We start from the raw sequence: 56,423 nt of genomic DNA on the forward strand, positions 1-56,423 counted from the left end.
GCCACGCCGGTGTGGTCGATGCTGAAGCGACCATCGTTCAGGACAACCGCGTTGTTCTGTACGTCTGGTACGACAACGAGTTCGGTTACAGCTGCCAGGTGATCCGCGTGATGGAAGACATGGCTGATGTGAATCCGCCAGCGTTCCCGCGCTAAGCGATAGCTGCACATGAAAACGCCCCGACTTTGGTCGGGGCGTTTTTGTTTGGGGGAAGATCAATAGATCGCATTGATTCTGTAGGAGCTGCCGAAGGCTGCGATCTTTGCTTTATGCCCTCATCGCTGGCAAGCCAGCTCCCACAGGTTTCTTGGTGAATTGCACAATTGCGTTAACACCCGAAACCCTGTGGGAGCTGGCTTGCCAGCGATAGCGTCCTATCGGGCGCCGCCAGGGATGGCTGCTTGCGCCGTGCGCAGTTCATGCTTGTTGCCACGAAACAGCACCAACGTTGCAATCAACCCCAGTACCGCCGCGCCACTGAGCCAGATCCCCGGCGCAGCCTTGTTATCCAGCACATGAATCAGGTACGTACACGCCGCCGGGGTAAACCCACCAAACGTCGCCGTCGCCAGGCTATAGGCCAGCGAAAACCCCGTTGTGCGCACTTCCACCGGCATGATCTCGGTCAGCGCCACCACCATCGCGCCGTTGTACGAGCCGTACAGGAACGACAGCCACAACTCGACGATCAGCAAATGGCTGAAGCTCGGATTCGCCACCAGCCACGACAGGGCAGGGTAAGCGGTAAGAATCGCCAGAATCGTCGCCGCCAGCAGTAGGGGTTTGCGCCCGATCTTGTCAGACACCGAGCCCATCACCGGCAACCAGAAAAAGTTCGACAGGCCGATACACACCGTCACCAGCAACGCATCGAAATCCGACAAGTGCAGCTCGGCCTTGCCGAAGGTCGGGGTGTACGCGGTGATCAGATAGAAGGAAACCGTAGTCATCACCACCAGCGCCATGCCAGCGATGACGATGCCAAAGTTCTGACCGATAGAGCGGACAATTTCCCGCAAGGTAGGGCGATGTTTCCGCGCCTGGAATTCCGGGGTTTCTTCAAGCGAACGACGAATGACGAAAATCACCGGCACAATCATGCAGCCGATCAGGAATGGCACGCGCCAGCCCCAGTCACCCATTTGCTCGGGGCTCAGCCAGTGGTTGAGGCCGACACCGAGCAAACCGGCGAATACCACCGCCGCTTGCTGGCTGGCGGACTGCCAACTGACGAAAAAGCCCTTGCGGCCCGGCGTGGCGATTTCTGCCAGATACACCGACACGCCGCCCAGTTCCACGCCGGCTGAAAAGCCTTGCAGCAAGCGACCGAACAGCACGATCAGTGGCGCAGCGACGCCGAGGGTGGCATAGCCCGGCACGCAGGCAATCAGTACCGTGCCAGCAGCCATCAACGCCAGCGTGATGATCAGACCCTGGCGACGACCGTGACGGTCGATGTAGGCGCCGAGGAAGATCGCCCCCAGCGGTCGCATCAGGAAACCGGCACCAAAGGTCGCCAGCGAAAGCATCAGTGAAGCGAATGCGCTGTCAGTCGGGAAGAAGGTTTTGGCGATGGCCGTGGCGTAGAAGCCGTAGACCATGAAGTCGAACATTTCGAGGAAGTTGCCGCTGACAACGCGGAAGATCGCTTTGCCTTTGCCCGTGGTGGTGGACATGTTCAGGTACTCACTATTGGATTTTGTATAAAGATGTTGCAGATCCGTTGATTCATAATGGCCGCCGTGGTTTTACGGAGAGATGAATAATTGTTCACTGGACGGTTGCTTGGGCTTGTGATTCTGGCTGGCATATTGGCTGGCTGCGGCAATGGCGATTCCATGGAAAGCTTTGGCGGGCCAACCATGGGCAGCACGTATTCGATCAAGTACGTGCGCCACGCTGGCATGCCTGAATCAACGCAGGTTCGCAGTGAAGTGGAGGGCATCCTCGGCGAAGTCGATCGGCAGCTGTCCACCTACCGCAACGATTCGGACATCGAACGCTTCAACGCTTTGCCCGCCAATAGCTGTCAGAAGATGCCCGCATCGGTACTCGAATTGATCCGCGTCGGCGAACAACTGTCAGTGCAAAGCGAAGGTTCCTACGACCTCACCGTCGAACCGCTGATGAATCTCTGGGGGTTCGGCCCGCAAGGTCGCGAAGAAAAAGTCCCTGATGCCGCCGCATTGGCCGAGCTGATGCAGCGGGTCGGCCATCAGCATCTACGCATCAAGGGCGATCAGCTGTGTAAAGACGCCGCCGTCGAAGTCGACTTCAACAGCATCGCCGCCGGTTATGCCGTCGACACTATTGCGGCACGGCTCGATGCCATGGGCATCCACGATTACCTCGCTGAAGCTACGGGGGAGCTCAAGGCCAAGGGCCGCAAGCTTGACGGCTCAGCTTGGCGCATTGCCTTGGAAGAACCCCGCGACGATCAACAAATCGCCGAGCGCATCATCAATGTCGATGGCTATGGCGTCTCGACCTCCGGCGACTACCGCAACTATTTCCTGCAGGACGGTCGGCGCTATTCCCACACCTTTGATGCCCGCACCGGTGCCCCCGTCCTACACGACCTGGCGTCAGTCACGGTGATTCATCCTTCAGCGTTGATGGCTGATGGACTATCGACGCTGTTGCTTATTCTCGGCCCCGAAAGGGCGTGGGACTATGCCGAAAAACATGACATTGGTGCATTCTTTGTGATTCGTGCCGATACAGGTTTTATCGTCCGCACCAACAAGGCTTTCGAGCGCCTCAGTGGCGAAAAAACTGACTGAGAACAATACGAAAGCTGGCGTTGTAGTGCAGGCAAAAGTAGCCTACGACGCGACCAAGGGTTAATGTGCGCGGCGTTGACGCTTCTATAGACTGTGTCCGGGTTCTTGATTGACCCCCAATTGTTCCTTCGCGCCGCCGTTCGGCGTGATTTAGCCGCCGGTGCTGCTGGCACCGCGGCCTGTTCTGAGGAGTACGCATGGCTGTCTACAACTACGACGTGGTGGTGCTGGGTTCCGGCCCGGCGGGAGAAGGCGCGGCAATGAACGCCGCCAAAGCAGGGCGCAAGGTCGCGATGGTCGACAGCCGTCGCCAGGTCGGCGGCAACTGCACCCACCTCGGTACCATCCCGTCCAAGGCACTGCGTCACTCGGTGCGGCAGATCATGCAGTTCAACACCAATCCTATGTTCCGGGCGATCGGCGAGCCACGCTGGTTCTCCTTCCCGGACGTGTTGAAAAGCGCCGAGAAAGTCATTTCCAAACAAGTCGCTTCGCGTACCGGCTACTACGCCCGTAACCGCGTCGACGTGTTCTTCGGTACCGGCAGCTTCGCCGACGAGCAAACCATCGAAGTGGTCTGCGCCAACGGCGTGGTCGAAAAACTGGTGGCCAAGCACATCATCATCGCCACCGGCTCGCGTCCTTATCGCCCGGCGGACATCGATTTCCACCACCCGCGTATCTACGATAGCGACACCATCCTCAGCCTCGGCCACACCCCGCGCAAACTGATCGTTTACGGCGCCGGCGTGATCGGTTGCGAATACGCGTCGATTTTCAGCGGTCTGGGTGTACTGGTTGAGCTGGTCGACAACCGTGGTCAGTTGCTGAGCTTCCTCGATTCGGAAATCTCCCAGGCGTTGAGCTACCACTTCAGCAACAACAACATCACCGTGCGCCACAACGAAGATTACGATCGCGTTGAAGGCGTCGACAACGGCGTGATCCTGCACCTGAAGTCCGGCAAGAAGATCAAGGCCGACGCCTTGCTCTGGTGCAACGGCCGTACCGGTAACACCGACCAGTTGGGCCTGGAAAACATCGGCGTCAAGGTCAACAGCCGTGGCCAGATCGAAGTCGACGAGGCTTACCGCACCTGCGTACCGAACATCTACGGTGCCGGTGACGTGATCGGCTGGCCGAGCCTGGCCAGTGCCGCCCATGACCAGGGCCGTTCGGCCGCTGGCAGCATCGTTGATAACGGTAGCTGGCGCTTTGTGAATGACGTGCCGACCGGCATCTACACCATTCCGGAGATCAGCTCGATCGGCAAGAACGAGCAGGAACTGACTCAGGCCAAAGTGCCGTACGAAGTCGGCAAGGCGTTCTTCAAGAGCATGGCGCGTGCACAGATCGCCGGCGAGCCGCAAGGCATGCTGAAGATCCTGTTCCACCGTGAAACCCTGGAAGTGCTGGGCGTTCACTGCTTCGGTTATCAGGCGTCGGAGATCGTCCACATCGGTCAGGCGATCATGAGTCAGCCGGGCGAACTGAACACCCTGAAGTACTTCGTCAACACGACGTTCAACTACCCGACCATGGCCGAAGCCTATCGGGTAGCGGCGTACGACGGCCTCAATCGGCTTTTTTGACGGGCTCCGGCCGGTGGCCTGAGCCGGCTGGGGAGACCGATTTCAGCAATTCTCGAGCGTGGCAGTGGCCAAACCGGGAAAGTCTGTAATCAGGCTGTCAACGCCGAAGTCGGCGAGTCTGCGCATCAGCGCAGGCTCGTTGACGGTCCATACCGACACATGCAGCCCCTGACGCTGCGCCTTCTGCAGGCGTTCCGGCGTACACAGCGTCCAGTTCAACGCAAGAAACTCACAGCCATAACTGGCCGCGACCTTTAACGGGTCCAGCCAGGCGTATTCGGCGACCAGTCCACGCGACACATCCGGCACCAGATCCAGCGCTGCTTTCAAAACTTCCCGCGAACTCGAGGTGATTGTCACCTTGTCGAGCAGGCCATGGCGTTGGGCCATTTCACGAATCGCCAGCACTGTGGTTGCGGCGCGGGTGCGTGAAGCGCTTTTGACTTCCAATTGCCAGTGCTCGAAATCGCATTTTTCGAACAGCTCTTCCAGCGTCGGAATCGGGCACGGCTTGATCCAGCCCGGGCCACCCTTGCGCGCATCGTAGGTCACCAGCTCGGCGGCGGTGTGTTCGACGACTTTGCCGCGCCGATCCGTGGTGCGCTTGAGGGTCGGGTCGTGGATGACCATCAACTCGCCGTCCTTGGACAGGTGCAGATCGAGTTCGCAACGGCGCACGCCGTGCTTGAGACATTCCTGAAAGCTGCTCAGGGTGTTTTCCGGTGCTTCGCCCTTGGCGCCGCGGTGGCCGTAGATGAGGGTCACGGTTCTTCCTTAAATTAAATGCCTGATTCGTTCTGTTCGCGGGCCAGTCGTCGTTCCTGGGCCTGCTTCTGCAAGATATAGCGGGCGAGCAACTGGCGCTGGGCATCGGTCAAGTGTTCGAACTCGGTGCCGATGTCATAACCGTCGCCCTTGCGGTCGCAATGGGTGACGCGGGCGCGCAGCAACAGGCCGAGCGCTTGCGGCATCAGCACCAGTTTCACCGACAGGTGGGCGCCAGCGGCAATCGGCGTCGGGTGCTGGAAGTCGATCCCGCCTTCGGAAATGATCACGGGTTGCGGCTCGCCAATGTGGCCGAGCACGGTCAGGGCGACCACCTGGCTGAGCAGGTCGATGCGTTTGTTCTGTGATTTCAGGAACGCGGCAATAGCCCGGTCGCGCTCGCTGATCTGGCGCAACAGGTGCTGCGACTCGAATTCGCTCAGGTGCAGTTCGCTGAGCAGGTTGAACAGTGGGGAAGCATCCTGCAACACTTCCTGGCCTGCGGCTTCGGGAGCGGACAGGGGCCGAATTTCCAGTGCGATCGTGTCCTCGATACGATAGTATTCGCGGCGATCTTCTTCATCTAATGTCGACATGGCGAACCCATGGTAGCGGCGGTGGTCTGAGTGTAAAGCTGGTTATCGACCCCCGCCACAAGGACGTTCCTTTTCCCTCCGAACAAGCCCCGACATGTTCAGACCTCTCTTCGTATTTATCGGCACGCGTTATACCCGTGCAAAGCGTCGCAATCATTTTGTGTCATTCATTTCCCTGACTTCGATGATCGGGCTCGCCCTTGGCGTGGTCGTGATGATCGTCGTGCTGTCGGTGATGAATGGCTTCGATCATGAGATGCGCACCCGCGTGCTGGGCATGGTGCCCCACGCGACCATTGAATCCACCGAGCCGATCAACGATTGGCAAAGCCTGGCGACCAAGGTCAAGCAGAACCCGCAGGTGACGGCCGTTGCGCCGTTCACCCAGATGCAGGGTCTGCTGACCAATAACGGCCAAGTCTCCAAGGTGTTGCTCAATGCCATCGACCCTGCGCTCGAGCGCAACGTGTCGATCATCGACAACTTCATGAAGCAGGGCAAACTCGACGATTTGACGCCGGGCAGCTTCGGCATCGTCATTGGCGACAAGGCCGCGACCAAGCTGGGCGTGGGCATCGGTGACAAGATCACCTTCGTCGCGCCGGAGGTCAGCGTGACCCCGGCCGGGATGTTCCCGCGCATGAAACGCTTTACCGTGGTCGGCATTTTCCATGTCGGCGCCGGTGAGCTGGACGGCTATCTGGGCGTCACTAACCTGCAGGATCTGGCGAAGATGCACCGCTGGAAACCGGATCAGGTGCAGGGCATCCGCCTGAAGTTCGACGACCTGTTCCAGGCGCCGCGTGTGGCATGGAACATCGCCCAGCAGCTTGGCGAAGACCATTATTACGCCCGCGACTGGACACGTACCCACGGCAATCTGTATCAGGCGATCCGCATGGAAAAAGCCATGATCGGCCTGTTGTTGCTGCTGATCGTCGCCGTTGCCGCGTTCAACATTATTTCCACTTTGGTGATGGTGGTGAACGACAAGAAGGGCGACATCGCCATTCTGCGCACGTTGGGCGCGACGCCGGGCACGATCATGCGCACGTTCATGGTGCAAGGCACGGTGATCGGTGTGGTCGGCACGGCGATTGGCGCGGTGGTCGGTATTTTCGCTGCGCTTAACGTCAGCGCCGCGATCTCGGCACTGGAAGGCCTGATCGGCCACAAATTCCTTAATGCTGACGTGTATTTCATTGATTATCTTCCGTCGCAGGTGCAGAGCCAGGATGTCGTCATGGTCTGCGCCGCGGCGTTGGTTCTGAGTTTTCTCGCCACCCTGTATCCCGCCTGGCGTGCCGCGCGCACCCAGCCGGCGGAGGCGCTACGTTATGAGTGAGTCGGGCATGAGTGAACAAGCAATCTTGAGCTGCCGCAACCTGGGCAAATCCTACGAGGAAGGCCCGGAGTCGGTCGAAGTGCTGGCCGGCCTGCAACTGGAGTTGCACCCGGGCGAGCGTGTGGCGATTGTCGGCACCTCGGGTTCGGGCAAAAGTACTTTGCTCAACCTGCTCGGTGGCCTGGATACGCCGACCAAGGGCAGCGTGTGGCTCGACGGTGAAGAACTGTCGGCGCTGAGCGAGAAGAAGCGCGGCCTGCTGCGCAACCGTGCACTCGGTTTCGTTTACCAGTTCCACCACTTGCTGCCGGAATTCACCGCGCTGGAAAACGTCTGCATGCCGCTGCTGATCGGCAAGACGCCGATCCCGGAAGCCCGTCAGCGCGCGACCGCTTTGCTGGAACGCGTCGGCCTTGGCCATCGTCTGGAGCACAAACCGTCCGAATTGTCCGGTGGTGAGCGTCAGCGTGTCGCCATCGCTCGCGCTCTGGTGAATAAGCCAGGCCTGGTGATGCTCGACGAGCCGACCGGCAACCTCGACTCCCACACCGCCCAGGGCATTCAGGATTTGATGCTGGAACTCAGCACCTCAATGCGCACCGCGTTTCTGGTGGTGACTCACGACATGAACCTGGCCCGCCAGATGGATCGCGTACTGCACCTGCAAGAAGGTCGCCTCACGCCTATCTGATTGGCTGAAACCCGACGCCGGAAACGGCGTCGGGTCTTTTATTTTTATACGGTGCCCCAGCGAATGTTCAGACCGTTATCGATCTTTATCGGCACGCGCTATACCCGCGCCAAGCGCCGCAATCGCTTTGTTTCGTTCATTTCGATGACCTCGATGATCGGCCTCGCCCTCGGCGTGCTGGCAATGATCGTGGTGTTGTCGGTGATGAACGGCTTCCAGCGCGAAATGAGCTCGCGCATCCTCGGCATGGTGCCGCACGCGACCATCGTTGGCGTCAAGCCGATCGATGACTGGCAGCCCGTCGCCGCCGCTGCAATGAAAAACCCTGAAGTGACTGCCGCTGTGCCATTCACCGAAATGGAAGGCATGCTTTCCTACAAGGGTTTGATGCAGCCGATTCAGATCAGCGGTGTCGATCCGGCCCAGGAAGGCAAGGTCTCGATTGTTGCCCAGCACATCGTGCAGGGCCGTCTTGATGCCTTGAAACCGGGTGAGTTCGGTGTGGTGATCGGTGAAATCACTGCACGACGTTTCCGTCTGAATGTCGGCGACAAGATCACCCTGATCGTCCCGGAAGTCAGCACTGCACCGGGTGGCATCACCCCGCGCATGCAACGACTGAACGTGGTGGGCGTGTTCAAGGTTGGCGCTGAACTGGACGGCTCGATGGGCCTGATCCATGTCTCCGATGCCGCGACCATGCAGCACTGGGAACCGAATCAGGTGCAGAGCGTGCGTCTGGCGGTCAAGGACCTGTACGCCGCGCCGAAAGTCTCCGCGGACATCGCCGCCAGTCTGGGCGCCGAGTTCAAGGCTGACGACTGGACGCACACCCAGGGCAGCCTGTTCAGCGCGATGAAAATGGAAAAAACCATGATCGGCCTGCTGTTGCTGATGATCGTCGCGGTGGCGGCGTTCAACATCATCGCGACGTTGATCATGGTGGTGAATGACAAGGGCGCGGACATCGCGATCCTGCGTACCATCGGCGCCACGCCACGGCAGATCATGGCGATCTTCATGGTGCAGGGCACGGTCATCGGCATTGTCGGCACCATTATTGGCGGCGTGTTGGGTGTGATTGCCGCGCTGAATGTCAGTCAGATCGTCGGCTGGATCGAGCGAGTCAGCGGCCAGCACATTTTCAGTTCCGACGTCTATTTCGTCAGCAATCTGCCGTCGGAATTGCAGGCGGGGGATGTGCTGTTGATCTGCTCGGCGGGTTTCATTCTGAGCTTTCTGGCGACGGTGTATCCGGCGTGGCGAGCGGCGAAGATCGAACCGGCTCACGCCCTGAGATATTCGTAAGCCACACCATGCTCGTTCCCACGCTCTGCGTGGGAATGCCTCAACGGACGCTCCGCGTTCGGCTTTGGAGGGGACGCGGAGCGTCCCGGGCTGCATTCCCACGCAGAGCGTGGGAATGATCAGGTTCGAGGCAACTCAATCACAAACCGCGTCCAACCCGCCTCGGATTCGCAATGAATCTGCCCCCCATGCGCGCGGACGATCGACTGCGTAATCGCCAGCCCCAACCCCGCATGCTCACTGCTGCCTTCCTGCCGCGCCGGATCGGCTCGATAAAACCGGTCAAACAGCCTTGGCAACAACTCAGCTGAAATCCCCTCGCCACTGTTCTCGACTGAAACCCGCACAGCGCTCGGTTGATCAACGATCCGCACATTCACTCCGCCGTCAGCCGGGGTAAACCGCAACGCGTTATCCAGTAAGTTCGATAAGGCTCGCCGTAACATACTGCGGTCACCGTCGATCCGCGCATGACCTTCGCGCGCCAGACTGACCCCGGCGTCCTCCGCCAGCGGTGCGAAAAACTCCAGCAACACATCCGCCTCATCCGCCAGTTCCAGCGCTTCACGTTTGGGCATCAGCAAACCGTGGTCAGCCTTGGCCAGGTACAACATGTCGTTGACCAGTTGCGCCATCCATTGCAGCTCTTCGAGGTTGCTGTGCAGCGCTTCGCGGTAATCCTCGATCGGCCGTGGGCGGGTGAGGGTGACTTGCGTGTGGGTCAGCAGGTTCGACAGCGGTGTGCGCAGTTCATGGGCGATGTCGGCCGAGAACGCCGAGAGCCGCTGAAACGAGTCGTCGAGGCGGGCGAGCATGGCGTTGAAGCTGTGGGCCATTTCCGCAAGCTCGGGAGGAATTTGCGCTTCTGGCAGTCGGGCGTTGAGCGAGTGTGCGGAAATCCCGCGAGCCACCGCGCTCATGCGCCGTAACGGGCGCAAGCCACTGCGTGCGGCCCAGGCACCGAGTAATGCGGTGGCCAGCGCCGAAAGGCCGACGGTCAGCCATATCAGATGCTGCATGCGCTGCAGAAAGTGCTGGTGATGGGTGATGTCGAGCAACAGGGTCAGTTGCGGCGAATCAGTTTTGTCCGGGTAGAGCGGGGCGTTGAGCACCCGATAATCGGTGCCGGCGCTGCTGATCGTCGATAGACCGGGTGGTGGCGGTAAATCCTTGGGGATCAGCGTCGAGCTGTCATACCAGGGTTGGCCGTCACCGCCGGTGATCCTCAGCGACAAGTCGGCCTGACGGCTGAGCTCATCGGCCAGCCGTGCGGCACTTTCCGCGGGCTGCACATTTTGCAGGGCGCGGCGCAGGCCGATCAGTTTGGCATCCAGTTGTTGCTGGTCGAGCTCGATGAAGTGCGCCTCGCTGGCGCGGTTGAACAACACCCCGGCGAACAGCGATACCACGGCGGTGCAAGCGGCAAACAATAGCGCCAGACGTGAACTCAGGGACAAGCGGCGCATCAGGCACAACGCTCTTCAAGCACGTAACCCATGCCGCGCACGGTGTGGATCAGTTTGTTGGGGAATTCGTCGTCGATCTTCAGACGCAAGCGGCGAATCGCCACTTCGATGACATTGGTGTCGCTGTCGAAATTCATGTCCCAGACCTGCGAGGCGATCAGCGATTTCGGCAGGACTTCACCTTGGCGACGCAAGAGCATCTCCAGCAGCGCGAATTCCTTGGCGGTCAGGTCGATGCGCTGGCCACTGCGTTCGACCCGACGGCGGATCAGGTCCAGGCGCAGATCCGCCAGTTGCAGACTGGTTTCCTGCGGTGTGGCGCTGCCGCGACGCAACAGGCTGCGCACTCGCGCCAGCAGTTCAGAGAAGGCGAAAGGTTTCACCAGATAATCGTCGGCACCCAGCTCAAGGCCATGAACCCTGTCTTCCACGGCGTCTTTGGCCGTCAGAAAAAGTACCGGCGTATCCAGCCCGGCACTGCGCACTGTTTGCAGAATCTGCCAACCGTTACGCCCGGGCAGCATCACGTCGAGGATCAGCAGCGCATAATCACCGCTCAATGCCAGTTGTTGACCGCTGTTGCCGTCGGCCACCCATTCGGTGTTGAACCCGGCCTCGGTCAGACCCTGGTGCAAGTATTGGCCGGTTTTCGCTTGGTCTTCGACGATCAGCAGTTTCATGGGCGACTCAGTGGATTCGGGGTGCAGAAATGAAAGCGTTATACCTTGCGGGCCCGCGACAAACGCCAACCTGACAAAGTTGTAATCTGCCGGTCAGGTAGATGCCAGCTCAGGCCCGCTAGAGTTTCCCACAGGCTGAACCTTATCTTGTTGGAGAACGACCATGTTTTTACGCCAATCCCTGGCCTTGTGTTTGTTGGCGCTGAGTTCGCCAGTGTGGGCCGCGCCAGCCCATACCTATGATTTCGGCCAGCCGGCGCCCGCAGCCCAAGCCACGCGCAGTGTTGAAGTGGTGCTGAATGACATGTCTTTCGATCCCAAGGCAATTGAGGTCAAGGCCGGTGAGACCGTTCGCTTTGTGCTGGTGAATAAAGGCCAGTTACTGCATGAATTCAACCTCGGTGACGCGGCGATGCATGCCAAACATCAGCAGGAAATGTTGCAGATGCAGCAAAGCGGCATGCTCACGCCTACCGGCATGAAAGAAATGTCCCACGACATGGCCGGTATGGATCACGCAGCGATGGGCCAGGGCATGAAGCATGACGATCCGAACAGCGTGCTGGTCGAGCCGGGCAAGACTGCCGAACTGACCTGGACCTTCAGCAAGGCGACGAGCCTGGAATTCGCCTGCAATATTCCCGGCCATTACCAGGCGGGCATGGTCGGCAAATTGACTGTCAGTCAGTAAGCACTCAAAGGCACGCGCAAAGGCTGGTAGAATCCGCTGATTCTTCAGTCAGGTTTCCGCCATGCATCCCGCAGCCGAACACTCGCCGCTGGGCAAATCCAGCGAATACATTGCCACGTACACGCCGTCCCTGCTGTTTCCGATTCCGCGCGCCGCGAAATGGGCCGAGCTGGGCCTGACCGCCGAGACCCTGCCGTATAAAGGTGTGGATTTCTGGAACTGCTTTGAGTTGTCGTGGCTGCTGCCATCCGGCAAGCCGGTGGTGGCGATCGCTGAATTCAGCATCCCGGCGGATTCGCCGAACATCATCGAATCGAAGTCGTTCAAGCTGTATCTGAACTCGTTGAACCAGACGCCGTTTGCCGACGTTGCGACGCTGGAAGCGACGCTGGTCAAGGACCTGTCAGCCGCTGCCGGCAAACCGGTTGGCGTGCGCGTGCGTAGCCTGAAGGATGTTGAGGCGGAAGGCGTTGTGGCTTTGCCGGGCGTGTGCATCGATGATCTGGATATCAGCGTCAGCAACTATGAGCATCCGCGCCCGGAACTGCTGCGTTGCGATGACTCGCGGATTGTCGAAGAGACGGTACACAGCCATCTGCTCAAATCCAACTGCCCGGTGACCAGTCAGCCGGACTGGGGCACGGTGGTGGTGGAGTATCGTGGTTCAGCGCTGGATCATGCGAGCTTGCTGGAGTACATCGTCAGCTTCCGCCAGCATTCGGACTTCCATGAGCAGTGTGTGGAGCGGATTTTCCTTGATCTGCAGCGGCTGCTGAAACCTGAGAAGCTCACGGTGTTTGCACGCTACGTGCGTCGCGGTGGTCTGGACATCAACCCGTATCGCAGCACCGAAAACGTGCAGCTGCCGAACCATCGGTTGGTGCGTCAGTAAGATCAAAAGATCGCAGCCTGCGGCAGCTCCTACATTGAACATCTGTAGGAGCTGCCGCAGGCTGCGATCTTTTGATTTTGGTACTCAGATCCCCATGCTGCCCAGCGCGTTGACGATATTGCGCAGGGTGCCGGCAATGGCCGGGTGTTCGAGTTCAAAGCGATCAACCGCCAGGTTCACGCCGTCGGCGATGCTCGCATCTTGCGTGGCGGTTTCCAGTTTTATTTCCGATTCAATCTGCGCCATCAGCGCATGCAGGTCTTCGCGTTCAGCTTCCGACAGCGGTGGATTCTGCTCCAGCTGCTCGCGCAGGGTATCGAGCTGTTTCTGCAGTTCTTGGGCGGGCATGGTGTTTTCCTTTTATCGAGAGGCACTGGCATTGACCGCAGCCGCGCGCCAAAGGTCTATGGCTGACCTTTAGATTAATCCACTCGCGTCAAACCTGCATGATCCCGATCAGGGCTTTTCGCCTTTGAACCGGCGCAGGCTGATGTCTGCCAGGCAGGTGTCGAGCTCGCCAAGATGATCGATCACCGAGTGCACGCCGAGCCCGAACAGTTGCACGGTGGCTTTGCCGCGCAATTGCTCGCGTTGTTTTTGCGCCAGGGCGTGCCATTCACTCGGCGCCAGGCCGCACAGCGAACCGCAAGACGCCAGGCCGATGGTCCACAGCCCGGCATTCAGGCCGGCCTGGAGCAATCGCGGCTCGCCGCTGACCAGTACGCAGCCGTCCAGATGATCGACGTTCAACCCCATCAATGCTTGCCAGCAAGCGTTGGGAGCAGGCCATGGATTGTTTGTTGCGGAATGTTGCGATGGCTTCACCCACGTCGGCAAGGCAGCCGACAGCGGCAGGGCGAGGGCCGAAGGCAATTCATCCATCCACGCACACGGAATTCGCTGGCGTTGCAGGCTGTGCAGACTCTCCAGTGCGCCGGGAGTGGCTTCGGCGTGTTCAGGCAAGACGCTGGAGAGCTGTCGTGTACGGGCGCCGAAATCCACCAGGCAACCGCTGAGTCCGAACAACACGGCAGTCAGGCTGGGCACGGCGAGGGGCAAGGTTTCGGCCTGTGACATGGAAACGTCCCTGAAATAGCGTCAAGGCTAGGGGCGGTCAGTGACAGTTGGATGACAGGCCTGCGGGAAACGTCCTACAGACGAAATTCAGGTGGACTGCCCAAAACGCCGTTTGCGCTTATACTGTCGCCCTTGAACCGTGGGCCCCGTCGCCTGCGACAGTACAAATCCAAGGAGTTTTTCTATGCGCTGGAGCAATCCGCTCGCTCAGCTAAGTGTATGTGCCGGCTTGTTGCTGGCTCCGTTCGCCACTCAGGCCGCAACGGAAGAAGACCCTTGGGAAAGCGTCAACCGTCCGATCTTCCAGTTCAACGACTTCGTCGACACCTACGCCCTGAAACCGCTGGCGCAGGGTTATGAGTTCGTGACGCCGCAGTTCCTCGAAGACGGCATCCACAACATGTTTCGCAACGTCGGTGATGTCACCAACCTGGCCAACAACATCCTGCAGGCCAAACCGGCTGCGGCCGGCGTCGACACTGCACGCCTGATCTTCAACACCACGTTCGGCCTGCTCGGCTTCTTCGACGTCGGCACCCAAATGGGCCTGAACCGCAGCGACGAAGACTTTGGCCAGACCCTCGGCTACTGGGGCGTCGGCAGCGGTCCATACGTGATGCTGCCACTGATGGGACCAAGCACCCTGCGTGACGCGCCTTCCAAGTATGTCGACAGCTACACCGGTATGTACCGCTACATCAACGATGTGCCGGTGCGTAACTCGATCTTCGGCCTGAACATCGTCGACACCCGCGCCAGCCTGCTGTCGAGCGAGAAGCTGATCAGCGGCGACAAATACACCTTCATCCGCAACGCTTACTTGCAGAACCGCGAGTTCAAAGTGAAGGATGGCCAGGTCGAAGACGATTTTTAATCTCGACCGGTAAAAGGAAGGCGACCTCAGGGTCGCCTTTTTTGTGTGCAGCTATTTCATCTCCAGGATGGTCAGGCCGAGCTTCTGGCCGCCGCCATCCTGTGACCGGACCCAGACCACTTCGGTCTCGGCTTCAAGCCCGCTGAGCGCCGCATGATCGGAGTCGATCCGCACACTCAAGCGATCACCGACCGCGAACTGGCGTGGCGCTTCGACCTGCATGCCGCTGCTGGAGAGATCGATGCACACCGCTGAAACCTCATCCCCTTGATGAATCAACACGACATCGGCATCGACCCGCATGCGGATGAAATCGCGCTTTTCGCTGTAGTCCCGACCGGTTTGACTCATGGCGTCGTCCTTCCATTGGGTTACGGTTTGAGCTGTTCTTATAACTCTCGGTGATTTGACAAGTAAAGTCGTCAAGCGACCATCGGCGCAAGCTTGAAACACCCCGCGGATGGGAGTACCGTCTGCGCCTTAGAAGGGCACCTCTGGTGCAACCGCGTTCACGGCCAATGCTCGAAAGCGGTGCAGCAGAGAGGCTAGAAAGCGAATCCAGTAGTCTGCGCAGGGCCAAATGCCCCGCCAACTACGCCAACCTAATTCTGGCGCCGTTTGCCCACATGCCAAAAACCAGTGCCACGCTGCTGATAATCGATGATGACGAAGTAGTGCGCGCGAGCCTCGCGGCCTATTTGGAAGACAGTGGTTTCAGCGTCCTGCAGGCCAGCAACGGCCAACAGGGTCTTCAGGTATTCGAGCAAGAACAGCCCGACTTGGTCATCTGCGATCTGCGCATGCCGCAGATGGGCGGTCTCGAACTCATCCGTCAGGTCACCGAGCTGTCACCGCAAACGCCGGTGATCGTGGTTTCGGGTGCCGGCGTGATGAACGACGCGGTCGAGGCCCTGCGCCTCGGCGCGGCGGATTACCTGATCAAGCCTCTCGAAGATCTGGCCGTGCTCGAGCACTCCGTGCGCCGGGCCCTGGATCGTGCGCGCCTGCTGCTGGAAAACCAGCGCTACCGCGAGAAGCTGGAAAAGGCCAATCGCGAGCTTGAGGCCAGCCTGAACCTGCTCCAGGAAGACCAGAACGCCGGTCGCCAGGTGCAGATGAACATGCTGCCGGAAAGCCCGTGGAGCATCGACGAGTTCAAGTTTGCCCACCAGATCATCCCGTCGTTGTACCTGTCGGGTGATTTTGTCGACTATTTCCGGGTCGACGAGCGCCGGGTTGCGTTCTACCTGGCAGATGTATCCGGTCATGGCGCCTCCTCAGCCTTCGTCACGGTGCTGTTGAAGTTCATGACCACGCGCTTGCTGTTCGAATCCAAGCGCAACGGCACCTTGCCGGAATTCAAGCCTTCGGAAGTCCTTGGTCATATCAACCGGGGGCTGATCAGTTGTAAGCTGGGTAAACACGTCACAATGGTCGGTGGAGTCATCGACGAGGAGACCGGTTTGTTGACCTATAGCATCGGCGGCCATCTGCCGTTGCCTGTGTTGTACACGCCTGACAGTGTTCGTTATCTGGAAGGACGCGGTCTGCCGGTGGGCCTCTTCAATGAAGCCACCTACGAAGACCACGTGCTTGAGCTGCCGCCGACGTTCAGCCTGACGCTGATGTCTGATGGCATTCTGGATCTTTTGCCAGAACCTACGCTCAAAGAAAAAGAAGCCGCTTTGCCTCAACGGGTGAAGTCGGCGGGCGGCAGCCTGGATGGTCTGCGGCAAGTGTTCGGATTGGCCACGCTAGGGGAGATGCCGGATGATATCGCCCTGTTGGTGTTGAGCAGGAATCTTTAATGAGTACCGGTAGAATCCAGTTCGCCGAGCAGGACGGCACCTTCGTCCTGAAGTTCGTCGGTGAAGTTCGCCTGACCCTGTGTTCGGCGTTGGATGCGACTATTGAGAAAATCTTCACCGCGCTGAATTTCAACGCGATCGTGATCGATTTGACCGAAACCCGCAGCATCGACAGCACGACGTTGGGCCTGTTGGCCAAGCTGTCGATCCTGTCGCGGCAGAAGGTCGGCCTGCTGCCGACTGTCGTCACCACCCACGAAGACATCACCCGTCTGTTGCAATCGATGGGTTTCGAGCAGGTGTTCAACATCGTCAACCACCCGGTGCCGTGCCCGGAGTGCCTGGACGACCTGCCGGATCAGGACCAGTCGGAAGAAGTGGTGCGGATCAAGGTGCTTGAAGCGCACAAGATCCTCATGGGCCTGAACGACTCCAATCGTGAAGCGTTCCATGACCTGGTCAATGCCCTCGAAAGACACTGATCTCATGAGGTGTTGTCCCGGCCGGCCTCATCGCGGGCAAGCCCGCTCCCACAATGATCGCGTGAAATTTGAAACTCAGGTTCTCCACATACTCTGTGGGAGCGGGCTTGCCCGCGATAGCGTCGAGTCGGTCGATACATTTATCAGTGCAGGCAAAATGAAAAAGGGCGAACCTGTGCGGGTTCGCCCTTTTTGCATTTCAATAACTCAAATCACAGCTTGGCCTGCAACAGCGCCTCAAGCTTCTCCTGGTCGCGAGCAAACTGACGAATGCCCTCGGCCAGTTTCTCGGTGGCCATCGCGTCTTCGTTGGACAACCAGCGGAATTGCGCTTCATTGAGGCTCTGACGGGCTTCACCGGCGTGACCTGGGGCCAGTTTGCGCTCCAGTTTGCCGGTGTCCGCTGCCAACTTGTCGATCAGGTCCGGGCTGATGGTCAGGCGGTCGCAGCCGGCCAGTTGCTCGATCTGGTTGAGGTTACGGAAGCTCGCGCCCATGACCACGGTCTTGTAGTCATTGGCCTTGTAGTAGTTGTAGATGCGTGTCACCGACTGTACGCCCGGATCATCGGCGCCGGTGTAGTCGTTGCCGTTGGCCTTTTTGTACCAGTCGTAGATGCGGCCCACGAACGGCGAAATCAGGAATACACCGGCGTCGGCGCAGGCAGCGGCCTGGGCGAAGGAGAACAGCAGGGTCAGGTTGGTCTGGATGCCTTCCTTCTCCAGCACTTCGGCGGCGCGGATGCCTTCCCAGGTCGAGGCGATCTTGATCAGTACGCGGTCGCGGCCAATGCCGGCCTTGTCGTACAGCTCGATCAGGCGATGCGCGCGTTTGAGCACGGCATCTTTATCAAACGACAGGCGCGCATCCACTTCGGTGGAGATGCGGCCCGGGATCACCTTGAGGATTTCCTGGCCGACGGCGACGCCAAAACGGTCGCTGGCCAGGCCGACATCGCCCTTGCAGTCGCTGACGCAGGCATTCAGCAGCTCGGCGTACGCCGGAATGGCCGCCGCCTTGAGCAGCAGGGAAGGGTTGGTGGTGGCGTCGACCGGCTTGACCCGGGCGATCGCTTCGAAGTCGCCAGTATCGGCAACAACGGTGGTGAACTGTTTGAGTTGTTCCAGCTTGGAAGTCATGGGCGTGCTCTGTCCTATGGGTCTGATGACATTACCCGAGCGCTGACAGCCACTCAAGGGTACATATGTGTATCGATGGCCCCTGTGGCAACAACCTGAGGACGATTGTTTGAAAGGTGGGGCGCGCTATCGATGAATACAATGCCAAAACAGCCAACAGGTTCAAAGCAACCGACCTGTGAACAGGTCGGTTGCACGGGCCTACTCGGCCTTCAACAAGGCTTCGATCGACATTCGCGCCGGTTTCGGCTGACCGTCCGAGGTCAGCAAGCCAAAGTTTTTCTCTCGCTCGTTACTGCCGGAGTCGCTGTTCTTCCATTCATAGATGGAGGTCAGCGGGATCTTGAGTTTTTTAACGTCGCCGATGAACGCGTTGATCTTGCTCGCCTGTCCTTCGGCACCGCCGTTGGAAGGTAGCGCCGAGATCCCCCATTCACTGATCACGCCCGGTAAATGAAAGTTTTGCTGGATAAACGCCTGCGCGTTGCTGATCTGCGTGGCGGTCATGCCGTAGGGATGATAGGACACGGCGCTCAGGCATTTCGGGTATTCACTGACGATGCGGTTTAGCGCCACGGTTGAGGCCGAGCCTGCGGTCGGGGGCCGGGCGAAACCGTAACCGACCACCGGTGTTGCTGGCGGTTTGCCTTGCAACGACTTGCACACGGCGCTCATGAACGGCACGAAGGTCGTGTCGAAATTTCGTGTCGGCCAGTAGGTCTCAAGATCCGGTTCGTTCCACAGTTCAATCGCCACCAATTGCGAACCGTAGGAGGTTTCCAGTCCTGTTACGGCTTTGGCAAATGCCTCGCCAGCGCCCGCCAACTCAGCGGTGTTGTCCGGTGAGGCCGTCAACGGCTTGATCGCGCGCACGGTCAACAGCACCGGCAGACCGGCCGATCCAGCCGCCGCAAACGCATCACTGACCTGTTTCTGATAAGCCTTGGCCGTCAGGCTGTCGCTCCACACGCCGAAGCGTACAAAACCAAAACCTGCCGATTTGATTTGCGCGGCGTCGGCGGCAGAGAAGTTTTGAATCTTCACCTGAACGCCGATGTTCTTGGCCGGAAGGTTGGGAAACGTTTCGCTCGCATGAACCTGAGTGGTAGCGCCCGCGATCATCAGCGCCAGCGCGCCGATTTTTTTGAGATGTTTGATTTTCATGTCTGCTCTCCCGAAGAGAAGTGACAACTACGAAGAATGATCTCGTTGCTCAATTTTCGAGTGAGGTGATGGCACTTAGTGCACGAATGTTATTTTTTGTCGGAAAACAAAGATCTGAAAATCACAGTTATTTTTAGTCCGCTAATTGTGGTTGGGGCGCTTTTAAACGCTGTGGTACTTAATGCTCCAGTACTAACAGGGCGAATCTATTTCTGAGTGCAGGAAGATCTTGAGGGTTCATTCAAATGCCCTCGGGATGTTGGCCGTTTGACATTACACAGGAAAGTAAAACCTTGTTCAGAAAGATCCTCGTTGTTTGCGTGGGCAATATTTGCCGAAGTCCTACGGCCGAACTGTTGCTGCGCAACGCGCTGGGCTCCTCGGCGATCACGGTGGCCTCCGCAGGCCTTGCTGCACGCGTGGGTGAGGGCGTCGAGCCTTCGGCCCGGCAGGTGCTCGAAGACCATGGGCACTGTGCCGAAGCCTTCAAGGCACGGCAACTGACATCGGACATCGTCAATGACTCAGACCTGATTCTGGTCATGGAAAAACAGCATGTAAATCAAGTACTGAAGATTGCCTCTCATGCGCGAGGCAAAGTGTTTCTGCTCGGCAAGTGGCAGAGCGAGCGCGAAATACAAGACCCGTATCGTCAAGGCAAGGCCGCTTTTATTCATGCTCATGCATTGATTGAAGATGCTGTTAGTTCATGGGCGCAGCGCCTCGGGCATTGATCAATATTCTTCAGAACAGTGAATGGTAAGAACAGACTTATGCAGTTACCGTCAGTAATCGGCACCCGCGACAATGATCAAGACAGTATTGATCTGCTCGGCATCTTCGGCAGCCTGATTGACCAGAAGTGGTTGATCGGTGCCCTGACCGGCGCCTTCATGGTCACCGGCGTGGCCTATGCGGTTTTGGCAACGCCGGTGTATCTGGCAAACGCGCTGGTGCAGGTGGAGCCGAAAAAGAACGACATGCTCGGTTTCTCCGACCTCAACAGCATGCTCGGCGGGCAGTCGCCGTCGGTGACCGAAATCGGCATCATCAAGTCCCGCGCCGTCATCGGTAAAACCGTCGACGACCTGCGCCTGGACATCGACGTTACACCCAACACCTTCCCGGTCATCGGTGGCTTTCTCGCCCGGCGTTATCGCGGTGAAACCGACACCAGCGTCGCCGCGCCGCGTTTCGGCCTGAGCAGCTATGCCTGGGGCGGTGAGCGTCTGGAGTTCGCCCGGCTCAATCTGCCCAAAGAACTGCTCGGCAAGAAACTCACCTTGGTCGCTGGCGAGCAACACCGCTTTCAGTTGTTCGATGACAACGACAATTTGCTGGCCGACGGCGTCGCCGGTGAAGCGTTCGCGCAGGACGGCGTAGAAGGGCAAATCAGCCAGTTGTTGGCCAACCCCGGCACGCGTTTCGAAGTGGTGCGCAACCCACGGATCGTGACCATTCAGGGCTATCAGGACGCGCTGGATATTTCCGAGCAGGGCAAGGAATCGGGGATTATCAAGCTGGCGCTCGCCAGCAGCGACGCCGCAGAAGCGGTGAAGATTCTCAACAAGATCGCGTCACTGTACGTCGATCAGAACGTGCGCCGCACTTCGGCCGAAGCCGCGCAGAGCCTGGCCTTTCTGCAAAGCCAGTTGCCGCAGGTCAAGCGTGATCTGGCCAAGGCCAGCGACGCGCTCAATGCTTACCAGACCCACGGCAAGACCGTGAACATCTCGCTGGAAACGCAATCGGTGCTCGGTCAGTCGGTGGCGCTGGAAACGCGGATCTCCGAGCTGAAAATGCAGCAGGCGGAGATGGATCGCAAGTTCACCAAACAGCACCCGGCCTATCGTGCATTGATGAGCCAACTCGGTGAACTGGTGCAGCAGCAGAAGTCGCTCGAAGGCAAGGTCGGTGACTTACCAGCCACGCAGCAAGAGTTGCTTAACCTGACCCGCGATGTCGAAGTCGCTTCGCAGATCTACACGCAACTGCTGAACAAATCCCAGGAGCTGGACATCATCCGCGCCGGTGCGGTCGGCAACGTGCGCCTGATCGACACCGCGGACGTCGACCTGACCAGCCCGGTCAAACCAAAAAAAGCCCTGATCGTGCTGATCGCGACATTCTTCGGTGCCTTTGTCGGCGTGGCCCTGGTGCTGCTGCGCAAATCCCTGAGCCGAGGCCTGGAAGGCCCGGAAGCCATCGAGCAACTCGGTTTGCCGGTCTACGCGTCGATTCCTTACAGCGCGTTGCAGCAGGAAGAGGACAACAAAAAGGGGCGTGCCCGCGACGGCGTGGATAAGCCGGCTTACCTGCTGGCGCTGCGCAACCCGACCGATCTGTCGATCGAATCGATCCGCAGCCTGCGCACCTGCCTGCATTTCGCCGGGCTCGATTCGACCAACAACCGCATCATGATTTCCGGGCCGAGCCCGCAGGTCGGCAAGACTTTTGTTTCGTCCAACCTCGCGGCGGTCATGGCGCTGAGCGGCCAGCGCGTGGTGCTGATCGACGCCGACATGCGTAAAGGGCATCTGCACAAAACCCTCAACACGGCGATCACCAACGGTTTGTCCGACCTGCTGGTCAAGCGCTGCAGCATCGACCAGGCGATCAACAAAGTCGAAGTCGACAACCTGCACTTCATCAGTCGCGGGCAGGTGCCGCCCAATCCTTCCGAGCTGTTGATGCACGCCAACTTCCGCGACTTGCTCGCCGAGCTGAGCGAACGCTACGACCTGGTGATCATCGATACGCCGCCGCTGCTGGCGGTGACCGACGCAGCGATTGTCGGCCGTGAAGCGGGCATCAGCTTGATCGTCACGCGCTTCGGGGTGAACCCGGCCAAGGAGATCGAACTGACCATCCGCCGCTTCGCGCAGAACGGCATCGAGTTGAAAGGCGCGGTATTCAATGGCGTCGAGAAGCGTGCCGCGAGCTACTACGGCAACGGTGGCTACGGCTACAGCTACGAATACGCGTCCGACAAATCCTGACTGTCAGCGACTGTTTTTTCCTGTTTGAAGTGGGTGATTTGTGAAAAAAATACTGCACGTGGCAGAGACGATCAAAGGTGGCGTCGCGACCGTGATCCGCACGATCTCGGATTCCCCCGAGGGCGATGCGGCGAACTACGAGCTGGTGTATCTGGTGCCGGAGGATCAGGCAAAAGAACTGCACGGCATTCAAGCGCAGCAGATCCGCACGTTTCCGCGCACCGGGCGCAATGTGTCGTCGTTGCTGCGTTTCGCTTGTCGTCTGGGGCAAGTGCTGTTCAAGGAAAAACCCGATGTGGTGCATTTGCACAGCACCTTTTCCGGGGTGATCGGCCGTTGCGTGTGTGTGCTGCTGCGACCGTGGCGCAAGCCGAAAATTGTCTACTGTCCGCACGCGTTTTCGTTCCTGATGGAAAGCTCGCCGATCAAGCAGAAAGTCTATGCGTGGATCGAGCGAGTGCTGCAGAAAGTCACCGACGTGATCATTTGCGTCAGCCAGTACGAACTCGACAAAGCCGCGCGGTTTGGCATCGAGCGCAAACGGATGAAGCTGATCTACAACGGCATTCATCACAAGGATGACGCGCCGAAAGCCGCGAGCCCCGAGCCGATTCATCTGTTGTTCGTCGGTCGTCTCGACTACCAGAAAGGCTTCGACGTGTTGCTCAAGGCCTTCGCCAAGGTGCAGCGCAATGATCTGAAACTGACGGTGGTCGGCAGCGCGGTCAACGAGGATTCGGTCGAGTGCCCGCCGATGGATTCGGTCGAATACCTGCCGTGGGTCACGCCGAGCGAAGTGCAGGCGCTGTACCAGAAAGCCGATGCGCTGATCGTCCCGAGTCGCTGGGAAGGGTTTGCCATGGTGCCGCTGGAAGGCATGGCCATGGGGCTACCGGTGATCGCCAGCAATTGCACCTCGCTGCCGGAACTGGTCACACACGGTGTGTCTGGCTACGTGTTTCCGTCCGGTGATCACCAGGCGCTGGCCGATGTGCTGGCGCAAATCCAGAAGCCGCGGTTGCTCGACCTCGGTAGCGAAGGGCGCAGCATCGTCCGCGAGCGCTTCAGCGCCGCGTTGATGATCCGCCAGACCTATGACGTGTATTGCGCTCCCACTTATTAAGTAGAACTCAGCTTATGAACGTAACGATTTTGCATGGCTACAGTGCGTCCAACTCCGGTGACGGCTTGCTCGTCGATCTGGCCATTGCCTTGGTGCAGCGCAACTTTGGTGACGACACCGCGATCAGCGTGGTCGCCTCCGATCCGGATTCTTTCAGCTACTTGCCGCACCCGCGTTTCGACGCGCCGGTCATGGCGGCCAAGGGTTTGGGCCGGGTCAAGCAGGCAGTGTTTCTTAACCAGTCCTATGCCGGGCTGGCGGATCTGTTGAAGAAAACTGACCTGATTGTTGGCGTCGGTGGCGGCTACATGCGTTCGAAAAGCGCTTTCGAGCACATCAAACTGAAGCTCGGCCACGCCAAGCAACTGGAAACCGCGATCCTCAGCAAGGTGCCGTCGGTATACCTGCCGCAAAGCATCGGGCCATTCCACGGCGAGAGCAGCAAAATCGTCGAGCATTACGCCAGCGCCGACGCGGTGTTTGTGCGCGACAACCGTTCCTCGGCGATCTTCGACGCTTATGAAAATGTCTACCGTGCGCCGGACCTGGCCGTGCAGTCGCTGGCGAGCAAAATCCTTCAGCAGCCTAAGTTCACCCGTTGCGCCGCGTCGCCGGCCACTGTCTGTGTGGTGTTGCGCAAGCCACCGGAGTGGAGCAAAGACAAGAAAGTCGCCTACGTCGCCAACCTGAAGCTGCTGCTGCAGCGCCTGAAGGAAAAAAGCCAAGTAGTGTGCGCCGTGCAAAGCGCAGTGCGTGGCAACGATGACGGCGCGTTCTATCGCGAACTGGGCATTACCGAAGACTTGCTGTCGTTGAAAGCCACGATCGCCAAGTATCAACCGGACCTGGTGATTTCCGTGCGCTTGCACGGCGCCATCGAATCGTTGCTGTCCGGCGTGCCCGCTTACCACATCAGCTACGAGCGCAAAGGCTTTGGCGCCTATCAGGACATGGGCGTCGAGGACTGGGTGATCAATGGCGGCGACATCGATGTCGACACCATCATCAATACGGTTTACGCGCCGAATGCGCTGTCGAATTTCGGTAAGCGCCTGACCGATACCTGCCGCGAGATCGAGGCGAAAACCGTGGCCATGGACGACATCATCAAAGGTATCGTTCGATGATATTCAGGCTGTTGCTTCGCGGCGGAGCATTAGGCGCGAAGTTTTTGCTGGTGTTGGCGATCACCCGCTATCTGGGCTACGACGCCCTGGGTTTTTACGGCGTGGTGATGGCGGCTTCGTTCATTGCCTCAAAGTTCTACAGCGTGGGCTTCAGCTCTGAAATCAATCGGCTGATCAGTGTCGGCGGCAGTTCGCGAAAGGTTGTCGATAAGGTGCTGCTGTTGTACTTGTCCGTGGGGCTGGCGTTGTCGCTGGTGACGGTGTTGATCTACTCGCTGTTCCAACAGGTCGAGGCAACAGCGGCGGTGGTGCTTTGCGTGACGCTGGTATTGCTCACCGAACACCTGTCGTTCGAAATCAATTCGTTTGTGTTTTCGGCACAGAAAGCTACAGCCGGCGCCGTGTTGTTTTTCATCAAGACCGGTCTCTGGGCGCTGTTGGCCGTGGGCGGCATGATGCTCGGCTGGATTTCCGGTGTGGCCAGCGTGCTTTGGCTCTGGGTGATTGCCAATGTGCTGGTGATCTTCGCCGGTTACCTGATTGTGGTGAGGGTGCATAAGGGGCGGACGACGGGCACACTGGCCGCCGGCACGGTGTGGAAGGCCGGTTTGCCGTTTTATCTCGGCACCGGGCTGATCGCGCTGAGTCAATATGCCGAACGGTTTCTGATCATCGACCTGGAACCCTACGCCAGCCTTGGTAAATACGTCTACGCATGGTCGGCGGCCAATACCTTGCAAGCGTTGTCGTACGCGGTAGTAGCCGTTGTCGGCATCCCGGTGCTGGCCAAGCGTTTCCAGGCGGATCAACAGTCATTCACGGTCAAGCAGTTGTTCGTCAACAAGTGGGTCATGCGCTCGCTGGTGGTGTCGGCAGCCGTGGCAGTGGCGATCTATCTGTTCTTCAACGTGGCGCTCGATTACGTCGCCACCAGTGTGCCGCGCCCGGACAATGCGATCCTTGGCGTGCTGATCCTTTCCTTTGCTCTGCGGGCGATCGGCGACATCGTCTGGGGCGGCCTGATTGCCTCGAAAAACAGCCGGGTTTCGCTCGCCAGTGCGGCGATCTGTCTGTTGGTGTCGGTGCCGGTCAGCTATGTGTTGATCAAGCACTATTCGATCTACGGCGCGGCGTGGGGCAACGTCTTCGCGATCGTTGTGCAGCTCAGTGTGATTGCTTTGTTGACCCGTGTGACGACAGCGAAAAAGGCTGCGTTGTCATGGGCCTGAAATTGCCGCGCATCGAGTTTCGCGGCAAGAAACTCGACTCTTCGCTGTCGTTCCTGATCCTCTTCACCGGGCTGTTTCTGTCGGTGGCCATGCCGCTGTTGATCCCCCGCGATCCAGGCCCGGATGCGATGACGTTGTGGTCGTCCTACGCGCGGGCCGACAACTGCAATTTCTGGAACCCGTTCTCGCCGGATCGCTCGTCCTACGAGTGTTCGGCGTTCCTGCTGCGGCCCACCGGGATCAATCTGACCAATGCCTGGGCTTACGGCATGTTCTGCAATTTTTTCCTCACGGCGATTCCAGTGGTGGTGTTCCGGCGCATGCCGCTGGCGATCTTCGGCACGCTGTGTCTGTGGGGCATTGTTCGTTCGTTCTTTCTTGAGAACCTGACCAAGGAAATCATCGTGTCGGTCGCCGTACTGAGCATTTTGCTCAGTTCGTTGACGCGCAAATATCGCGGCGGGTTTTTCTTATCGGCAGTGATCTACGGCGTGCTGATCCGGCCGTACTGGATTCTGTTTTCGCTGTCATGGGTGGGCGTCTGCGTGATGAAGAAGTACGTCTCGCGCACGACCTTCTTCCTCATGCTGTTCCTGTTCTATCTGGCGGTGGCCACGGCGATCCAGCTAGCGCTGGGCTTCCCGGTGTCGTCGATTCGCGCCAGTAACAACGAACTGCGCACGGCGGGCGAGGAGGGCTCGAAATCGTTGATCGTGTCGTGGCTCAGCGGCAGCGACTTCGTCTCGCAGGCGCTGGATTCGATGATCATTTTCTTCCGGCTGTCGTTCCCGGTGGAACTGATTCTGTTGTCCGGCCCGGGCCAGGTGATCTTCGTGTCGTTGATGATCATGACCGCGCTGCTGCTGTTCAAGGTCATTACCTCGACCGATTACAAAGGCGCGCCGATCCAGACCAAACCCAAGGAACTGATCGCGATCCCGATGGCGTTTCTGCTGGTGCAGGGTTTGTTCGAACCGGACTTCGGCTCTTTCGCCCGGCACTTTTCGATGGTGGTGCCGGTGTTGTTCGTCGGCCTCGGTTTGATGCTGCGGGCGAACAAACCGGTGCAGGTTGAATCAAGAATTCTGAATTGAGGCAGGTGCTTTATGTCGAGCAAGAAAAAGTCCCTGGAGATCGAAACCCTGCGCGGCCTGGCGTGCCTGCTGCTGGTGCTCTATCACGTCATCGGGCCGTTGGGCGGCGGGTTGAAGATCGACATCGGTTCGCCGTTCCGGGTGATTGCCGATTCGATGGTGTACGTGCGCATGCCGCTGTTCACCTTTATTTCCGGGTACATCTATTCGATCTACAAAATTCGCGGCAATGACTTTTCCGCATTCTTCAGCGGCAAGGTACGACGCTTGATCGTGCCGCTGTTTTGCGTCGGTGTGCCGTTTTCGGTGCTGCAGGCGGTGGGGCCGGGGGTCAACAAGGACGTCGGCGTGATCGACGCGTTGTTATCGTTCTGGGTGCCGATCAACCACTTCTGGTTCCTCCAGGCGGTGTTCATCATTTTCATGTTCGTCGGGCTGCTGGAGTGGCGCGGGATGCTGCGTTCGGCGACGCGCTTGTATGGCTTGTTCGCGTTTGCGGCGCTGTTGTTTCTGCTGCCGCCGTTCAAGTTCGATGCGTTCGGGATCAATGGCGCGATTTACCTGCTGCCGTTTTTTGTCGCGGGAATGATTGGCCAGGAAAACGTCGACCGGTTGAAGCAGACGTTCAAGGTGATCGGGCCGTTGGTGTTTGTGCTGATCTCGTTGACGTTGCTGTACGTGGCGGCGATTGATCGTGAATTGATTGTTGATCGTCGTAGTCTGATCGGGCTGACCGTGGGCTGTGTGTCGTGCATCGCGTTGCTGTCGAGTGATATGCGCTCGAAGGCGCTGACCTGGCTGGGCGGGTATTCCTATGCGATTTTCCTGTTCCACGTGCTGTTCGCGGCGACGTCGCGCTTTGTGCTGGGACGTTTGGGGGTGAAGGATGAGAGCCTGCTGGTGTTGGGCGGGTTGAGCTTCGGGTTGCTGGGGCCGGTGGTGTTGTCGATGATTTTCAGCCGGTTCAATTTCACCTCGGTGCTGTTCCTTGGCGAACGCGCGGCGAAGAAGAAACCGGTGGTGCCTGTCGTCCCGGTGGTGCAGACCCAATCATCTCTGTAGTCAAACAATCCCTGTGGGAGCTGGCTTGCCAGCGATGGCGTTTTGTCAGGCAATGCATCTGTGTCTGACCGGACCCCATCGCTGGCAAGCCAGCTCCCACAGGTTTATCAGGTGTGAATGAATTTAGCGGATGACCACAATCCCTGTGGGAGCGAGCCTGCTCGCGAAGTGGCCCTACGGGCTGAAGGAGATTTTGCATGTTGGCAGTGGATGACGCGCAACCCGTTGCAGCGTCGGTGGTTGAGGTGGGCGATGCGCGTGAGCGTTTTGCGCAGTGGCGTGAAGGCAAGGCGGGTAAGGTGTTGTCGGTCTCGGTGATTGGCGACAGCTACAGCGCCGGGCAGGATTTCTACTTGAACAAACTGGTGCAGCGCGTGGCGGGGGAGGTCGGTTTTGCCGGGCCCGGTTATGTCGGGTTCAATCACGGCGCAGCGCTGGGCGGTACGCATTTCAAATACACCCGCAGCAGTGAGAAGTATTTTGCCGGTGGCTGGAAAGTTTCCGACCTTGGGCAGGCGAGCCCGGACAGTCGCACGGTGACAGGCCGTCCCGGCGCTTGGTTGCGGGTGGATGCCAGTCCTTCACCGCGCATCGATACAGCGGTTACCCAGGCGAAATTGCTTTACCTGGGTAATGGCGAACCCAGCGAAATCCGCTATCGCTGGTCACCCGCACAAGACTGGCAGCCCCTTAAAATTGAAGGTTCAGGCGTTCAGGAGGTAGCGCTCACGGGGCTCTCCGCTGCGAAAGACTGGTCGTTCAAACTGGAAGTGGTGAAGGGCGCGCCCACGTTGTTCGGCCTATGGATGAGCAACGATCAGAACGGTGTACGCGTGTCGAAACTGGCGGCATCCGGCGCGGCATCGGCGGACTTCTATCACCAGGATCCGCAGTGGCAGACTCAGTGGAAAGCCGCCGTGTCGAAGATCCCCGCCGATGTGTACCTGATCATGCTCGGTGGCAACGATCAGGGTTTCGGCGTGAAACCTGCGCAGTACTTGCAGAATGTTCAGGGGTTGGTGGGCATGCTGCGCGAGATTCAACCGCAGGCGAGCATCAACCTGATCATGCGTCAGGACACCACGCGCTCCAGCGCTTACCCGATGTCGGCGTATGCGCAGGTGCTGGCGCCTTGGGCGCGTGAGCAGCGTCTGGGGTACACCAATCTGCAATGCGCCTTCGGTCCCGATGTGAAGCGGTATGCCGCTGCAATGATCGGCCCGGACAAGATTCATCCCGTGCCGGCCACGGGCGGCAAGGTGATTGCCGATTACTTCTACGCCTGGATCACCGGCACCCACATACGCTGCAATAACTAGCCCCTGTAGCAGCTGCCGAAGGCTGCGATCTTTTGATCCTGTCTTTTAAAAACAAGATCAAAAGATCGCAGCCTTCGGCAGCTCCTACAGGGGACAGTTCAGGCGTCGGTGAACGTGTCGATCTGATCGAGCAGTTCCGTGAGCTTCTGCGGCATCAAGCGCGTATCGCAACGGGTTTCCACGTTGATGATGATCGCCGGGTCGTTGCAGCAAATCCGCACGCGAAAGCGCCAGTCGCCGAAGATCACTTTCAGCCCATCGCCGTCATCGATTTCCAGGGCTTGCTCTGCGTAAATTGCCTTCAAATGCGCGAGCAGGGGGTAGGGGTCGCGCATCGGCCGGCGGATATCTCCCGATGCGGGAAACACACCGATGCGCTCCACCAGCAAAATCGTGCCCAACCAGGATTCGTTGGCGCTGGGCAACGGCTGGTGGCGCGACAACCAACTGATCACCCCGAGGTTGCCCACCTCGCGTTCAATCTCTACGGAATGTTGTGCAATGTTCATGGTGGCCTCGTGGAGTAAGGAGCGGAGCCGTCTCAGCGGCCCTTGAGATAGACGTTTTCGTAGCAGAAGTTGGTCGCCTGCAAGTAACCCTCGGCGTCTCCGCAATCGAAGCGCATGCCTTTGAACTTGTAAGCCAGCACGCAACCGTTCTGCGCCTGTTTCATCAGCGCGTCGGTGATCTGGATTTCGCCGCCCTTGCCCGGTTGGGTGTCGGCGATCAGGTCGAAAATGTCCGGCGTGAGGATGTAGCGACCGATGATCGCCAGGTTCGATGGCGCATCTTGTGGGGCCGGTTTTTCCACCATGTTGTTGACCCGGTAGATGCCGTCGGAGATCAGCTCGCCAGCGATGACGCCGTACTTGTGAGTCTGGTCGGCCGGGACTTCCTGGATGGCGACGATCGAGCAGCGGAATTTCTTGTACAGCTGGATCATCTGCGTCAGGACGCCGTCACCTTCCAGGTTCAGGCACAGGTCATCGGCCAGCACCACAGCAAACGGCTCATCGCCGATCAACGGGCGGCCGCTGAGAATCGCGTGGCCCAAGCCCTTCATTTCCACCTGGCGGGTGTAGGAGAAGGTGCAGGTGTCGATCAGCTCGCGGGTGCCGGCGAGGAATTTCTCTTTCTCGGTGCCACGGATCTGGTGTTCGAGTTCGTAGCTGATGTCGAAATGGTCTTCCAGCGCGCGCTTGCCGCGGCCAGTGACGATGGCCATGTGTTGCAGGCCGGCGTCCCGCGCTTCTTCTACGGCGTATTCGATCAACGGCTTGTTGACGATCGGCAACATTTCTTTCGGCATGGCTTTGGTCGCCGGCAAGAAACGCGTGCCATAGCCGGCAGCGGGGAACAAACATTTACGAATCATAAAAGTATCCTGGACAGTCATGGAACACAGGCAACGAATGCGCGCACTCATTAAGTGCGTGCAAGTTTCAATGGGTATTGAGCGACTGCTTTAATACCTGACTCAGGTTGTTAATGGCAATAAATAGCGGTGGTTAAACCTGACAATGTTATGAGATGTCGGCAAGTGCGTTATTAGTTATTTTTAGTCGGTATCTGTTGATAGTGATGAATGCACTAGCGGTGCTAATAAGTAGCGGCGAATACAGTGTGACTTGCAAAAATATTTTTCGCCAGTCATTGAACTGAATTTGTTTTCTGTTGTTGTCGCCTTGTTTGTGTGGAGTGCAACACACCTTCAGCAATTGAGGCTTGACACGCTATTTGTCACTCATCCAAAGACGGACCTCGCCATGAAGATTCTGGTAACGGGTGGCGCCGGCTATATCGGCTCGCACACCACACTTGCACTGCTTGAAGCAGGTTATGAAGTTGTCGTACTGGATAATCTTTGCAACAGCAGCGAAGCGGCATTGCATGCCGTTGAAACCATCTGCGGCAAGAGTGCCTGGATGATCCGCGGCGACGTCTGCGACCGGGCACTGCTCGACCGGATTTTCCGCGAGCACAGCATCGAGGCGGTGCTGCATTTTGCCGGCCTGAAGGCGGTGGGCGAGAGCGTGCGCAAGCCGCTTGAGTACTACGAGACCAACGTCAGCGGCAGCATCACGCTGTGCCAGGCGATGGCGGCGGCGGGGGTGTTTCGCCTGGTATTCAGTTCATCGGCCACCGTCTATGGCGAGCCTGAGCAAATGCCGATCCGCGAGGATTTCCCCACGGGTACGCCGACCAATCCTTACGGCCAGTCCAAGCTGATTGTAGAAAACGTCTTGCGCGATCTGAGTCAGGCCGAGCCGCGCTGGAGCATCGCCTTGTTGCGTTACTTCAACCCGATCGGCGCCCACGACAGCGGCCACATGGGCGAAGACCCCAACGGTATCCCCAACAATCTGGTGCCTTACATCAGCCAGGTGGCCGTGGGCAGCCTGCAAGAGCTGTCGATCTTCGGCAACGATTACCCCACGGTCGATGGCACCGGTGTGCGCGATTACATCCACGTCGTCGATCTGGCGGACGGCCATTTGAAGGCCTTGCAGTCGATCGCCGGGCGCACCGGCATTCACACCTGGAACCTCGGTACCGGCGATGGCTACAGCGTGTTGCAAGTGCTGCACGCCTTCGAGCAGGCGTGTGGCCAACCGGTGCCGTATCGCATGATGCCGCGCCGCTCCGGTGATATCGCCGAGAGCTGGGCCGATGCCTCCAAGGCTGCCAAAGAGCTGGGCTGGAAGGCCACGCGCAGTTTGCAGGATATGGTCACCGACACCTGGCGCTGGCAATCCAGCCATCCCAATGGTTACTTGCGATGATGGCCATTTAGTCCAATGTTATTTTCAGTCAGGTTGTTAGATAACGTCGGGAAATTACACTGGCAATGCCTTTTGCAAGTCCGTAGATATAAACCTGCCGTTCGACTTTTATCAGTTGGGTAAGACTGTGAAAGAACAACGGATCATGTTCGCGCTTTTTGCGGACTTGAACGCTACCACCGCTAACACAGATCGGTTTTTTAACAGATCGAATGTTAGAAAGGAGTTGTTATGAAAAAAGTGATGGCAGTTGCCCTGTTGACGATGTTGAGCAACTGGGCTGCCGCCGCTGAAGCACCGCTTACTGCGGTGACCAATGTAGGTGGCAATGTGGCGGCTTCTCAAGCGCCGGCAGCCAGTACTGCAATGGTCGCCAGTGCAGTCGCGGCGTCTAACAGCGGTGGCAGTGCCAACGGCGGTACCACCGGTACAACGGGTACCACCGGTACAACCGGCACGCATAACTAACAGGAAGTTCTGTTAGTGCAGTACAGGGTCGCCCGACGCAAGTCGGGTGACTTTGTTTTTGGATTCGCCCTTGAATAGCGTAGTGCCATTATGACTCGTAGTGTTTATCTTTTAATGTTGGCAAGTCTCGCTTTGCAAGGTTGCATGTTTTCCCCCGGTCAATACCTCAGCACCGGCAGCATCACGCGCCAGGGCGCCAGTGAAAGCAGCCGGGTCGAACTGATCCCGATCACCCCCAAGCTGATCGCCATGAACCGCGCCACACAAAAGCGTGAGTCGTTGCCGGCGGAGCTGTTGGTGACACCTGCCGAGTACCGCATCGGCAACAACGATGTCCTGTACATCACGGTGTGGGATCACCCCGAGCTGACCGCGCCATCGGGCGCGCAACAACAGATCGACGCCAACGGCCGACTGGTGCGCTCCGATGGCACGCTGTACTACCCGTTCATCAAGGAAGTCCAGGCCGCCGGCCGGACGATCCAGCAACTGCGTTCGGACATCGAACAGCGACTGTCGGCGTTCATCGCCGAGCCACAAGTGGACGTCGCCGTGTTGCGTTTCGCCAGCCAGAAAGTGGTGGTCACCGGCGCCGTGGCCAAGGCCGGCCCGCAAGCGATTTCCACCAACCCGCTGAGCGTGGTCGAAGCGCTTGGTTCGGCCGGTATCGATACCAACAACGCCGATTTGTCCGGGCTGTTGCTGACGCGCAACGGGCGCACTTATCCGCTGAATCTTGATTCGCTCAATCAACAGGATTCCGAGTTGCAGGGCGTCTACCTCAAGGGTGGCGACCAACTCTATCTGCCGTACAACGACAACAAGCGCATCTACGTGATGGGCGAGGTCAACCAGCCGCGCGCGCTGAGCTTCAAGACCGCGACCATGAACCTCACCGATGTCCTCGGTTCGGTCGGTGGCTTGAGCCAGACCACCTCCAACGGCAACGCGGTGTACGTCATTCGTGGCGTGGAAAACCTTGATGTCGAGCCGGCCAAGATTTATCAGCTGGAAGCCGAATCGCCGACCGCCATGGCGCTGGCCTCGCACTTTGAAGTCCGCCCGCAGGACGTGGTGTATGTCGGGCCTGCCAACGTGACTCGCTGGAACCGCCTGATCAGTCAATTGGTGCCGTCGGCATCGATTGTCGGCACGGGTGCTTCCGCTGCGAAGAACTGGAGCGAATACAGTAACAACAGCAAATAAGGTCGCCGACTTTGAACATTCTGAAAGTTGGCCTGTGCCTGATGGCGGCCTCGTTGCTGTGTGGTTGCAACCCGTTGATGAGCGCGTCCTTGAACAACCTCAAGGCCGCAGTCGTCGGCCCGGATGAAGTGGACGTAAGTGCAGCCGAAGTGGCCGGGGTCAACTATCCGCAACTGAAACTGACCACGCCGTCCGGCTCCGGGGTGCTGGCGCTGGTGCGTGAACGCGAAGACCTGCAGTTCTGGGTCGCGTCCGGCAAACAAGTGCTGTTGCTGCGCAATGGTCTGGCTGTACGCAGTATCGGCCTGGGCCTGGAGGGCGATCTCGACGGCACGCGCCTGGCCGATGACTCGCCGTTCAAACAGGGTCTGCAGCACGTCGCGGACGGCTTCACCACGCGACGCTGGATCGACCTCTACAAGGGCCAGGAAGTCGGGGTGATCGTCAACAGCCGCTTCTCTCGCCGCTCGGAACAGACCCTGCAGATTCTCGACAAGGAATACACCGTGCTGCGTGTCGATGAGCAGATTGACGCCCCGGCCATTGGCCTGAGCGCGACCAATCGTTACTGGGTCGACCCGCGTGACGGTTTCATTTTGCAGAGCGAGCAGCAGCTGACCTCGCAGTTGCGCGTCAAGGTTGTGCAACTGACCCCAGATCGCAGGCACCTGCCGTGATGCGCCTGAAAATGATATCGGCGGGCCTGATGCTGTTCGCGAGTGCCAGCCAGGCGGCCGTCACCGTGTCGGGCGATGTCGCCAATCCCGGGCCGGTCACCTTGCCACCCGGCGGGCGCTTGCTTGATGTGATCAGTGAAGCGGTACCAAATGCCGAAGGTTACTGGCTGGCGGGCGCTCTGTTGCGCCAGTCGCTGATCGAGGAGCAGACGCGGCTCAAGGTTGGCGTGCTGTTTGATCTCGACGTGTTGCAGCGCATGGCGATGCTGTTCGACCGGCCGAGTCGTGCGGCGTTGGCGCAGCGTCTTGCCGCAGAAGTGCGGCAGATGCCGGTCACCGGACGGCAGGTTGCCGACCTTGATCCGGTGGCGCTGGAAGTGGGTTTCGCGCGCAACATTCGTCTCGACGATGGCGACCGCCTGATCTACCCGACGCGGGTTGATGAGGTGCAAGTCCTCGGTGCCGTCGCCGAGCCGTGCCACTTGCCGTATCAGCCGTTACAGGAGGCCCGCGACTATCTGCAGGGCTGTTCGATCCTGAGCGATGCCGAGGCCGATTACCTGTGGCTGATCCAGCCCAACGGCGCCTCGCAGCGTGTCGGCATTGCCCACTGGAATCGCGAGAGCGGACACTTTCCCGTGGCCGGCAGCAAGATTCTGGTGCCGGTGAAAAATGATGATCTTGATCCGCCTCTACCTGAACTGAATCAGCAGTTGGCCGAATTTATTGCCACGCAGCTGGCCGAGGTGGTTCGTTGAAGTTACGTTTTGCAGCTGTGTTGTTATTGCCTTGTGGACTGGTTCACGCCGAACCGCGTATTACCCAGAATGACTTCGGTGGCACCGGGCTGTTGCAGACGCCGACGGCGCGCATGGCCCCGGCCGGCGAGTTGAGTGTCAATGCCAACCGCACCGAACCGTACAGTCGCTACAGCGTGTCGTTGCAGCCGCTGGACTGGCTCGAAGGCTCGTTTCGCTACACCGCGATCACCAACCGGCCTTACGGCTCGGAGGCCCTGAGCGGTAGTCAAAGCTATAAGGATAAGGCGGTCGACGTCAAAGTCCGGCTGTGGCAGGAAAGCCACTGGCTGCCCGACGTGGCGCTGGGCTTCCGAGATATCGGTGGTACCGGTTTGTTCTCCAGTGAGTTTTTCGTCGCCAACAAGCGCTACGACAATCTCGACTTCAGTGCCGGGATTGCCTGGGGTTATCTGGGTAATCGCGGCGACATCGACAACCCGTTGGGCTATGTCAGTGATCGCTTCGATACCCGGCCCGCGCTCGAAGGCACCGGTGACGTCAACTCGGGTTCGTACTTTCGTGGCCGGCCTTCGTTCTTCGGCGGCGTGAGTTACCAGACGCCGTGGGATCGCCTCAGCCTGAAACTCGAATACGAAGGCAACGATTACAAGCACGAGCCCAAGGACAACATCATCAAGCAGGACTCGCCGATCAACCTCGGTGCGGTGTTCAAAGTGGCGGATTCGGTCGACGTCAGCGCTGCGTGGGAGCGCGGAAATACGGCGATGTTCGGCATCACCTTCCACACCAATTTCGCCACCCGCAAGGCCCCGGCCAAGACCTACGACCCGACACCCGAGCCGCTGCCGGCGAAGATGCCGACCACCTCGATGGCGCAGGTCGATTGGGCCAACGTGTCGCAGCGCTTGCAGCAGAATGCCGGCTACAAAGTCGAGCGCATTACCCAGCGTGATTCCGAACTGATCGTCTATGGCGAACAGCAGCGTTACTTCCATTCGCCCAAGGCGGTCGGGCGTGCGAGCCGGATTCTCGACAACAGTGTCAGCGATGACATCGACTGGTTCACTGTGGTCAACAAGCGCTACGACTTGCCTCTGGAAGAAACCAGCGTGTCGCGCCAGACCTTCCGTGAAGTGATCAATAACGAGGAGCCGTTGCAGTCGCTGCACCGCACCACCGAGATCAACCCGGCGATGCCGCACAACGAGAGAACCCTCTACACCGAAGCGCCGCAGCATTTCAGTTATGGCGTGGGGCTGGGCTTCAAGCAGAACGTTGGCGGCCCGGATGGTTTGCTCTATCAGTTCACTGCCGATGCCGATGCCGAGTACCGTTTCAATCGCAACACTTGGTGGAACGGTCTGCTCAGTGCCAACCTGGTGAACAACTTCGACAAATTCAGCTACGACGCGCCGAGCGGTTTGCCGCGTGTGCGCACGGATTTGCGTCAGTACCTGACCACGTCCAATACGACCATGCCGCTGTTCCAGGTCAGCCACGCCGAGCAGTTGGATAAAGACCTGTATGGCATGGTGTACGGCGGTTATCTGGAGTCGATGTTTGCCGGTGTGGGCGGGGAGGTGTTGTTCCGTCCGACCGGTGAACGCTGGTCGGTGGGCGCGGACATCAACTGGGTGCGTCAGCGTGATTTCGATCAAGGGTTTGCGCTGCGCGATTACTCGGTGGTGACTGGGCATATCACCGGGTATACGGACCTGCCGTTCGACACATTGGCGGCTGTCAGCGTGGGCCGGTATCTGGCCGGGGATTGGGGCGGCACGCTGGATATCTCGCGAGAGTTTTTCAACGGCGTGCGCTTTGGCGCGTGGGCAACGATCACTACGGCGAGCAGTGCCGAGTATGGCGAGGGTAGTTTCGACAAGGGCCTCTATCTGTCGATTCCGTTCGACGAAATGATGAGCATGTCGACCATGCGCCGCGCCAACCTGGTCTGGGCACCGCTGACCCGTGACGGCGGCGCCCGACTCAGCCGCAGCTTCCAGCTGCACTCGATGACCGACAGCCGCGAAGGGGACATGTTCTACCGTAATTTCGACAAGATCACCGAGTAACCACCATCACCCAAACCTGTAGGAGCAAAGCCTGCTCGCGATGGCGTCCGAGCAGTCGACATCCCTGTTGCCTGACCCACCGCCATCGCGAGCAGGCTCACTCCTGCAGTAGTTACGCGGCGAAGCCAGAATCCATGCCTCGCCCAAATCCCTGTGGGAGCTGGCTTGCCAGCGATGAGGCCGGCACATCCAACATCAATGTCGCCTGACCCACCGCCATCGCTGGCGAGCCATCTCTCACATTGGCTATTTGTCACGCCACAAATCCCGAACCCACCCCAAATCCCCTGTAGAAGTGAGCCTGCTCGCGATAGCGTCCGAGCAGTCGACATCCCTTTTGCCTAACCCACCGCCATCGCGAGCAGGCTCACTCCTACAGTAGTTACGCGGTGAAGCCAGAATCCATGCCTCGCCCAAATCCCTGTGGGAGCTGGCTTGCCAGCGATGAGGCCGGCACATCCAGCATCAATGTCGCCTGACCCGCCGCCATCGCGAGCAGACTCACTCCCACATTGGCTATTTGTCACACCACAAATCCCGAACCAACCCCAAATCCCCTGTAGGAGTGAGCCTGCTCGCAATGGCGTCCGTCCAGTCGACATCCCTGTTGCCTGACCCACCGCCATCGCGAGCAGGCTCACTCCTACAGTAGTTATGCGGAGGAACCAAAATCCACACCACGCCCAAATCCCTGTGGGAGCTGGCTTGCCAGCGATGAGGCCGGCACATCCAACATCAATGTCGCCTGACCCACCGCCATCGCTGGCAAGCCAGCTCCCACATTGGCTATTTGTCACGCCACAAATCCCGAACCCACCCCAAATCCCCTGTAGGAGTGAGCCTGCTCGCGATAGCGTCCGAGCAGTCGACATCCCTTTTGCCTGATCCACCGCCATCGCGAGCAGGCTCACTCCTACAGTAGTTATGCGGTGAAGCCAGAATCCATGCCACGCCCAAATCCCTGTGGGAGCTGGCTTGCCAGCGATGAGGCCAGCACATCCAACATCAATGTCGCCTGACCCACCGCCATCGCTGGCGAGCCAGCTCCCACCGGTTTGTGCGTCGAGCCCAAATCCCAGGCACAAAAAAGGGGACTTTCGTCCCCATGCGGTGTGCAGCGTTGAACCTTAGTAAATGTCCTTCGACAACAACGTAAACGGCGTCTTCACCAGGATCTTCAGATCCAGCCACAACGACCAGCTGTTGATGTACTGCAGGTCAATCTCCACTCGCTTTTGCATCTTGTCGATCGTGTCGGTTTCACCGCGGCAACCGCTGATCTGCGCCAGGCCAGTGATCCCCGGTTTAATCCGGTGACGCGCCATGTAGGCAAGGATTTTCCCCGAGTAGAAATGGTTGTGCGCGACCGCGTGCGGACGTGGCCCCACGAGGGCCATGTGCCCTTGCAGCACGTTGAACAGTTGCGGCAATTCGTCCAGCGACGTGCGGCGAATGAAGCGTCCAACGGCAGTAATGCGCGAGTCGTTGCGGCTCGCCTGCTTCACATCGCGGTCGTCGTGCATGCTCATCGAGCGGAATTTCCAGACCTTGATCACCTTGCCGTTCCAGCCATGGCGATCCTGCTTGAACAGCACCGGGCCCGGCGAATTGAGTTTCACCGCCAGAGCGATGATCAACAGGATCGGGCTCAACGCGATGATTGCCAGCAAGGCTACGGTTTTCTCCACCAGGCTTTTGCTCAAGGCCGCCGTCGGGCGACTGGTCAGCGGGCTCTCGTTCAAGTAGATCGCCGGCAGGCCGTCCACGACTTTCACCGAGTGATTGAGCAGCGTCAAACTGTTCAGGTCAGGCACCCAGACCACATCGACATTGGCACCCAGCAAATCGACGTACATCGCTTCGATCTTCGCTGCCTCACACAGCGGCAGAGTGATATACAAACGGCGGATGTCATGGGCCTCGATCAGTTCCAGCAACTGTTCCTGAGCACCAATAACACGCGGTGCATCGGCGTCCAGCGAAGACACATCGCCATTGCTGACCAAACCGACCAGTGGCAGATTCTCCAGTTGACTGAGCTTCTTCGCCAAGCCCAGCGCCAGCTCGCCTGTCCCGACAATCAGGGTCTTGTGCTCACTTTTACGCGAACGCTGATAGAACTTCGAAAACGCATGCAGCGGCGCATACAGCAGCGCCTGACCAAGGAAGCCGTACACCGCCCAGCTGAGAATCACCTGCCGCGAAAACAGCTCATCGGCCTGGCAGACAAACGCAATGCACGCCAGCGCCGCCATGGTCATCGACCAACCCATGAACAGCCGACCGAGACCGGTCAGATAGTTATCGCGTTTGCGGTAAACACCGCTAAACGTATAAGCCGGCACCGAGGCCAATACTGCCAGTGTTGCGCACATACGGTAGTAGAACGCGACGGTCCCGGTGTGCTGTTCCGCGAGGATGAACAGCAGCGTTACAACAAAGCCTTGTGCCAGCGCCCATTGGCCCCAAAAGGTCAGTCCCTTGAGGCCCGTGCTTCGATTGATACTAAGAGAAAGTTCCATACGATATCCCCAAAAGACGTCCATTCAGGTTTCAACAGTTGAAAGCCGAGTTGTCAGGCAGACGGATTGTTTTTGTTGTTGTAAGTGTCCGGAGGTAACAACATCGAGAGGTCGAACTGTCGTCAGTCAATAGACTAAGTTATTGCCTGAAATGGTGTCTGACGAGTTCTAACAAGATGGCACAATGCCAACTTTCTAATAATTAAATAGAACAGTGTTAGAAAAGGTCGTAGAGCAGGGGGTGAATAAATGATGTTGATTTTGTTACTGTTGAAAGGGTCGAGGCAGGGAGTTTGAATCTGATCAGGGAGGGTGTAACCAAACAGAGTGCTCTTGTTGTTTTTGTAATCGCACTTTTTCTGTTTGTGGTGTTCGCAGGTATCGACCGTGGTTACGCAACGATTTCCTGGATCAGGCAATAACCGCGATTGCGCACGGCACGAAACAGCCGCTCACCATTACTGGCGCTCTTGAATTTGTCCTGCAGGCGACTCAAGCACATTTCCAGGCCGCGATATTGTTCCGGCTCTCGACCGATGCTCAGGATCAGTTCATCGCGGCTGACAACCCGCTCTTCATGATTGAGCATTTTCCTGACCAATGCTGTTTCCAGGCCGGTAAGACTGATCTCGACGTCGTCTTTAACCAATGCGCCTTGAACATTGTCGAGGTGCCACGTCTCGCTGCAAGGCATATCACCTTCAACAACCGGTGGCCTGTTGCTGCTATCGCTGGCACTGACCGGAATGCTCTGGAAAGGGTTGGCTGATTGTGCGGCCAGCCATTCGGATTCAAGCGTGGCCAATATTCGCTGAGTATCATGTTCGATACTGCGCGCGACGTTCTTTCGACTGACGCTTGGATAGGTGAACTCCATCACCATTGGCGCCGAAGAGGGCGAAGCAACGCCTTCAACAAACATCTGCGCCTGGGACGTGCCAAACGAATTGAAACGCTCACTGGACAAGATGCTCTCCAGTTCGCGTTGAGAAGTTGTACTGTGAGTCACGACGACAAAATATTTTCTGGGGAGGGTTGTACTAGTTTCCATGTCTCTCTCCTTAACTGCGTACCAAAATTGGCTAAAAGGTAAATCGGCAGGCGAGCAATGACTTCCTTGGAAGTAATCGACAGGCAGGGTCTGGGCCCGAAAATGGCCCTCGATAAGTTCCACTCGATCTGCTGCTATGTTGTTAAGTTTATTGTTATGGTGTCGCGCTCATTCAATCGCTTTTTTATAGACAGGCTTGAAGTACAACGAGAGCTATATGGTTGCATCAGACGATCCTTCGTTCGTATGCAAAAGGGTGGCTGCCCTTGAGTCAGGCAGTCGATATCAGACCCCGCAGCAGGCGATAGCCATAGCCGCGAATGCTCTGAATCGCGTTTGTACCATACATGTCCTTGATTTTTCCACGCAAGCGGCTGATCGATTTCTCCAGCGCGCGAGGGTCGTAGAAATGGGTGTTGAGGCCCATGATGCCAGCGATTTCATCATGGCTCAGAATGTGATTACGGGTCTGCGCAAACGCTTCCAGGATCTTCATCTCGGCAAACGAGATGTCGAGTTTCTGGCCGTTGTCCATCAAACAGATGCGTGTCGGGTCGAGCGTGAGATTGATCTCGCGCTGCCATTCTTCACTGCTGAAGAATTCGGCCAGCAAGTCAGCGCCATCATCGGAAAGGGTATTGAGCTTGATACAAACATCCGCGCCGGCCAGATAGTATTTGATCTTGTTGACGGCGCCGCGACCGGTGATGACCGCGCAAATGATCGGTTTCAAATTATCGGCTCGCAGGTTTTCCACCAACGCGAGGTTTTCCTCAAGAGCCTGCGGGCTATCGATGACGAGGAAGATGGCACGGTATGAACTGCAATATTCATTTTGCTGATATGAACTAAGGTAGTCGTTGACCTCTAGTGGCATATCGGTGCGCACATGCTGGGCTACCAGCGCTCTAAAATGTTCAGCCACGCCACGGGTGCGACCCAGAGTGAGAACTCCGGGTTCGGCATTTGTGGGGCGCGGGCTTCTAGGCGCTAAGTTCCCTGAGAGCATCATGCATTGACTCGAATTAGTGCTGACATCGGGATGTTAAAGCACCGGTTCTCATCTGTGACTGACAATTGGTAACATTTACGCGGATTTTAGACGTGTCTCCCGAGTTTTCTAACAATAAATAAGCTTTTCAAGCTTTTAGTTGATTTTCTCGGGGTGGTGAACTAGTGCTTAGATGGTGGCGTTATGCAATGGTGCCACTATTTTGAGTCTATTGCGATGGCTTTGTTTATGTCCTTTTGCCATTGTATGGCCATCTCGGAATAATGTGATATTGATCACACTTTGTCGGCGGGGCAAGTTTTTTTCTATCTGAAGCCTAAATATTTTCCGTTTAGTTCGTCGGCCGACGATTACTAACATGGCTTGAGTGTGGCAATTCATAAGAACTATTCTTCAAGATCAAAAGATCGCAGCCTGCGGCAGCTCCTACATTTGCAATACGTTCCCCTGTAGGAGCTGCCGAAGGCTGCGATCTTTTGATCTCCAACTAAACCAATTGTGTAACTTCAGATACTCAACCCCTGAGTGTTATTAGCCGGTCGCTCACCCAGAGCGCTCTGACGGAGGATTAATGGATTTCTGGACCCTTTTCCAGGTGTTGATATTAGGCGCAGTAGAAGGCCTGACCGAGTTCTTGCCGATCTCCAGTACTGGCCACCAGATCATCGTCGCCGACTTGCTCGAATTCGGCGGCGAACGCGCCATGGCGTTCAACATCATTATCCAACTGGGTGCCATTCTTGCCGTCGTCTGGGAGTTCCGCCCGAAGATCATCAACATCGTCAAAGGCCTGCCCACCGAGCGCAATGCGCAGCGCTTCACCCTCAACTTGCTGATCGCCTTTCTGCCCGCCGTGGTCTTGGGCGTGTTGTTCGCGGACACCATCCACGAATACCTGTTTAACCCGATCACCGTCGCCGTGGCCTTGGTGGTTGGCGGCATCATCATGCTGTGGGCCGAACAGCGCAATCATGTGATCAGCGTCGATCACGTCGACGACATGCGCTGGTCTGACGCGCTGAAAATCGGTTTCGTACAATGCCTGGCGATGATTCCTGGCACCTCGCGCTCCGGTTCGACCATCATCGGCGGCTTGCTCTTCGGTCTGTCACGCAAGGCCGCCACCGAGTTCTCGTTCTTTCTCGCCATGCCAACGATGGTCGGCGCCGCCGTCTACTCCGGCTATAAATACCGCGACCTGTTCCAGCCCAACGACCTGCCAGTCTTCGCCCTCGGCTTCGTCACCGCGTTCATCTTCGCGATGATTGCCGTGCGCGGTTTGCTCAAGTTTATTGCCAACCACAGCTACGCCGCGTTCGCCTGGTATCGGATCGCGTTTGGTTTGTTGATTCTGGCAACGTGGGTGTTTGGTTGGGTCAACTGGACCGCAGCAGCGGCCGCCTGATCACTGAGCGCTGATCAACGCCGCAACGGCGAGATCGTTTAACGCCGAATCCGGCGACTCCTGGCGATAGCGCTGCAAGGCCGACGTGAAATACGCGGCCTGCAGCATGCCGTCGCTGGCCAGATAAAGCCGCGCGTCCTCCTGCTCTTCAGCGGAGTAAACACGTTTAAAGCTTTCCGTGGTGTTATTGGTCGCCGAGAAGGGTGTCAGTAACAGCACCATGATCGACAGCCCGGAAAACTGCGTCACCTCCCATGGCGTCTCGGTGCGGCCCATACAAAAGCCATCGCAGTGCGCATAAGCATTGGAGGTAACACTAAACAAAGCGAGAAAGGTGTAACGCTTGAAACCGGAAAAGTTAAACGCGGGCATACCCAAAAGACATCCTGTCTGCAAAACAAAACTGCGGGCAACGCTCATGCGTCACCCGCACACTCAAAACTTCAATCAACGACCTTCAAGCAACTCAGCCGCCTGATCCAGCAACGCCAGCGGATCCTTGGCCTTGTGGATATCCACCGATAACAATTGACGGAATTTTCGCGCCCCCGGGAACCCCGTGCCCAGGCCCAGCACATGCCGCGTGATGTGATGCATCGCCCCACCGGCCAGCAAATGCTCGGCTATATAAGGACGCAACTGCGCCAGCGCCTCAGCCCGACTGATCACCGGCGCCGAACTGCCGAACAACTGCTGATCCACCTCCGCCAGCACATACGGATTGTGATAAGCCTCACGCCCCAACATCACCCCGTCGAAAGTCTGCAAGTGCTCATGGCAAGCCTCCATCGTCTTGATCCCGCCATTCAGCACAATCTCCAACGCCGGAAAATCCACCTTCAGCTGCGCCGCCACGTCATAGCGCAACGGCGGAATGTCCCGATTCTCCTTCGGCGACAACCCCTCCAGAATCGCAATCCGCGCATGCACGGTGAAACTGGTGCACCCGGCATCGCGGACTGTGCCGACGAAATCACACAGCTCCGCGTAACTGTCCCGACCGTTGATGCCGATGCGATGCTTTACCGTGACAGGAATCGACACCGCGTCGCGCATTGCCTTTACACAATCCGCCACGAGTTGTGGGTGACCCATGAGGCAGGCGCCGATCATGTTGTTCTGCACACGATCGCTTGGGCAGCCCACGTTGAGGTTTACCTCGTCGTAACCGTGCTCCTGGGCCATGCGGGCGCAGGCGGCCAGATCCAACGGAACGCTACCGCCGAGCTGCAACGCGAGAGGGTGCTCGGCTTCGTTGTGACGGAGGAAGCGTTCGTGATCGCCGTTTAGGAGCGCACCGGTGGTGACCATTTCGGTGTAGAGCAGAGCGTTCTTCGACAGGAGGCGTAGGAAGAAACGGCAATGGCGGTCAGTCCAATCCATCATTGGGGCTACACTAAATTTACGATTCATAAAGCCTTGTATTTAAAGGTCTCCAGCATATTTTAGTGCTATCCTGCGTGTACATTTCAGGGCCAAAATGACGGTTTTGGTACACCTGGGGTACACGCCGTGTGCAAAAAGGTATGCATCGGGGTACGGGTTAATGAACATTGAGTGAACACAAGTATGGCTTCGATACACCAGCTCCCCAGTGGCAAATGGCGCGCCCTCATTCGGAAAAAGGGCATCACCCCGATCAGCGCAACGTTCGTGACCGAAAAGCTTGCGAAGACATTCGCGAAGGAGAAGGAGCGTCAGCTTGAAGAGATCAAGGCTACAGGCAGGACGGCGGCCCCCAAGGGTTCAACTGTCGCTCATTATATCGATGACTACCTCGATTACATACAGCGTGGGCGAACCCTTCAGCGGAGCGCGCTGTTTATCTACAAGGCGTTGAAGAAAAGATTTGGCAAAATCGGCATCGAACGGCTTTCGAAGAGCCACCTGGATTCGTTCATCAATGATCGGAAAAAGGAGGGCGTACAGGGCCAGACTATCGCCGGTGATCTCTCCCTGCTGTCATCTGTCCTTCGCTATTGCTATGACAGTAAGCACCTAGATGTAGATCCCGACCTTGCAGACAAAGCTCGGAAAAGCCTCAAGACCAATCACAAAATGAGGATCAAAAGCCGAGAGGTTGAATGCTTGCCGACTCAGTCAGAAGTTGACGCCATTATTGCGGCCTACGCCAACAAAAAGCGCCAAAAGATCGACATGCCCAAGGTCATCAAATTCGGACTTTACACCTCCATGCGACAGTCGGAAATCTGTGGGATCAGAATTGAAGATTTAGACAGGGAAAATAAAACTGTCATCATTCGTGACCGTAAGCATCCGAGTGACAAAGAGGGTAACGATGAGACAGTTGCATTGCTTCCATCTGCCTGGCAGATAGTCGAAACGGTCATTGGGAGTCGCCAGTCAGGCTGCATTTTTCCCTACAATCCCAAGTCTGTGTCCACCGCGTTCACTCGTGCAAGGGCAGTTGCGGGAGTAACACGTCCGGTTCGATTCCACGACCTAAGGCATAAAGCAATTACCGACTTCTTTGGCCTTGGCCTTAACGTACCCCAGGTCGCTTCAATGAGTGGCCATCGCGACTGGCAAACACTGAAGCGCTATACACACGTCAAAGCGACTGATGTTCATGCAGCTTACAATGCTCTAAATCTCAAACAGGGAGATTTGAAAAATGTCGACAGCCAGCTCGCTCTGATCTTGCAGAAGCTCGGTGATATGAATGGCGCCCCGGCATAAAAAACAAGGGGGCCATCTGGCCCCCTTTTTTTTAAATGCAGCGCCTGATAAAGTCGTCAGAATCTGTTTCCATCAAACTACCAATGAACTCCATCACAGCGTTTTTTGGATATAAGTAAGCAGAGCCGAAGCGTATAGGTTTCGGGCCTTTGCCGTGTTTTCTCCAGTAAGCAAGGGTCTCAAGAGTTACCTTGGCAAGCTCGCTGATGTCCTCGGCGGTGTAGCAGTTGATCTCGTCTGCCATTTTGCTTCTCAAGTTGCTGGCGTCAATCATTAGATGCAGGCTTTTTCTGAGTGCTGCCGAAATCATTAACCCTAGTAATCAGGACAGTTCTTTTTCTCTCATTAGCACTGCAGAGGTGATTTTTGTCATCAGTATGTGCTTGCTCAATAAAGTTCCTGCACAAGTCTTCCAGGCGTAGTTTTGAACAAATTAAGATTTGCGCGGTTTCTTTTTCAACGACATGGCCTGTGCCCTGAGCGATTTTTTTTTGCATATCAACATCTCGGAAGTGCTCGCCATCATGACCGTCAGCACCCCCATTTTTTCTGAAGCCCGGTGTCGTACCTGCGGCCTGTCAATACATGAGAAATGTTTTTTGTCTGGGCGTCAAGGAGCACTCCGTATTATTTAAACGGTATGCCTAGGGCATACTCTTAACTATGAGGATGTTGAAATCTATACTGAGATAATAGAGATCTAGTCGTTGATGGTAAAGTTGTCATCGGCAAAGTTTTTTTGGGTTGGGCGGCATGTCCGTAGTAACTGCGCGTAGGGGCGCAGTCTTAGAATGTAAGTTGCAAAGTAAAAAATGAGCATTGCCACTATAAAACAAAGTTTGCAGCTTACGGCTAATCACTTTGCTACCTTGGGTTAATTATATAACCAAGAGTCAATTTTATGTGGCTTAGTGGTGGCTAGGTGAGGTTTTACATATGTAACGTGTTCGCAAATATAGGTTGATTCGGGAATTCTATCTAACCATCCATCCGGCGTTGCTGAGAGAAACCTCGAGCCACTGAGGCGGTGTTTATTTATCAACGGCGACTCAGCGGTGTGCTGTATATCGCAGAGAAAATTTCTAGTCCTTGATGCTGGGGATAGTTACGAAGGCTCGGGGCGAAATTATGCCTCTTGCTGATTCGCTGGATTTTTCGATTTTCGATCACGCAGAGCCTCGGATTTACCAAAAAAAGTAAGTGAAAAGCTTAGCTTTGGATGCCAAAAAGGAGCCGGGGCCTTCGGCCCCAAATGGGCGAGTAGTTATGAGGGGGCGGAGGCGCAACCCTAAACGATGTCATTTTGTTGAAAATGAGCTCAAGAATCCTATAGATCGAAGGATCAGATTTGAAAAGCAACCAGCAAACACGACAGTTTTTAGAACATGAAACTGGGGAGGCCCAGGCAATGCTGCTTTTCTTTTGAGTTCAAAATATAGATCTCCGGTTTTGAAAAACGAATTCAAGGGCAGAGATCTCATGATGTCGAAAAAAAGACATTAATGTCGCATTTATGTAAATATTGAATCAAGATCTGGCACCATCGCTTATGAGGTTCGCGTGCGCAGGGGGGCTGTGGATTAGGCCGGAAATAAGGTTATCCAGTGATCGAAGCCATTTGGCTGCAAACCGATCTTTCCGCTTGGCCTCGAGTTGTCGTGTAGGCCAAGCTCAATCTCAACGCACCGCCCCCTTTGAGAGCACCTGCGTCAATCCAGCATTGTCCTCTAACAATCAGCTCTAGATTCGGTAGCGTTAATCCTCTTCCAATATCGATGCACAGTCGATAAAGCTAGCCCCGTCTCCCGCGCAATTTGCGATTGATTCATTCCAGCAGTCTTAAGCTCGCGAACGACGCTTTCGCTTCCCTTGTTCTGAGGCTTTCCAGGCTTACGGGGGGCAACCGCTCCATCAGTGAGCTGTTCAGCGAGAATTCCAAGACCTCCTTCTTTCTCAAACGCTTGCAGCTGCTTTAAAGCAGCATCAATGAGGACAGGGTAGGGGGTGTCCTGCTGTTGGGACATACAAAGAGCTAGGAGGGCCAGAGGGTTTATTCGAAGGCCCTCAGCAAGGCTCTCGAACTTCTCAAGAGTAATACTTGTTTCGCCTCGCTCGAGGGCGCTGAGTTTGGATTTCGCGGAGGCGTCAGAAAGGTCTTCGTGCCGAAGTTGACGCTGCTTACGCAGTGCTCGGATGGCGCCCGCGAGTGCGATTCTAAGCTGCATGGCTCACTCAAAAGTCAGGATATAGCCACACAGGAGGGTTTCCGTTAAATACCAGAATGAGGTAGTATTGCGCATACTGCGGTCAGGACGGCCCATTGCGAAGCTTCCGTAAGCTCGTTTTGGCAATTTATGGGAATTAGATGAGAGCGTTTCGCTGGGCATGAAGACCGGCGCGCGGACTTTCCAGCAAGCCTCTGCTGAGCAGGCGTATTACTCGTAAAATATTTCGGAGGCTGTACATGGTTGGAGTGATCGATACAGGGCTTTTCGGAGACCCTGGAGCCTCTTTAGCTGGCTCAGAAGTTAGCCTCCAAGACGCGATGTCTGCAGCCAGAAAGCGCTACAAGTGGATGCCCCTGTGCGCCGTAGAAGAATGGACAATCCTAGACGCCATCGTCACCGACGACGAGCGAGCCAAAGTTGCCGCCGCAGGCTGCCAACCAATCTTCATGTTTGCCCACAAAGTTGTGGACGACGAGCAGAGGCGTTTCGAGCCAGGCCACTGGGTGCGCTCAAGCATGGGCACCGCTTTCAAGGAAGGCTACCTATTCGAAACACGCAACACGGTCTACGTCTTGCTCGGCCCAGGCCATCGTAAGTCTGCTTCTATCGAAGCGATATTTTCCCTTTTCTGATTACCACCGGTTCTGCTGGGCAACTGACGTGCTCCAGCAGTTTGAGGCGACACATGTTCAGAACCTTAGACAACGACCTGATAGGCGTCCCAGGAATGTTCGGGGAGGGGGTGTCCCAATGGCGTGGAGTCTCAAGGCTGCTCCGAACGCCTTGGTATCACTTAACCCTTAGCGTCGAAAACGAGGGTCGTTTCAGCGAGTGCGCGATGATGATTGACGACACCCACCAGCTTCAAAAAATGTTGGTAAGCCAGGGGGCGGATTTAGCTATTACCGAGATTATGGCTGTGACGCCATCTTGGATGAATAAGTCCGGGGGCTGGCAGATGGAGCGGTTAACCAAAGTATCCGTTGGTGAGGACAGGTCTGGTTCTGAGGTTTGCTTGCTGGAAGTGGCTAAGGGGGCGGTGTATCACACCTCACACAAGCGAGACTTCAAGATTGAAGCGCTAGCCAATCTGAGGCCCGTCTTTCTCTCAAGCATGATTCGATCTGCCTGAAATTTACCAGTAATCCCTCACGGTACCAGCGCGCCTGGTTGCGTGTGCAATTCTTGATAACTCCATACAGACCGCAACCGGAGCCCAAAAATGCTGGACACCCTAGATGTGAACTTTCACGGCAAACGACATACAGATTTTGATCTGAAGCGAATTATAAGGGCTCAAGAGCAAGGCTTCGACATACCGGTCACTGCGTATCTTTGCGGAGTATCTATCAGGGCGCGCGCAGGCATCGGTTTGGTGTTTGGCCACAAGCGCAAAGATCAGTATGGGCGGTATGGAGATGGTCACCTGATCCGTACTTCTGACGTGTTGAAAGTCGAGCGCGAAGGGCGATTTTGGGTGATGACGACTGTGAATTCGCGGTACGTGCTCGCGACGTTTCAACGCGTCAATGGACGTGCGAGCCTTCGTCAGTTTCTGCAGTTATCTAGGAGGCAGCACCATCTATCCCCGCAGGTACTGCAGTAGGTGTGTGGCGTTACCCTGGACGATACACGTCCTGATCAACCTTGGTGGAGAGGTGCGAATGCGGGCGCTATGGGTGACCGAATTCGCCATCGACTCCCCTTTGTATAAAGGTTTAACGTTTTGAAGCCACAGCCTCGTCACGCCTTCTTTCTATTTCCTGTTCCCACTCCCATTCCCAGCGGAGTTGCTCATCTCGATCACTAGAATAATCTGGCGCAATGTCACCAAATTTAACTACGTCCATTTCACCCTCCACTTCAATCTCATTCGGGATAAGAGCATTGCCTAGCTCTTTCCAATCACCCTTGAAGTGGATGAGCACTTCTGTCTCGTAGCTTTCGTTTCTTTCTTCAACGGCGCCACCTAATGGTACATAATCTTTATCAATTGAGTCGTACTGCGAAAACGAAAAAGTGGTCATTACTTTTGTGTTGACTAGCGCTGTAAGACTGAGCACCACAAGATCGTCCTCAATCAAGACGATTCGGATCTTAGGTTTGTTATCTTCTCCTTGGGCGAATTTATGACCAAGGTATTCGATCTGAACGTCGTCGCTCTCGAAGTAGAATAGAGAGTTCGCTTCGATATCGGGTGTTTGTTCACTAACTTGCTCCGATATTGCATTTTTTATGCCTTGGAATAGTTTGCTGTCTCTGTCGAGTAGCCCATCCGCTTGGAGCATTTCTATGAGGCTCTTTACCTTCGTATGAGGTTGGAATAACGCCAGCGCATCCGGGAGGTCTTCAACAACGTGTAGGTATGAAGAACTGTTCGCAAACGCATGCCAACCTTTATCCTTGCTGACTAATACAGTTCTTCTGTCATTCCCTACTGCCCACGATTCGAGAGTAAGCAAGGCGATGGCATCCGGAAACTCGTGCTTTTTTTCATTTGAGGTTTCAAAGGGAGCTTCAGTAGAGAAATACATGCGCATCAAGTCGCTTATGTTTACGCAAGAACTAGCAATGACATGGCCATTAATTCGTTTGTAGAACGTTTTGAGCTTTTCTTCTGCCATCAGGATTGGGTTTATATCGCAGAGATGAGAAGCGCCAAATTCTGATGTCTTGATGTCTTCGCTATATTTGGAAAGCGTTCTGAGATTGCCTTTGGCCGCTCTCAGCGCCTCAGCGATCTCTGCAGAAAGATGTTGCACACCTTCGGAATGTATAACGTCTGGTTGAACTATCTGGACGGGGCTGCCTTGGAATTGTTCAAGCTGCTTCAGAATACCTCCGTCGAAGTTATAACGCTGGCCGCGAAGTATATTGCTATCGATGGATAATGCAGCGAAATCTAAATAGGGCTCTGCCGGTGGCATGTGCATCTCCTTCGCTTCGGTGCGTTCGTGAATTACTTCTGTTGGAAGTAGAGTAGCTCATATTTCGCGATTGGCTTGAGGTTACGTGGGTCGCAATCCGATACGTTTTTCCACCGAGCGCGATGGCCAAAAAGCAGATTCGAATGGTGGATTATCTAGTTTCCAAAATCCGCCGAAGACTCATTTGGCATGGTAATTAGGGGCAGCTTGGCGAGGTAGTGATGAGCGGTAGGTCAAGGCAAAATGAGACTGTCCATCCGGCGTAGGACTTTCCCTTTGACGACGGCATTGATGTGCAAGCGTCCTAAATGCTTATCAGCGCGACTCTATCCTGCGATACTGTTAAGATGCTATTTTAAACTATTTGCAATCTTTTATAAGTCGATTACCACGCATAAGTAGAGGCTATAGTGGATTCCAGAATTATAGATATTATTGAATGGAACAGTGGTTGGAGAACAACCGGTACAAATATTGAGGAGTTTTTTGCTCGTGCAGCTCTTAGCGAAAGTGCAGATAAGCCTGGGCTTATTACTCTTATTAAAAATGACCCTTCTCTAGCAGTTATTCTTTCAGGATGGCAGGTGATCGGTCTGTCTCGACATAGGGTGACACCTGAACTGTTTGCGTCATGGATTTACAAAAAAGGTATCGATAGATGTGACTTCGAGCGAGAGCTGATGGAGTACATCGAAAATGATAAGTTTTCAGCCTATGGGGTGGTACTTCTAGCGGGTTTGGAAGTGGACGAACCTATCGAGCTTGGGAAATTCGGTAGGCTTACGAATATCTATCAGCTTCCTAATAAAAAACTTCAGTTGGCACTGACTGACTCAACGGATGAGCATGCTTTATTTCCACAGTATTCGGCGGCATTAGTTATACCCATGTCTCATCCGACTTTGATTGGGCAGCCTTCTCACGGCGGATTGCCCACAGCTGTTTCTGATATCATGAAAGACCTTGATGATGTCATTAATTGTCTCATGTTGTGCAGTGAGAACTCCTTGGCTGTGCAGAAAGTAGCGTCATCGATAATTCCAGCCGACGATGTCCCGGCTTTTGGGCCAGCCGAATGGATACATCATTCCTTCCATGTTCGAAACGCGCCAATACAGCTGGCTACTTGCGCGATAGTAGTATTACTTGAGCAGTTGGAAAATCTCTGTCGGCTGAGTGATAAACACCGTGAACACGTCCGGTTGCCAATAAAAAAATTGAATGAATATTATAGCTGTAGCGACCTTTCAGATTCCGCTGTTTATCTACGTACTTCCTTAGAAAGTTTGTTTTTAGATAACGATAGTGGAGAGTTGTCGCACCGGCTTTCAATCCGCGCAGCTATTACCATGGGAGGCTCGGTTCCTCAACGGTTGGAAACATACAGAATGATTAAAAAGGCTTATGAGTATGGGTCGAAGGCAGTACATAGAGGACGATTAGTAGAGAAGCGTAACGAGGAGGTGAGGCGAACTTTAGACTATGGAGCATCTGTTGCTAAGCGAGCTATAAGAAAGTTTCTTGCCAACCCCATTGATGATTGGATTACCGTCGAGCTAGGCGGAGATTTTCCCTCAATTGTATAGAGTGCGGATGAATGTGATGGATGCGTCGTTGTAAGATATGACGCTTACGTACTCTTTTGACGTAGGTTTCCATCGCTGCCGGATGTAATGTGAGCCATCGCGCTCACTCGACCTTTTGTTCCTGCTATCTTGCTTTGACCGTCCATAGCTCAGCTACCTTGGTCGTATAGCTCTGGCTCATCAACTCGCGGCGCATCGCCCAACTAGGTGCGACAGGCACACTAGCCACCCTGAGAACCCCTTTTCCCCAGCGGCCATTAATCTCATCCAGAACGCTCATGACCTTGTCCGCCATCACAGGCTGGGAATGCGCGAACAGATCATCGGTGAACTCGCCAGGTTGGCGGAGATCCATCAGCAGAACCTCCGCTTTGCTGTATTTGAAGTCTGGTCGGAATAGACGATTGACGGCTTCGGTTGCAGCCTTTGTCATGAGTCGCACGTCGTTTGTTGGATACGGGAGTTCGACCAGTGCGCCGCTCGCGTACTTCGCTTCTTGGGGATTGAACATGCCTGTCCTGATACTCACGCGGATCTTCTTGCACAGCGAGTTTTGCGCTCTGAGCTTTTCCGCCGCACGCTGGGTGTAGGTCGCGACGGCTTCTTTGATCGGCTCGATTTGCGTGAGTCGCGTACCGAACATCCTGCTACAGCAAATCTCTTGCTTGGGTGGGTCAGCCTCACCTAATTGGAGACATGGTGTGCCGGCCAGCTCGCGAGCCGTCTTTTCGATGACTACGCTGAATTTCTGGCGAAGCATCCACGGATCCGCCTTCGCTAAATCCATCGCAGTCTTGATTCCCATTGATTCGAAATGTGCCCTCATCCGCTTGCCGACGCCCCATACCTCTCCGACATCGGTATTGCGTAGCGTCCAGTCGCGCTTGAACGGATCGCAGAGATTCACGACACCGCCCGTTGCATCCAACAGCCGCTTCGCGGTGTGATTCGCAAGCTTGGCCAGAGTCTTGGTATGGGCAATGCCTACACCAACCGGAATTCCTGTGCGTTTGAAAAGCGTCGAGCGGATGTGTCTGCCGAACGCTGACAAGTCGCCAGGGACACCGGTCAAATCGGCAAATGCTTCGTCAATGCTGTAAACCTCTAAAGCCGGCACCATTGATTCGATGATCGTCATGACGCGTTCGCTCATGTCGCCGTACAGAGCGTAATTACTGCTGAAAGCCACGATTCCATGCCGGCGAAGGTGATCTTTGATTTGAAAGTACGGCTGGCCCATTTTCACGAAAGGCTTGGCGTCGTAGCTTCGCGCAATCACACAACCGTCGTTGTTGGACAGCACCACGATAGGTGTCTTTGCCAGGTCGGGTCTGAACACTCGCTCGCAGCTCGCATAGAAGCTGTTGCAGTCAATTAGGGCGAAAACGGGCTCAGGTGTTGTCATGATCGCGCACGCTGTATTTCACCACACCCCAGATCACCAGCTCATCGCCCTCCATGACATGCCTTGCCGGATATTTTGGGTTCTCGGATAAAAGCATCACGGCGTTCTCTCGCAGAAGCAGGCGCTTGCAGAATGGCTCCGAGTTCAGCGCGGCGATGACGATATCGCCACTGACCGCATCGATGCTTCGATCAACAACCACCAGATCCCCTGAAAAGATTCCGGCGCCCTGCATGCTATCTCCGTCAATCCTCACCAAGTACACGTGCGGCGCGCGGATATCGAATAGCTCATCGAGGGAAATGTGTTTTTCGATGTGATCAGCCGCAGGGGAGGGGAAGCCCGCCGGCACCCTGGATGAATATAAGGGCAGCCTCCTGCCGCCAGACGCGAGAGGGCCGAGGATGGTGATGCTCATGATGCAAGCCTTTTTGAGATTAACTGTACATGCATACAGTTAACGATTTGGTTCGCTTGCGGTCAATCTCATAGGTACGACAATTCGACGGGTGACACCATGTGCGGACGCTACTCGATCTACGAATCGATGGATCACTACCTCAAGGAGCTTGCGCCAAAGCAGCTGGTGATCAATGGCTATGACCTTTGGCCCGTCGACCGGTACAACGTTGCGCCGTCGACGCGAGTGGAAATCTTCCGGCCAGTGGGAGAGGGCTTGAGTGTCGATAAGGTTAAATGGGGATGGGCGCCGTTCTGGGCGAAGGGAAAGCGGCCTGACCCAATAAACGCTAGGGTCGAGACCGTCATGACCGGGAAGTTTTTCAATCAGCTCTGGCCAAATGGACGCGTACTCGCGCCGGCGAACGGTTGGTTTGAATGGGTTAAAGACCCCGATGATGCAAAGAAAAAGCAGCCCTATTTCATTACGTTGAAAGAGCAGATTCCGATGCTCTTCGCCGGCTTGGCTGAAGTACACGAAGGCCTGGAACCGGATGATAGAGACGGCTTCGTCATCATCACCGCCGCGAGCGATGAGGGTATGGTCGATATCCATGACCGCAAGCCCTTGGTCTTGGCACCTGAGCACGCCCGCGAATGGATAGATCCCGACACCTCATCGGAACGAGCGCGGGAACTGGCAATGGAGCACTGCAGGCCTGCTACGGATTTTCATTGGTACAAGGTTGGCAAGGATGTAGGCAACGTTCGAAACGAAGGCCCGCATTTGATTCAGCCCCTCTCACTGGTCGAAGACGTGGATGACTGATTTCAGCCGCAGTCTAAGAGCCGGCGTATCGGCAGCTGCACGCCAGTGAACTGAAGTATTGGCATGAGGAGGGAATAAGGTTTTTCCATGCGCGGCCATCTGAATGTAAAGCAGCCGGATTATTCATGGAATTCCCGTCGTCCATTCGTACTTGCCGGCTCCAACCGTTGATTGTCCTACCTCAATCCGGGACGTATTTCACCACCATCTAGCCGTGTGACCTGCCGACATTTGGAACGACCTCCTGTGCCCGTAAGTCTACCTGTATCTGCTTATTGGTAAGGTACACAGCAATGGATAAGACAATCACAGTCGATCAACTGGCTACCACCGACCTAAGATCAATCAACGAGATATGGCTCGGCGAGACTCATACCCAGCTGTGCCTATGGCGTGGCGAACAGGTCTTCACCCACGAGATGATGAGTGAGGGCACCCACGATCAGAACGTCCGACGCCTTTGCTTGCAGTTGGTCAACCCTGACGATCAAGCCGCAGTTGCCAGCGTTGAGTTGATCGTGCGCGAACAGCTAAAAAAGATGGGGAAGAAGGGCGAGTTTTATCCCGCTGAAGAGGCGGACACTCATCAATAAAAAGGGAGTATCGGCCATTCATGGGGAATCAGTCCAAAGCCTGTTGTCGCCTGGAACGCGGTTGCTGTCACGTTATGTTCGGCTCACGACGGTGGTGCTACTGAGCCGGGTCGCCAGATCTGATTGACTTACCTCGTTGGCGAGCCGCTGTGCGCGGGCAGGCTGTCGTGAACCGAGCTCCCGCGTCCCGCCGTATCTCGGCCCTGCGGGCGTCCATCCTTCACGCCTTTTGCTGTGTCAGCCTGCGCGCTCCGCTTGCGTCGGTTACGACGTACTGTATTTAAGCTGGATTGTCGCTGTTTTATCCGCTGTTACTCAATCTAGTGTAGGGATCAAAAAGGGCATCAGATATTCAGAGTGTTCGCACTCACTGGTATCTGATGAATATCTAAGAAAACCGCCAGCCCGCGCTACGCAATCACCACATTTCAGCGTGGTAATAAGCCTGCCAGCCTCCGGCAATTATGTGGTAGTCCAGAAGTCAGCTTCACCT

General features: G+C 56.5%; 56 protein-coding genes (1 of these 56 only partly in view). 33 read left to right on the top strand and 23 right to left on the bottom strand.

Features of this window, described 5'->3' with window-relative positions:
* Positions 1-155, top strand: the end of a protein-coding gene (locus EJA70_RS00285; protein ID WP_008082184.1) for a glyceraldehyde-3-phosphate dehydrogenase. The gene continues 1,309 nt to the left of window position 1, outside the view; the window shows 155 of its 1,464 coding nt (coding positions 1,310-1,464); the start codon falls outside the window, past its left edge; the stop codon is at positions 153-155.
* Positions 156-374: 219 nt separating this feature from the next.
* Here EJA70_RS00285 and EJA70_RS00290 read toward each other — a convergent pair whose 3' ends face one another.
* Positions 375-1,676 (bottom strand): MFS transporter, encoded by a 1,302-nt coding sequence (locus EJA70_RS00290; RefSeq protein WP_034156429.1) that lies wholly within the window; start codon positions 1,674-1,676, stop codon positions 375-377.
* A 162-nt stretch (positions 1,677-1,838) separates the two neighbouring features.
* Between EJA70_RS00290 and EJA70_RS00295 the strand changes: the two genes are divergently transcribed.
* Both EJA70_RS00295 and sthA read left to right on the top strand, forming a co-directional pair.
* Positions 1,839-2,783, top strand: coding sequence for an FAD:protein FMN transferase (locus EJA70_RS00295; RefSeq protein WP_371924481.1), 945 nt, complete (start codon positions 1,839-1,841; stop codon positions 2,781-2,783).
* 197 nt (positions 2,784-2,980) lie between these two features.
* Positions 2,981-4,375 (top strand): Si-specific NAD(P)(+) transhydrogenase, encoded by a 1,395-nt coding sequence (gene sthA / locus EJA70_RS00300; protein ID WP_064117858.1) that lies wholly within the window; start codon positions 2,981-2,983, stop codon positions 4,373-4,375.
* 42 nt (positions 4,376-4,417) lie between these two features.
* Here the strand turns inward: sthA and EJA70_RS00305 are convergent, their stop codons facing one another.
* Both EJA70_RS00305 and EJA70_RS00310 read right to left on the bottom strand, forming a co-directional pair.
* Positions 4,418-5,140 (bottom strand): glycerophosphodiester phosphodiesterase family protein, encoded by a 723-nt coding sequence (locus EJA70_RS00305; RefSeq protein ID WP_158828841.1) that lies wholly within the window; start codon positions 5,138-5,140, stop codon positions 4,418-4,420.
* Between the two features lie 14 nt (positions 5,141-5,154).
* The gene (locus EJA70_RS00310) at positions 5,155-5,736 is read right to left on the bottom strand and encodes a PilZ domain-containing protein (protein ID WP_158828843.1); all 582 of its coding nucleotides are present in this window, start codon (positions 5,734-5,736) and stop codon (positions 5,155-5,157) included.
* Between the two features lie 94 nt (positions 5,737-5,830).
* Here EJA70_RS00310 and EJA70_RS00315 point away from each other — a divergent pair, with 94 nt between their 5' ends.
* The 3 genes from EJA70_RS00315 (at position 5,831) to EJA70_RS00325 (ending at position 9,080) form a co-directional block, all read left to right on the top strand.
* Entirely contained in the window at positions 5,831-7,081 is a 1,251-nt protein-coding gene (locus tag EJA70_RS00315) for a lipoprotein-releasing ABC transporter permease subunit (protein WP_158828845.1), read from the top strand.
* Positions 7,074-7,772 (top strand): lipoprotein-releasing ABC transporter ATP-binding protein LolD, encoded by a 699-nt coding sequence (gene lolD, locus EJA70_RS00320; RefSeq protein WP_008087731.1) that lies wholly within the window; start codon positions 7,074-7,076, stop codon positions 7,770-7,772. Before EJA70_RS00315 ends, lolD begins: the two co-directional genes overlap by 8 nt.
* Positions 7,773-7,835: 63 nt before the next feature.
* Positions 7,836-9,080, top strand: coding sequence for a lipoprotein-releasing ABC transporter permease subunit (locus tag EJA70_RS00325; protein ID WP_158828847.1), 1,245 nt, complete (start codon positions 7,836-7,838; stop codon positions 9,078-9,080).
* Positions 9,081-9,199: 119 nt separating this feature from the next.
* On the opposite strand, the gene EJA70_RS00330 is transcribed toward EJA70_RS00325, so the two are convergent.
* The gene (locus EJA70_RS00330; protein ID WP_158828849.1) at positions 9,200-10,546 is read right to left on the bottom strand and encodes a heavy metal sensor histidine kinase; all 1,347 of its coding nucleotides are present in this window, start codon (positions 10,544-10,546) and stop codon (positions 9,200-9,202) included.
* On the bottom strand, positions 10,546-11,226 hold the full coding sequence (locus tag EJA70_RS00335; protein ID WP_158828851.1) for a heavy metal response regulator transcription factor: 681 nt from the start codon (positions 11,224-11,226) through the stop codon (positions 10,546-10,548). The genes EJA70_RS00330 and EJA70_RS00335 overlap by 1 nt, the downstream gene beginning before the upstream one ends.
* A 163-nt stretch (positions 11,227-11,389) precedes the next feature.
* Between EJA70_RS00335 and EJA70_RS00340 the strand changes: the two genes are divergently transcribed.
* Positions 11,390-11,917 (top strand): plastocyanin/azurin family copper-binding protein, encoded by a 528-nt coding sequence (locus tag EJA70_RS00340; RefSeq protein WP_158828853.1) that lies wholly within the window; start codon positions 11,390-11,392, stop codon positions 11,915-11,917.
* Positions 11,918-11,978: 61 nt separating this feature from the next.
* Positions 11,979-12,809 carry an NADPH-dependent 7-cyano-7-deazaguanine reductase QueF gene (gene queF, locus EJA70_RS00345; RefSeq protein WP_158828855.1) on the top strand — a complete coding sequence of 277 codons (831 nt, stop codon included), beginning with the start codon at positions 11,979-11,981 and terminating at the stop codon, positions 12,807-12,809.
* 84 nt (positions 12,810-12,893) lie between these two features.
* On the opposite strand, the gene EJA70_RS00350 is transcribed toward queF, so the two are convergent.
* Entirely contained in the window at positions 12,894-13,157 is a 264-nt protein-coding gene (locus tag EJA70_RS00350) for a DUF4404 family protein (protein ID WP_008087721.1), read from the bottom strand.
* Positions 13,158-13,265: 108 nt separating this feature from the next.
* Positions 13,266-13,886, bottom strand: a complete 621-nt coding sequence (locus EJA70_RS00355) for an HAD family phosphatase (RefSeq protein ID WP_158828857.1) — start codon at positions 13,884-13,886, stop codon at positions 13,266-13,268.
* 184 nt (positions 13,887-14,070) lie between these two features.
* On the opposite strand from EJA70_RS00355, the gene EJA70_RS00360 reads away from it, so the two are divergent.
* Positions 14,071-14,760 carry a VacJ family lipoprotein gene (locus EJA70_RS00360; protein ID WP_158828858.1) on the top strand — a complete coding sequence of 230 codons (690 nt, stop codon included), beginning with the start codon at positions 14,071-14,073 and terminating at the stop codon, positions 14,758-14,760.
* Positions 14,761-14,811: 51 nt separating this feature from the next.
* Here EJA70_RS00360 and EJA70_RS00365 read toward each other — a convergent pair whose 3' ends face one another.
* Complete coding sequence (locus tag EJA70_RS00365; protein WP_008087716.1) at positions 14,812-15,111, bottom strand: PilZ domain-containing protein; 300 nt, start codon at positions 15,109-15,111, stop codon at positions 14,812-14,814.
* A gap of 275 nt (positions 15,112-15,386) precedes the next feature.
* Between EJA70_RS00365 and rssB the strand changes: the two genes are divergently transcribed.
* On the top strand, positions 15,387-16,568 hold the full coding sequence (gene rssB / locus EJA70_RS00370) for a two-component system response regulator RssB (RefSeq protein ID WP_045123320.1): 1,182 nt from the start codon (positions 15,387-15,389) through the stop codon (positions 16,566-16,568).
* On the top strand, positions 16,568-17,050 hold the full coding sequence (gene rssC, locus EJA70_RS00375) for an anti-sigma factor antagonist RssC (protein ID WP_003226553.1): 483 nt from the start codon (positions 16,568-16,570) through the stop codon (positions 17,048-17,050). Before rssB ends, rssC begins: the two co-directional genes overlap by 1 nt.
* A gap of 212 nt (positions 17,051-17,262) precedes the next feature.
* On the opposite strand, the gene tal is transcribed toward rssC, so the two are convergent.
* Positions 17,263-18,189 carry a transaldolase gene (gene tal / locus EJA70_RS00380; protein WP_008087712.1) on the bottom strand — a complete coding sequence of 309 codons (927 nt, stop codon included), beginning with the start codon at positions 18,187-18,189 and terminating at the stop codon, positions 17,263-17,265.
* 201 nt (positions 18,190-18,390) lie between these two features.
* Complete coding sequence (locus tag EJA70_RS00385; protein ID WP_158828860.1) at positions 18,391-19,353, bottom strand: cellulase family glycosylhydrolase; 963 nt, start codon at positions 19,351-19,353, stop codon at positions 18,391-18,393.
* Positions 19,354-19,646: 293 nt separating this feature from the next.
* Between EJA70_RS00385 and EJA70_RS00390 the strand changes: the two genes are divergently transcribed.
* The 8 genes from EJA70_RS00390 (at position 19,647) to EJA70_RS00425 (ending at position 29,306) form a co-directional block, all read left to right on the top strand.
* Positions 19,647-20,087 carry a low molecular weight protein-tyrosine-phosphatase gene (locus EJA70_RS00390; RefSeq protein ID WP_158828862.1) on the top strand — a complete coding sequence of 147 codons (441 nt, stop codon included), beginning with the start codon at positions 19,647-19,649 and terminating at the stop codon, positions 20,085-20,087.
* Positions 20,088-20,126: 39 nt separating this feature from the next.
* Positions 20,127-22,352, top strand: a complete 2,226-nt coding sequence (locus EJA70_RS00395) for a polysaccharide biosynthesis tyrosine autokinase (RefSeq protein ID WP_158828864.1) — start codon at positions 20,127-20,129, stop codon at positions 22,350-22,352.
* A gap of 40 nt (positions 22,353-22,392) precedes the next feature.
* Positions 22,393-23,475: a glycosyltransferase family 4 protein gene (locus tag EJA70_RS00400; protein WP_158828866.1), complete on the top strand. Its 1,083-nt coding sequence runs from the start codon at positions 22,393-22,395 to the stop codon at positions 23,473-23,475.
* Positions 23,476-23,489: 14 nt separating this feature from the next.
* On the top strand, positions 23,490-24,602 hold the full coding sequence (locus EJA70_RS00405) for a polysaccharide pyruvyl transferase family protein (protein ID WP_158828867.1): 1,113 nt from the start codon (positions 23,490-23,492) through the stop codon (positions 24,600-24,602).
* Complete coding sequence (locus EJA70_RS00410; protein ID WP_158828869.1) at positions 24,599-25,831, top strand: phosphoribosylaminoimidazole carboxylase; 1,233 nt, start codon at positions 24,599-24,601, stop codon at positions 25,829-25,831. Before EJA70_RS00405 ends, EJA70_RS00410 begins: the two co-directional genes overlap by 4 nt.
* Positions 25,822-26,925, top strand: coding sequence for a hypothetical protein (locus EJA70_RS00415; protein ID WP_008087701.1), 1,104 nt, complete (start codon positions 25,822-25,824; stop codon positions 26,923-26,925). Before EJA70_RS00410 ends, EJA70_RS00415 begins: the two co-directional genes overlap by 10 nt.
* A gap of 12 nt (positions 26,926-26,937) precedes the next feature.
* Complete coding sequence (locus tag EJA70_RS00420; protein ID WP_158828871.1) at positions 26,938-27,987, top strand: acyltransferase family protein; 1,050 nt, start codon at positions 26,938-26,940, stop codon at positions 27,985-27,987.
* Positions 27,988-28,184: 197 nt separating this feature from the next.
* A complete protein-coding gene (locus tag EJA70_RS00425; RefSeq protein WP_158828873.1) occupies positions 28,185-29,306 on the top strand; it encodes a GDSL-type esterase/lipase family protein in 1,122 nt (373 codons plus the stop codon).
* Between the two features lie 98 nt (positions 29,307-29,404).
* Here the strand turns inward: EJA70_RS00425 and EJA70_RS00430 are convergent, their stop codons facing one another.
* Together EJA70_RS00430 and galU are read right to left on the bottom strand one after the other, a co-directional pair.
* On the bottom strand, positions 29,405-29,815 hold the full coding sequence (locus EJA70_RS00430) for a mannose-1-phosphate guanylyltransferase (protein WP_158828875.1): 411 nt from the start codon (positions 29,813-29,815) through the stop codon (positions 29,405-29,407).
* A gap of 32 nt (positions 29,816-29,847) precedes the next feature.
* The gene (galU, locus tag EJA70_RS00435) at positions 29,848-30,681 is read right to left on the bottom strand and encodes a UTP--glucose-1-phosphate uridylyltransferase GalU (protein WP_008087693.1); all 834 of its coding nucleotides are present in this window, start codon (positions 30,679-30,681) and stop codon (positions 29,848-29,850) included.
* A 391-nt stretch (positions 30,682-31,072) separates the two neighbouring features.
* On the opposite strand from galU, the gene galE reads away from it, so the two are divergent.
* From galE to EJA70_RS00465, 6 genes are all read left to right on the top strand, one after another.
* The gene (gene galE / locus EJA70_RS00440; protein WP_008087692.1) at positions 31,073-32,089 is read left to right on the top strand and encodes a UDP-glucose 4-epimerase GalE; all 1,017 of its coding nucleotides are present in this window, start codon (positions 31,073-31,075) and stop codon (positions 32,087-32,089) included.
* Positions 32,090-32,320: 231 nt separating this feature from the next.
* A complete protein-coding gene (locus EJA70_RS00445; protein ID WP_007910552.1) occupies positions 32,321-32,557 on the top strand; it encodes a hypothetical protein in 237 nt (78 codons plus the stop codon).
* A gap of 144 nt (positions 32,558-32,701) precedes the next feature.
* On the top strand, positions 32,702-33,763 hold the full coding sequence (locus EJA70_RS00450) for a polysaccharide biosynthesis/export family protein (RefSeq protein WP_052635322.1): 1,062 nt from the start codon (positions 32,702-32,704) through the stop codon (positions 33,761-33,763).
* An 11-nt stretch (positions 33,764-33,774) separates the two neighbouring features.
* A complete protein-coding gene (locus EJA70_RS00455; protein ID WP_008087688.1) occupies positions 33,775-34,440 on the top strand; it encodes a YjbF family lipoprotein in 666 nt (221 codons plus the stop codon).
* Positions 34,440-35,198 (top strand): capsule biosynthesis GfcC family protein, encoded by a 759-nt coding sequence (locus tag EJA70_RS00460; RefSeq protein WP_158828877.1) that lies wholly within the window; start codon positions 34,440-34,442, stop codon positions 35,196-35,198. The genes EJA70_RS00455 and EJA70_RS00460 overlap by 1 nt, the downstream gene beginning before the upstream one ends.
* Positions 35,195-37,273, top strand: coding sequence for a YjbH domain-containing protein (locus EJA70_RS00465; protein ID WP_158828879.1), 2,079 nt, complete (start codon positions 35,195-35,197; stop codon positions 37,271-37,273). The genes EJA70_RS00460 and EJA70_RS00465 overlap by 4 nt, the downstream gene beginning before the upstream one ends.
* A gap of 1,127 nt (positions 37,274-38,400) precedes the next feature.
* Here the strand turns inward: EJA70_RS00465 and EJA70_RS00470 are convergent.
* The 3 genes from EJA70_RS00470 to EJA70_RS00480 all read right to left on the bottom strand — a co-directional run bounded on the left by EJA70_RS00470 (position 38,401) and on the right by EJA70_RS00480 (position 41,858).
* Positions 38,401-39,795 (bottom strand): undecaprenyl-phosphate glucose phosphotransferase, encoded by a 1,395-nt coding sequence (locus tag EJA70_RS00470; RefSeq protein ID WP_008087682.1) that lies wholly within the window; start codon positions 39,793-39,795, stop codon positions 38,401-38,403.
* A gap of 391 nt (positions 39,796-40,186) precedes the next feature.
* Positions 40,187-40,846, bottom strand: a complete 660-nt coding sequence (locus tag EJA70_RS00475) for a winged helix-turn-helix domain-containing protein (protein WP_158829017.1) — start codon at positions 40,844-40,846, stop codon at positions 40,187-40,189.
* Between the two features lie 271 nt (positions 40,847-41,117).
* Positions 41,118-41,858: a winged helix-turn-helix domain-containing protein gene (locus EJA70_RS00480; protein ID WP_158828881.1), complete on the bottom strand. Its 741-nt coding sequence runs from the start codon at positions 41,856-41,858 to the stop codon at positions 41,118-41,120.
* 571 nt (positions 41,859-42,429) lie between these two features.
* On the opposite strand from EJA70_RS00480, the gene EJA70_RS00485 reads away from it, so the two are divergent.
* Positions 42,430-43,263: an undecaprenyl-diphosphate phosphatase gene (locus EJA70_RS00485; protein WP_008087676.1), complete on the top strand. Its 834-nt coding sequence runs from the start codon at positions 42,430-42,432 to the stop codon at positions 43,261-43,263.
* Here EJA70_RS00485 and EJA70_RS00490 read toward each other — a convergent pair whose 3' ends face one another.
* Both EJA70_RS00490 and dusA read right to left on the bottom strand, forming a co-directional pair.
* Complete coding sequence (locus EJA70_RS00490) at positions 43,264-43,683, bottom strand: DUF2388 domain-containing protein (RefSeq protein WP_256677581.1); 420 nt, start codon at positions 43,681-43,683, stop codon at positions 43,264-43,266. It abuts the gene before it with no gap.
* Between the two features lie 27 nt (positions 43,684-43,710).
* Complete coding sequence (gene dusA, locus EJA70_RS00495; RefSeq protein ID WP_158828883.1) at positions 43,711-44,676, bottom strand: tRNA dihydrouridine(20/20a) synthase DusA; 966 nt, start codon at positions 44,674-44,676, stop codon at positions 43,711-43,713.
* Positions 44,677-44,820: 144 nt separating this feature from the next.
* Here dusA and EJA70_RS00500 point away from each other — a divergent pair, with 144 nt between their 5' ends.
* Complete coding sequence (locus EJA70_RS00500; protein WP_141537466.1) at positions 44,821-45,963, top strand: site-specific integrase; 1,143 nt, start codon at positions 44,821-44,823, stop codon at positions 45,961-45,963.
* Positions 45,964-45,994: 31 nt separating this feature from the next.
* Here EJA70_RS00500 and EJA70_RS00505 read toward each other — a convergent pair whose 3' ends face one another.
* From EJA70_RS00505 to EJA70_RS31290, 3 genes are all read right to left on the bottom strand, one after another.
* Complete coding sequence (locus tag EJA70_RS00505; RefSeq protein WP_141537467.1) at positions 45,995-46,207, bottom strand: helix-turn-helix domain-containing protein; 213 nt, start codon at positions 46,205-46,207, stop codon at positions 45,995-45,997.
* 22 nt (positions 46,208-46,229) lie between these two features.
* Entirely contained in the window at positions 46,230-46,460 is a 231-nt protein-coding gene (locus EJA70_RS00510; RefSeq protein WP_141537468.1) for a hypothetical protein, read from the bottom strand.
* Positions 46,461-47,690: 1,230 nt separating this feature from the next.
* A complete protein-coding gene (locus EJA70_RS31290) occupies positions 47,691-48,188 on the bottom strand; it encodes a helix-turn-helix domain-containing protein (RefSeq protein WP_098465999.1) in 498 nt (165 codons plus the stop codon).
* A 239-nt stretch (positions 48,189-48,427) separates the two neighbouring features.
* Here EJA70_RS31290 and EJA70_RS00520 point away from each other — a divergent pair, with 239 nt between their 5' ends.
* The 3 genes from EJA70_RS00520 (at position 48,428) to EJA70_RS00530 (ending at position 49,797) form a co-directional block, all read left to right on the top strand.
* Positions 48,428-48,823 carry a hypothetical protein gene (locus EJA70_RS00520; RefSeq protein ID WP_116030849.1) on the top strand — a complete coding sequence of 132 codons (396 nt, stop codon included), beginning with the start codon at positions 48,428-48,430 and terminating at the stop codon, positions 48,821-48,823.
* Positions 48,824-49,029: 206 nt separating this feature from the next.
* On the top strand, positions 49,030-49,323 hold the full coding sequence (locus EJA70_RS00525; protein ID WP_256677582.1) for a hypothetical protein: 294 nt from the start codon (positions 49,030-49,032) through the stop codon (positions 49,321-49,323).
* Positions 49,324-49,413: 90 nt separating this feature from the next.
* Positions 49,414-49,797 carry a hypothetical protein gene (locus EJA70_RS00530; protein WP_116030845.1) on the top strand — a complete coding sequence of 128 codons (384 nt, stop codon included), beginning with the start codon at positions 49,414-49,416 and terminating at the stop codon, positions 49,795-49,797.
* A gap of 112 nt (positions 49,798-49,909) precedes the next feature.
* Here the strand turns inward: EJA70_RS00530 and EJA70_RS00535 are convergent, their stop codons facing one another.
* Positions 49,910-51,118, bottom strand: a complete 1,209-nt coding sequence (locus tag EJA70_RS00535) for a PIN domain-containing protein (protein WP_158828885.1) — start codon at positions 51,116-51,118, stop codon at positions 49,910-49,912.
* 410 nt (positions 51,119-51,528) lie between these two features.
* Here EJA70_RS00535 and EJA70_RS00540 point away from each other — a divergent pair, with 410 nt between their 5' ends.
* Complete coding sequence (locus tag EJA70_RS00540; protein WP_147304418.1) at positions 51,529-52,704, top strand: HEPN domain-containing protein; 1,176 nt, start codon at positions 51,529-51,531, stop codon at positions 52,702-52,704.
* 124 nt (positions 52,705-52,828) lie between these two features.
* Here the strand turns inward: EJA70_RS00540 and umuC are convergent, their stop codons facing one another.
* Together umuC and EJA70_RS00550 are read right to left on the bottom strand one after the other, a co-directional pair.
* Positions 52,829-54,109 carry a translesion error-prone DNA polymerase V subunit UmuC gene (gene umuC / locus EJA70_RS00545; protein WP_116030839.1) on the bottom strand — a complete coding sequence of 427 codons (1,281 nt, stop codon included), beginning with the start codon at positions 54,107-54,109 and terminating at the stop codon, positions 52,829-52,831.
* Positions 54,096-54,527 (bottom strand): LexA family transcriptional regulator, encoded by a 432-nt coding sequence (locus tag EJA70_RS00550; protein WP_116030837.1) that lies wholly within the window; start codon positions 54,525-54,527, stop codon positions 54,096-54,098. The genes umuC and EJA70_RS00550 overlap by 14 nt, the downstream gene beginning before the upstream one ends.
* A 99-nt stretch (positions 54,528-54,626) precedes the next feature.
* Between EJA70_RS00550 and EJA70_RS00555 the strand changes: the two genes are divergently transcribed.
* Positions 54,627-55,337, top strand: coding sequence for an SOS response-associated peptidase (locus tag EJA70_RS00555; protein ID WP_116030835.1), 711 nt, complete (start codon positions 54,627-54,629; stop codon positions 55,335-55,337).
* 293 nt (positions 55,338-55,630) lie between these two features.
* A complete protein-coding gene (locus EJA70_RS00560) occupies positions 55,631-55,930 on the top strand; it encodes a hypothetical protein (protein WP_116030833.1) in 300 nt (99 codons plus the stop codon).
* The last annotated feature ends 493 nt before the right edge of the window (positions 55,931-56,423 follow it).

Origin of the sequence: Pseudomonas sp. PB103 (assembly GCF_009764635.1) — a bacterium.
Taxonomy (GTDB): domain Bacteria; phylum Pseudomonadota; class Gammaproteobacteria; order Pseudomonadales; family Pseudomonadaceae; genus Aquipseudomonas.

Bases quoted from the DNA above. Each gene is read 5' to 3' on its own strand.
- EJA70_RS00550 (WP_116030837.1), bottom strand. From the start codon at position 54,527: ATGAGCATCACCATCCTCGGCCCTCTCGCGTCTGGCGGCAGGAGGCTG.
- dusA (WP_158828883.1), bottom strand. From the start codon at position 44,676: ATGAATCGTAAATTTAGTGTAGCCCCAATGATGGATTGGACTGACCGC.
- EJA70_RS00350 (WP_008087721.1), bottom strand. From the start codon at position 13,157: ATGCCCGCCCAAGAACTGCAGAAACAGCTCGATACCCTGCGCGAGCAG.
- EJA70_RS00335 (WP_158828851.1), bottom strand. From the start codon at position 11,226: ATGAAACTGCTGATCGTCGAAGACCAAGCGAAAACCGGCCAATACTTG.
- EJA70_RS00360 (WP_158828858.1), top strand. From the start codon at position 14,071: ATGCGCTGGAGCAATCCGCTCGCTCAGCTAAGTGTATGTGCCGGCTTG.
- EJA70_RS00525 (WP_256677582.1), top strand. From the start codon at position 49,030: ATGATGATTGACGACACCCACCAGCTTCAAAAAATGTTGGTAAGCCAG.
- EJA70_RS00490 (WP_256677581.1), bottom strand. From the start codon at position 43,683: ATGAGCGTTGCCCGCAGTTTTGTTTTGCAGACAGGATGTCTTTTGGGT.
- EJA70_RS00470 (WP_008087682.1), bottom strand. From the start codon at position 39,795: ATGGAACTTTCTCTTAGTATCAATCGAAGCACGGGCCTCAAGGGACTG.
- EJA70_RS00310 (WP_158828843.1), bottom strand. From the start codon at position 5,736: ATGTCGACATTAGATGAAGAAGATCGCCGCGAATACTATCGTATCGAG.
- EJA70_RS00365 (WP_008087716.1), bottom strand. From the start codon at position 15,111: ATGAGTCAAACCGGTCGGGACTACAGCGAAAAGCGCGATTTCATCCGC.
- EJA70_RS00425 (WP_158828873.1), top strand. From the start codon at position 28,185: ATGTTGGCAGTGGATGACGCGCAACCCGTTGCAGCGTCGGTGGTTGAG.
- EJA70_RS00295 (WP_371924481.1), top strand. From the start codon at position 1,839: ATGGAAAGCTTTGGCGGGCCAACCATGGGCAGCACGTATTCGATCAAG.
- EJA70_RS00535 (WP_158828885.1), bottom strand. From the start codon at position 51,118: ATGCCACCGGCAGAGCCCTATTTAGATTTCGCTGCATTATCCATCGAT.
- EJA70_RS00395 (WP_158828864.1), top strand. From the start codon at position 20,127: ATGCAGTTACCGTCAGTAATCGGCACCCGCGACAATGATCAAGACAGT.
- EJA70_RS31290 (WP_098465999.1), bottom strand. From the start codon at position 48,188: ATGCAGCTTAGAATCGCACTCGCGGGCGCCATCCGAGCACTGCGTAAG.
- EJA70_RS00290 (WP_034156429.1), bottom strand. From the start codon at position 1,676: ATGTCCACCACCACGGGCAAAGGCAAAGCGATCTTCCGCGTTGTCAGC.
- EJA70_RS00340 (WP_158828853.1), top strand. From the start codon at position 11,390: ATGTTTTTACGCCAATCCCTGGCCTTGTGTTTGTTGGCGCTGAGTTCG.
- EJA70_RS00330 (WP_158828849.1), bottom strand. From the start codon at position 10,546: ATGCGCCGCTTGTCCCTGAGTTCACGTCTGGCGCTATTGTTTGCCGCT.
- umuC (WP_116030839.1), bottom strand. From the start codon at position 54,109: ATGACAACACCTGAGCCCGTTTTCGCCCTAATTGACTGCAACAGCTTC.
- EJA70_RS00520 (WP_116030849.1), top strand. From the start codon at position 48,428: ATGGTTGGAGTGATCGATACAGGGCTTTTCGGAGACCCTGGAGCCTCT.
- EJA70_RS00420 (WP_158828871.1), top strand. From the start codon at position 26,938: ATGTCGAGCAAGAAAAAGTCCCTGGAGATCGAAACCCTGCGCGGCCTG.
- rssB (WP_045123320.1), top strand. From the start codon at position 15,387: ATGCCAAAAACCAGTGCCACGCTGCTGATAATCGATGATGACGAAGTA.
- EJA70_RS00410 (WP_158828869.1), top strand. From the start codon at position 24,599: ATGATATTCAGGCTGTTGCTTCGCGGCGGAGCATTAGGCGCGAAGTTT.
- EJA70_RS00460 (WP_158828877.1), top strand. From the start codon at position 34,440: ATGCGCCTGAAAATGATATCGGCGGGCCTGATGCTGTTCGCGAGTGCC.
- EJA70_RS00450 (WP_052635322.1), top strand. From the start codon at position 32,702: ATGTTTTCCCCCGGTCAATACCTCAGCACCGGCAGCATCACGCGCCAG.
- EJA70_RS00325 (WP_158828847.1), top strand. From the start codon at position 7,836: ATGTTCAGACCGTTATCGATCTTTATCGGCACGCGCTATACCCGCGCC.
- EJA70_RS00485 (WP_008087676.1), top strand. From the start codon at position 42,430: ATGGATTTCTGGACCCTTTTCCAGGTGTTGATATTAGGCGCAGTAGAA.
- galE (WP_008087692.1), top strand. From the start codon at position 31,073: ATGAAGATTCTGGTAACGGGTGGCGCCGGCTATATCGGCTCGCACACC.
- EJA70_RS00415 (WP_008087701.1), top strand. From the start codon at position 25,822: ATGGGCCTGAAATTGCCGCGCATCGAGTTTCGCGGCAAGAAACTCGAC.
- EJA70_RS00555 (WP_116030835.1), top strand. From the start codon at position 54,627: ATGTGCGGACGCTACTCGATCTACGAATCGATGGATCACTACCTCAAG.
- EJA70_RS00315 (WP_158828845.1), top strand. From the start codon at position 5,831: ATGTTCAGACCTCTCTTCGTATTTATCGGCACGCGTTATACCCGTGCA.
- lolD (WP_008087731.1), top strand. From the start codon at position 7,074: ATGAGTGAGTCGGGCATGAGTGAACAAGCAATCTTGAGCTGCCGCAAC.
- sthA (WP_064117858.1), top strand. From the start codon at position 2,981: ATGGCTGTCTACAACTACGACGTGGTGGTGCTGGGTTCCGGCCCGGCG.
- rssC (WP_003226553.1), top strand. From the start codon at position 16,568: ATGAGTACCGGTAGAATCCAGTTCGCCGAGCAGGACGGCACCTTCGTC.
- EJA70_RS00430 (WP_158828875.1), bottom strand. From the start codon at position 29,815: ATGAACATTGCACAACATTCCGTAGAGATTGAACGCGAGGTGGGCAAC.
- EJA70_RS00385 (WP_158828860.1), bottom strand. From the start codon at position 19,353: ATGAAAATCAAACATCTCAAAAAAATCGGCGCGCTGGCGCTGATGATC.
- queF (WP_158828855.1), top strand. From the start codon at position 11,979: ATGCATCCCGCAGCCGAACACTCGCCGCTGGGCAAATCCAGCGAATAC.
- EJA70_RS00445 (WP_007910552.1), top strand. From the start codon at position 32,321: ATGAAAAAAGTGATGGCAGTTGCCCTGTTGACGATGTTGAGCAACTGG.
- EJA70_RS00355 (WP_158828857.1), bottom strand. From the start codon at position 13,886: ATGTCACAGGCCGAAACCTTGCCCCTCGCCGTGCCCAGCCTGACTGCC.
- tal (WP_008087712.1), bottom strand. From the start codon at position 18,189: ATGACTTCCAAGCTGGAACAACTCAAACAGTTCACCACCGTTGTTGCC.
- EJA70_RS00480 (WP_158828881.1), bottom strand. From the start codon at position 41,858: ATGATGCTCTCAGGGAACTTAGCGCCTAGAAGCCCGCGCCCCACAAAT.
- EJA70_RS00510 (WP_141537468.1), bottom strand. From the start codon at position 46,460: ATGCAAAAAAAAATCGCTCAGGGCACAGGCCATGTCGTTGAAAAAGAA.
- EJA70_RS00560 (WP_116030833.1), top strand. From the start codon at position 55,631: ATGGATAAGACAATCACAGTCGATCAACTGGCTACCACCGACCTAAGA.
- galU (WP_008087693.1), bottom strand. From the start codon at position 30,681: ATGATTCGTAAATGTTTGTTCCCCGCTGCCGGCTATGGCACGCGTTTC.
- EJA70_RS00405 (WP_158828867.1), top strand. From the start codon at position 23,490: ATGAACGTAACGATTTTGCATGGCTACAGTGCGTCCAACTCCGGTGAC.
- EJA70_RS00505 (WP_141537467.1), bottom strand. From the start codon at position 46,207: ATGGCAGACGAGATCAACTGCTACACCGCCGAGGACATCAGCGAGCTT.
- EJA70_RS00530 (WP_116030845.1), top strand. From the start codon at position 49,414: ATGCTGGACACCCTAGATGTGAACTTTCACGGCAAACGACATACAGAT.
- EJA70_RS00475 (WP_158829017.1), bottom strand. From the start codon at position 40,846: ATGGAAACTAGTACAACCCTCCCCAGAAAATATTTTGTCGTCGTGACT.